General features: G+C 63.2%; 56 protein-coding genes (2 of these 56 cut by a window edge). 26 read left to right on the top strand and 30 right to left on the bottom strand.

What is annotated here, in order from left to right:
• On the top strand, window positions 1–88 hold the end of the coding sequence (locus PG881_RS13605; protein WP_270800635.1) for a DUF2975 domain-containing protein. It extends 524 nt beyond the left edge of the window; only the last 88 of its 612 coding nucleotides appear in the window; its start codon lies beyond the left edge, outside the window; its stop codon occupies window positions 86–88.
• A gap of 7 nt (window positions 89–95) precedes the next feature.
• Window positions 96–305 (top strand): helix-turn-helix domain-containing protein, encoded by a 210-nt coding sequence (locus PG881_RS13600; protein WP_011704909.1) that lies wholly within the window; start codon window positions 96–98, stop codon window positions 303–305.
• Window positions 306–389: 84 nt separating this feature from the next.
• Here the strand turns inward: PG881_RS13600 and PG881_RS13595 are convergent, their stop codons facing one another.
• Both PG881_RS13595 and PG881_RS13590 read right to left on the bottom strand, forming a co-directional pair.
• Window positions 390–1,529, bottom strand: coding sequence for a 3-phenylpropionate MFS transporter (locus PG881_RS13595; RefSeq protein ID WP_270800633.1), 1,140 nt, complete (start codon window positions 1,527–1,529; stop codon window positions 390–392).
• A gap of 288 nt (window positions 1,530–1,817) precedes the next feature.
• Window positions 1,818–3,911: a TonB-dependent hemoglobin/transferrin/lactoferrin family receptor gene (locus tag PG881_RS13590; protein WP_270800631.1), complete on the bottom strand. Its 2,094-nt coding sequence runs from the start codon at window positions 3,909–3,911 to the stop codon at window positions 1,818–1,820.
• 188 nt (window positions 3,912–4,099) lie between these two features.
• Here PG881_RS13590 and PG881_RS13585 point away from each other — a divergent pair, with 188 nt between their 5' ends.
• Genes PG881_RS13585 through PG881_RS13575 form a run of 3 tightly spaced genes read left to right on the top strand, consistent with a single transcriptional unit; the run spans window position 4,100 to window position 6,124 of the window.
• Complete coding sequence (locus PG881_RS13585; protein WP_270800629.1) at window positions 4,100–5,068, top strand: ChaN family lipoprotein; 969 nt, start codon at window positions 4,100–4,102, stop codon at window positions 5,066–5,068.
• A 60-nt stretch (window positions 5,069–5,128) separates the two neighbouring features.
• Window positions 5,129–5,680, top strand: coding sequence for a cysteine hydrolase family protein (locus tag PG881_RS13580; RefSeq protein WP_270800626.1), 552 nt, complete (start codon window positions 5,129–5,131; stop codon window positions 5,678–5,680).
• 39 nt (window positions 5,681–5,719) lie between these two features.
• A complete protein-coding gene (locus tag PG881_RS13575; protein ID WP_270800624.1) occupies window positions 5,720–6,124 on the top strand; it encodes a hypothetical protein in 405 nt (134 codons plus the stop codon).
• A gap of 69 nt (window positions 6,125–6,193) precedes the next feature.
• Here PG881_RS13575 and hutZ read toward each other — a convergent pair whose 3' ends face one another.
• Window positions 6,194–6,751 (bottom strand): heme utilization protein HutZ, encoded by a 558-nt coding sequence (gene hutZ, locus PG881_RS13570; protein WP_029301689.1) that lies wholly within the window; start codon window positions 6,749–6,751, stop codon window positions 6,194–6,196.
• The gene (gene hutX, locus PG881_RS13565) at window positions 6,748–7,260 is read right to left on the bottom strand and encodes a heme utilization cystosolic carrier protein HutX (protein ID WP_011704903.1); all 513 of its coding nucleotides are present in this window, start codon (window positions 7,258–7,260) and stop codon (window positions 6,748–6,750) included. Before hutX ends, hutZ begins: the two co-directional genes overlap by 4 nt.
• 168 nt (window positions 7,261–7,428) lie before the next feature.
• Here hutX and PG881_RS13560 point away from each other — a divergent pair, with 168 nt between their 5' ends.
• The 3 genes from PG881_RS13560 to PG881_RS13550 are packed head-to-tail and all read left to right on the top strand — an operon-like array spanning window position 7,429 to window position 10,099.
• Window positions 7,429–8,268 carry a heme/hemin ABC transporter substrate-binding protein gene (locus tag PG881_RS13560; RefSeq protein WP_270800621.1) on the top strand — a complete coding sequence of 280 codons (840 nt, stop codon included), beginning with the start codon at window positions 7,429–7,431 and terminating at the stop codon, window positions 8,266–8,268.
• Window positions 8,265–9,296, top strand: a complete 1,032-nt coding sequence (locus tag PG881_RS13555; RefSeq protein WP_270800619.1) for a FecCD family ABC transporter permease — start codon at window positions 8,265–8,267, stop codon at window positions 9,294–9,296. The genes PG881_RS13560 and PG881_RS13555 overlap by 4 nt, the downstream gene beginning before the upstream one ends.
• 14 nt (window positions 9,297–9,310) lie before the next feature.
• Window positions 9,311–10,099 (top strand): heme ABC transporter ATP-binding protein, encoded by a 789-nt coding sequence (locus PG881_RS13550; protein WP_270800617.1) that lies wholly within the window; start codon window positions 9,311–9,313, stop codon window positions 10,097–10,099.
• Between the two features lie 113 nt (window positions 10,100–10,212).
• On the opposite strand, the gene PG881_RS13545 is transcribed toward PG881_RS13550, so the two are convergent.
• A complete protein-coding gene (locus PG881_RS13545; RefSeq protein WP_043159627.1) occupies window positions 10,213–10,839 on the bottom strand; it encodes a YitT family protein in 627 nt (208 codons plus the stop codon).
• Window positions 10,840–11,160: 321 nt separating this feature from the next.
• Between PG881_RS13545 and PG881_RS13540 the strand changes: the two genes are divergently transcribed.
• Window positions 11,161–12,174 (top strand): NAD-dependent epimerase, encoded by a 1,014-nt coding sequence (locus PG881_RS13540; protein ID WP_270800614.1) that lies wholly within the window; start codon window positions 11,161–11,163, stop codon window positions 12,172–12,174.
• Window positions 12,175–12,179: 5 nt separating this feature from the next.
• Here the strand turns inward: PG881_RS13540 and PG881_RS13535 are convergent, their stop codons facing one another.
• The 4 genes from PG881_RS13535 to xapA all read right to left on the bottom strand — a co-directional run bounded on the left by PG881_RS13535 (window position 12,180) and on the right by xapA (window position 16,126).
• A complete protein-coding gene (locus tag PG881_RS13535) occupies window positions 12,180–13,091 on the bottom strand; it encodes a DMT family transporter (protein ID WP_270800611.1) in 912 nt (303 codons plus the stop codon).
• 56 nt (window positions 13,092–13,147) lie between these two features.
• Entirely contained in the window at window positions 13,148–13,951 is an 804-nt protein-coding gene (gene deoC, locus PG881_RS13530) for a deoxyribose-phosphate aldolase (protein ID WP_270800608.1), read from the bottom strand.
• 62 nt (window positions 13,952–14,013) lie between these two features.
• On the bottom strand, window positions 14,014–15,273 hold the full coding sequence (locus PG881_RS13525) for a NupC/NupG family nucleoside CNT transporter (protein ID WP_029301694.1): 1,260 nt from the start codon (window positions 15,271–15,273) through the stop codon (window positions 14,014–14,016).
• 25 nt (window positions 15,274–15,298) lie between these two features.
• Window positions 15,299–16,126, bottom strand: a complete 828-nt coding sequence (xapA, locus tag PG881_RS13520) for a xanthosine phosphorylase (RefSeq protein ID WP_270800605.1) — start codon at window positions 16,124–16,126, stop codon at window positions 15,299–15,301.
• A gap of 330 nt (window positions 16,127–16,456) precedes the next feature.
• Here xapA and PG881_RS13515 point away from each other — a divergent pair, with 330 nt between their 5' ends.
• Window positions 16,457–17,395, top strand: a complete 939-nt coding sequence (locus tag PG881_RS13515) for a LysR family transcriptional regulator (protein ID WP_270800603.1) — start codon at window positions 16,457–16,459, stop codon at window positions 17,393–17,395.
• Window positions 17,396–17,550: 155 nt separating this feature from the next.
• Complete coding sequence (locus PG881_RS13510; RefSeq protein ID WP_077095421.1) at window positions 17,551–17,739, top strand: hypothetical protein; 189 nt, start codon at window positions 17,551–17,553, stop codon at window positions 17,737–17,739.
• Between the two features lie 28 nt (window positions 17,740–17,767).
• Here PG881_RS13510 and PG881_RS13505 read toward each other — a convergent pair whose 3' ends face one another.
• Entirely contained in the window at window positions 17,768–18,166 is a 399-nt protein-coding gene (locus tag PG881_RS13505) for a hypothetical protein (protein WP_270800600.1), read from the bottom strand.
• A gap of 181 nt (window positions 18,167–18,347) precedes the next feature.
• Here PG881_RS13505 and PG881_RS13500 point away from each other — a divergent pair, with 181 nt between their 5' ends.
• Both PG881_RS13500 and mtnN read left to right on the top strand, forming a co-directional pair.
• Window positions 18,348–19,202, top strand: a complete 855-nt coding sequence (locus PG881_RS13500) for a lytic transglycosylase domain-containing protein (RefSeq protein WP_029303826.1) — start codon at window positions 18,348–18,350, stop codon at window positions 19,200–19,202.
• Window positions 19,203–19,310: 108 nt separating this feature from the next.
• Window positions 19,311–20,147: a 5'-methylthioadenosine/S-adenosylhomocysteine nucleosidase gene (gene mtnN, locus PG881_RS13495; RefSeq protein WP_270800598.1), complete on the top strand. Its 837-nt coding sequence runs from the start codon at window positions 19,311–19,313 to the stop codon at window positions 20,145–20,147.
• Between the two features lie 260 nt (window positions 20,148–20,407).
• Here mtnN and PG881_RS13490 read toward each other — a convergent pair whose 3' ends face one another.
• Together PG881_RS13490 and PG881_RS13485 are read right to left on the bottom strand one after the other, a co-directional pair.
• On the bottom strand, window positions 20,408–20,917 hold the full coding sequence (locus PG881_RS13490; RefSeq protein ID WP_270800596.1) for a YgjV family protein: 510 nt from the start codon (window positions 20,915–20,917) through the stop codon (window positions 20,408–20,410).
• Between the two features lie 57 nt (window positions 20,918–20,974).
• The gene (locus PG881_RS13485) at window positions 20,975–21,550 is read right to left on the bottom strand and encodes a Crp/Fnr family transcriptional regulator (RefSeq protein ID WP_270800593.1); all 576 of its coding nucleotides are present in this window, start codon (window positions 21,548–21,550) and stop codon (window positions 20,975–20,977) included.
• Window positions 21,551–21,790: 240 nt separating this feature from the next.
• Here PG881_RS13485 and ettA point away from each other — a divergent pair, with 240 nt between their 5' ends.
• From ettA to PG881_RS13470, 3 genes are all read left to right on the top strand, one after another.
• Window positions 21,791–23,458 carry an energy-dependent translational throttle protein EttA gene (ettA, locus tag PG881_RS13480; protein WP_016349627.1) on the top strand — a complete coding sequence of 556 codons (1,668 nt, stop codon included), beginning with the start codon at window positions 21,791–21,793 and terminating at the stop codon, window positions 23,456–23,458.
• 232 nt (window positions 23,459–23,690) lie between these two features.
• On the top strand, window positions 23,691–24,026 hold the full coding sequence (locus tag PG881_RS13475) for a hypothetical protein (protein WP_045790534.1): 336 nt from the start codon (window positions 23,691–23,693) through the stop codon (window positions 24,024–24,026).
• Window positions 24,027–24,293: 267 nt separating this feature from the next.
• The gene (locus PG881_RS13470) at window positions 24,294–25,637 is read left to right on the top strand and encodes an NCS2 family permease (RefSeq protein WP_270800591.1); all 1,344 of its coding nucleotides are present in this window, start codon (window positions 24,294–24,296) and stop codon (window positions 25,635–25,637) included.
• 76 nt (window positions 25,638–25,713) lie between these two features.
• On the opposite strand, the gene djlA is transcribed toward PG881_RS13470, so the two are convergent.
• Genes djlA through PG881_RS13455 form a run of 3 tightly spaced genes read right to left on the bottom strand, consistent with a single transcriptional unit; the run spans window position 25,714 to window position 28,239 of the window.
• Complete coding sequence (djlA, locus tag PG881_RS13465) at window positions 25,714–26,544, bottom strand: co-chaperone DjlA (RefSeq protein WP_257688717.1); 831 nt, start codon at window positions 26,542–26,544, stop codon at window positions 25,714–25,716.
• Window positions 26,545–26,563: 19 nt separating this feature from the next.
• Window positions 26,564–27,232, bottom strand: a complete 669-nt coding sequence (murU, locus tag PG881_RS13460; protein WP_270800586.1) for an N-acetylmuramate alpha-1-phosphate uridylyltransferase MurU — start codon at window positions 27,230–27,232, stop codon at window positions 26,564–26,566.
• Window positions 27,229–28,239, bottom strand: a complete 1,011-nt coding sequence (locus tag PG881_RS13455; RefSeq protein ID WP_270800584.1) for an aminoglycoside phosphotransferase family protein — start codon at window positions 28,237–28,239, stop codon at window positions 27,229–27,231. Before PG881_RS13455 ends, murU begins: the two co-directional genes overlap by 4 nt.
• Before the next feature lie 174 nt (window positions 28,240–28,413).
• Between PG881_RS13455 and lptD the strand changes: the two genes are divergently transcribed.
• The 6 genes from lptD to PG881_RS13425 are packed head-to-tail and all read left to right on the top strand — an operon-like array spanning window position 28,414 to window position 35,182.
• Entirely contained in the window at window positions 28,414–30,846 is a 2,433-nt protein-coding gene (lptD, locus tag PG881_RS13450) for an LPS assembly protein LptD (protein WP_065475915.1), read from the top strand.
• A 30-nt stretch (window positions 30,847–30,876) separates the two neighbouring features.
• Window positions 30,877–32,175: a peptidylprolyl isomerase SurA gene (gene surA, locus PG881_RS13445; protein WP_011704881.1), complete on the top strand. Its 1,299-nt coding sequence runs from the start codon at window positions 30,877–30,879 to the stop codon at window positions 32,173–32,175.
• Window positions 32,175–33,170, top strand: coding sequence for a 4-hydroxythreonine-4-phosphate dehydrogenase PdxA (pdxA, locus tag PG881_RS13440; protein WP_270800582.1), 996 nt, complete (start codon window positions 32,175–32,177; stop codon window positions 33,168–33,170). The genes surA and pdxA overlap by 1 nt, the downstream gene beginning before the upstream one ends.
• Window positions 33,160–33,987, top strand: coding sequence for a 16S rRNA (adenine(1518)-N(6)/adenine(1519)-N(6))-dimethyltransferase RsmA (gene rsmA / locus PG881_RS13435; protein WP_016349619.1), 828 nt, complete (start codon window positions 33,160–33,162; stop codon window positions 33,985–33,987). Before pdxA ends, rsmA begins: the two co-directional genes overlap by 11 nt.
• 4 nt (window positions 33,988–33,991) lie before the next feature.
• The gene (gene apaG / locus PG881_RS13430; RefSeq protein WP_039213901.1) at window positions 33,992–34,354 is read left to right on the top strand and encodes a Co2+/Mg2+ efflux protein ApaG; all 363 of its coding nucleotides are present in this window, start codon (window positions 33,992–33,994) and stop codon (window positions 34,352–34,354) included.
• A gap of 6 nt (window positions 34,355–34,360) precedes the next feature.
• Window positions 34,361–35,182, top strand: coding sequence for a symmetrical bis(5'-nucleosyl)-tetraphosphatase (locus PG881_RS13425; RefSeq protein WP_043160557.1), 822 nt, complete (start codon window positions 34,361–34,363; stop codon window positions 35,180–35,182).
• Between the two features lie 152 nt (window positions 35,183–35,334).
• On the opposite strand, the gene PG881_RS13420 is transcribed toward PG881_RS13425, so the two are convergent.
• Window positions 35,335–35,835, bottom strand: a complete 501-nt coding sequence (locus tag PG881_RS13420) for a 2TM domain-containing protein (protein WP_017410311.1) — start codon at window positions 35,833–35,835, stop codon at window positions 35,335–35,337.
• 235 nt (window positions 35,836–36,070) lie between these two features.
• Entirely contained in the window at window positions 36,071–37,060 is a 990-nt protein-coding gene (locus tag PG881_RS13415; protein ID WP_016349616.1) for a luciferase-like monooxygenase, read from the bottom strand.
• Between the two features lie 155 nt (window positions 37,061–37,215).
• Between PG881_RS13415 and PG881_RS13410 the strand changes: the two genes are divergently transcribed.
• From PG881_RS13410 to PG881_RS13400, 3 genes are all read left to right on the top strand, one after another.
• Complete coding sequence (locus PG881_RS13410) at window positions 37,216–40,188, top strand: HD domain-containing phosphohydrolase (protein ID WP_270800577.1); 2,973 nt, start codon at window positions 37,216–37,218, stop codon at window positions 40,186–40,188.
• A 132-nt stretch (window positions 40,189–40,320) separates the two neighbouring features.
• Window positions 40,321–40,671 (top strand): hypothetical protein, encoded by a 351-nt coding sequence (locus PG881_RS13405; protein ID WP_043162439.1) that lies wholly within the window; start codon window positions 40,321–40,323, stop codon window positions 40,669–40,671.
• A 76-nt stretch (window positions 40,672–40,747) separates the two neighbouring features.
• Window positions 40,748–41,101, top strand: a complete 354-nt coding sequence (locus PG881_RS13400) for a hypothetical protein (protein ID WP_270800574.1) — start codon at window positions 40,748–40,750, stop codon at window positions 41,099–41,101.
• 42 nt (window positions 41,102–41,143) lie between these two features.
• Here PG881_RS13400 and PG881_RS13395 read toward each other — a convergent pair whose 3' ends face one another.
• From PG881_RS13395 to rplU, 5 genes are all read right to left on the bottom strand, one after another.
• Window positions 41,144–42,838, bottom strand: coding sequence for an AMP-binding protein (locus PG881_RS13395; RefSeq protein ID WP_270800572.1), 1,695 nt, complete (start codon window positions 42,836–42,838; stop codon window positions 41,144–41,146).
• 170 nt (window positions 42,839–43,008) lie between these two features.
• Window positions 43,009–44,379, bottom strand: a complete 1,371-nt coding sequence (locus tag PG881_RS13390; RefSeq protein ID WP_016349611.1) for a YjiH family protein — start codon at window positions 44,377–44,379, stop codon at window positions 43,009–43,011.
• Window positions 44,380–44,772: 393 nt separating this feature from the next.
• Window positions 44,773–45,975 (bottom strand): Obg family GTPase CgtA, encoded by a 1,203-nt coding sequence (gene cgtA / locus PG881_RS13385; RefSeq protein ID WP_011704870.1) that lies wholly within the window; start codon window positions 45,973–45,975, stop codon window positions 44,773–44,775.
• 190 nt (window positions 45,976–46,165) lie between these two features.
• A complete protein-coding gene (gene rpmA / locus PG881_RS13380; protein WP_005339028.1) occupies window positions 46,166–46,423 on the bottom strand; it encodes a 50S ribosomal protein L27 in 258 nt (85 codons plus the stop codon).
• Between the two features lie 17 nt (window positions 46,424–46,440).
• The gene (gene rplU / locus PG881_RS13375; protein WP_005304210.1) at window positions 46,441–46,752 is read right to left on the bottom strand and encodes a 50S ribosomal protein L21; all 312 of its coding nucleotides are present in this window, start codon (window positions 46,750–46,752) and stop codon (window positions 46,441–46,443) included.
• A 242-nt stretch (window positions 46,753–46,994) separates the two neighbouring features.
• Between rplU and ispB the strand changes: the two genes are divergently transcribed.
• Entirely contained in the window at window positions 46,995–47,966 is a 972-nt protein-coding gene (gene ispB, locus PG881_RS13370) for an octaprenyl diphosphate synthase (protein WP_252452532.1), read from the top strand.
• 84 nt (window positions 47,967–48,050) lie between these two features.
• Here the strand turns inward: ispB and PG881_RS13365 are convergent, their stop codons facing one another.
• The 8 genes from PG881_RS13365 to PG881_RS13330 form a co-directional block, all read right to left on the bottom strand.
• Window positions 48,051–48,239 (bottom strand): DUF2065 domain-containing protein, encoded by a 189-nt coding sequence (locus tag PG881_RS13365; RefSeq protein WP_065475894.1) that lies wholly within the window; start codon window positions 48,237–48,239, stop codon window positions 48,051–48,053.
• Window positions 48,240–48,350: 111 nt separating this feature from the next.
• Entirely contained in the window at window positions 48,351–49,235 is an 885-nt protein-coding gene (gene hflC / locus PG881_RS13360) for a protease modulator HflC (protein ID WP_011704867.1), read from the bottom strand.
• 3 nt (window positions 49,236–49,238) lie between these two features.
• Window positions 49,239–50,390 (bottom strand): FtsH protease activity modulator HflK, encoded by a 1,152-nt coding sequence (gene hflK, locus PG881_RS13355; RefSeq protein ID WP_016349609.1) that lies wholly within the window; start codon window positions 50,388–50,390, stop codon window positions 49,239–49,241.
• Between the two features lie 91 nt (window positions 50,391–50,481).
• Complete coding sequence (hflX, locus tag PG881_RS13350) at window positions 50,482–51,768, bottom strand: ribosome rescue GTPase HflX (protein WP_011704865.1); 1,287 nt, start codon at window positions 51,766–51,768, stop codon at window positions 50,482–50,484.
• Between the two features lie 63 nt (window positions 51,769–51,831).
• Window positions 51,832–52,095, bottom strand: coding sequence for an RNA chaperone Hfq (gene hfq / locus PG881_RS13345; RefSeq protein ID WP_011704864.1), 264 nt, complete (start codon window positions 52,093–52,095; stop codon window positions 51,832–51,834).
• Between the two features lie 70 nt (window positions 52,096–52,165).
• Window positions 52,166–53,083 (bottom strand): tRNA (adenosine(37)-N6)-dimethylallyltransferase MiaA, encoded by a 918-nt coding sequence (gene miaA, locus PG881_RS13340; protein ID WP_270800685.1) that lies wholly within the window; start codon window positions 53,081–53,083, stop codon window positions 52,166–52,168.
• Window positions 53,084–53,176: 93 nt separating this feature from the next.
• Complete coding sequence (mutL, locus tag PG881_RS13335) at window positions 53,177–55,033, bottom strand: DNA mismatch repair endonuclease MutL (RefSeq protein ID WP_270800565.1); 1,857 nt, start codon at window positions 55,031–55,033, stop codon at window positions 53,177–53,179.
• 230 nt (window positions 55,034–55,263) lie between these two features.
• Window positions 55,264–56,487 carry the 3' portion of an N-acetylmuramoyl-L-alanine amidase gene (locus PG881_RS13330; protein ID WP_270800563.1) on the bottom strand. 342 nt of this gene lie beyond the right edge of the window, so 1,224 of the gene's 1,566 nt are visible here — the last part of the coding sequence; its start codon lies beyond the right edge, outside the window; the stop codon is at window positions 55,264–55,266.

Genomic DNA, 56,487 nt, shown 5'->3' with positions numbered 1-56,487 from the left:
GCTGCTGGCCGGGCTTATCGTGTCGGCGCTGGCGCTGGTGATGCGCGAGGCCAAGCGGCTGGCCGATGAACAACAACTGACGGTGTGAGGAACCCATGCCCATCATCATCCGACTCGATGCCCTGCTGGCCGAACGCAAAATGACTGCCCGCGAGCTGGCTCTGCGGGTCAACATCACCGAGGCCAACCTCTCCATCCTGAAAAACGGCCATGCCAAGGCGGTTCGCTTCTCCACCCTGGAGGCTATTTGCCGCGAACTGGGCTGCCAGCCCGGTGATCTGCTGGCCTTTGAGCAGGAATCCTGAGCCAGCCGTCACCATGCAACAAGGGGAGCCGAGGCTCCCCTTTTTCGTTGCTGATCAATGTGGTTGCTGACCGGACAGGGCCACTCAGGCGGCCTTCAGCTCGCCCTCCCGCAGGCGCAGCACGAACACCGGCAGCACCACCAGCACCATCAGGAAGAAGATGCCGCCCCCCAGCGGTTCGAACAGCAGGCCGCACAAGGTCATCAGGGCGGCCACCGTCATGCCGAGCCCCAGCGCCGCATAGAGCGCCTGGGTCGGGATCAGCTGCTCGGCCGGCAGCTGACGGGTCATGAAGCGCACGGCACCGAGGTGGCTGACGCAGAAGGTGACCGCATGCAGCAGCTGACCCGCCACCAGCACCAGCAGCTCGGTGGAGGCACCGAGCAGGATCCAGCGCACCACGCAGCCCAGCGCCCCCACCAGAAACAGGGTCTGGGCGCCGAAGCGGTTGAGGAAGCGCTTGTCGGCGGCAAACATGCCGATCTCCGCCACCACCCCCAGCGCCCACAGATAACCGATGGTGGTGCCGCTGTAACCCGCCGCCTTCCAGTGCATGGCGCTAAAGCCGTAGTAGGCGGCGTGACTGCCTTGCAGCAGGGCCGAGATCAGCAGAAAACGGCGCACCGAGGGGGACCTGAGGGTATCGAGCAGAGAGGCCTTGGCCCGCTCGCCCTGAATGTCCTGCGGCGCCGGGTGCAGCGGCAGCCAGCTCAGCAGCAACATCAGCAACAATCCGGCCACCATGGTGTGCAGTATCCAGTCGCTGCCAAAATTCCCCACCAACGCCCCGACCAGGGTCGAGGCGACGATAAAGGCGAACGAGCCGCACAGCCGCACCTTGCCGTAGTCGAGGTGCGCCTGTACCACCATGCGGGTGGCCAGCGCTTCCCCCACCGGCATCAGGGTCGGGTAGATGAAGTTCGCCACCAGGGTCAGCCCCACCAGCCACCAGAGATTGTGGCTGAGGTAAAAGCCGAGGAAGGCCAGCAGACTGAGCAGGCAGAGCAGGCGGGTGACCGGCAGCAGGTGCCCCGCCCCCTTGATCTGGCCCATCACCATCAGATTGCCGGCAAAGCGGATCGCCATGCCCGCGCCGAGCAGCAGGCCGATCATCTCGGCGCTGACCCCGATCCCCTCCAGCCAGAGCGACCAGAACGGCAGATAGGCACCGTAGACGAAGTAGAAAGCGCCAAAAAACAGAGCTAACCAGGAGAAGGCGGGCATAGATCCTCGACACTGAGAAACGGGGGTACAAATGATAACCGATTTGTCGGTGGGGATCCTGCGATCCCGGCTGGGACGCCGCGCAGATAATAATGAAAAACATCAATAAAATTGAACTATTGGCGCAAGGCCGGTGTCTATTGAGTAACACCTCCTCCTGGTTAGTGTTGCAATCCTTCCACCCGCCTTCGGCGGGTTTCTTTTTGGCCGCCTTTTTGTCCGCCATCGGGGGCCCGGTCCCCGCCATGAAAAAGGGGCCCGCAGGCCCCTTGTCGTGGTGTGCATTCATCAGAACACGTACTTGACCCGTGCACTCAGGTTGCGACCCGGCTCGGTCTGGCGGCTGGTGCTGGCACTGGCGCTCTGACCGGTGATGCTCTCGTAGTTGACGTACTCCTTGTCGAACAAGTTGAAGACACCCACGTTGAACTGCAGATCCTGCACCGGCTTGAACTGGGCATAGATGTCCACCACGCCCCAGCCCGCGCTCTTGATGTTGTCGTTGCCCTTGGCATCCTTGCCCACCTTGCTCATGTCGTCGGCAAAGCGCAGGGCGGTGTTGATGTTCCAGTTGGGCTGCTCCAGTCGAACACTCAGGGTCCCCTTGAGCGGGCTCAGGCTGTTGATGTAGTTGCCGTCGCCATCCTTGCCCTCGATGTAGGAGAGGTTGCCCCAGACGTTGACCAGATCGTTCAGCCAGTAGTCCGCCTTGGCCTCGGCCCCCTTGGTGGTCGCCTTGTCCAGGTTCTGATACTGATACAGCGCGGTGCGGCCCTCGGTGCCGACCCCGGCCAGCTCGATGAAGTCTTCGAACTTGTTGTAGAAGGTGGCCACTTCATAGCTGAAGCCGCCGGCGCTGCCGCGCACACCCAGATCGATGCCGTCGCTGCTCTCGGGCTTGAGGTTCGGGTTGGGCTCGATGCGATAGCCATATGCCTGGTGGTTCAGGGTGGAGAAGGCGTTGTCATACATGGGGGTCTTGTAGCCGTGGCTGTACTGGGCGAACAGGTTGGCCGCCTCGTGCGCCTTGAACACCAGCCCCAGCTTGGGCGAGAACTCCCCTTCGGAGAAACGCTTGAGGTTCTCGCCGGTGTAGGCGGGATCCTGATCCGGGTTCATCCGGTAGTAGTCGTAGCGGGCACCCGGTGTCAGCACCCAGCGCTCGCCGAATTTCAGCTCGTCAAACGCCCACAGGGCGCCGTGCTCGGTGGTGGTGGAGGGGAAGCTCAGCTCGTTGTAACCGACGAAATCCCCCGGCACGGTCGGCGCCTTGAAGCGGGTCCGCTCGTTGTCGGTGTGCTCATACTCCAGGCCCCATGCCAGCCGCTGGCTCGCCAGCGCCTTGCTGAACTTCAGCTGGGCGCCCAGGCTCTTCTGCTCGAAACCGTTGTTGTCCAGCGAGTTCTTGGTCACATAGGGGTTGGTCGGCCGCACCGGGTATTTGGAAGAGGCGTACTGATCCATGGTCTGCTTGGTACGGGCGTAGTAGAGCTTGCTGTCGATGCGATCGACCCAGGGCGCGTTCAGGGCGATGCCGTGATCCAGCACCAGCGACAGGTTGTCGGTCTCCTTGTCGGTGATCGGCTGGTTGAAGACCGAACCCGCCTTGGTGAGGTCGACGGCATCGGGGTCCTGCCCCTCGTTGAAGTAGTCGACGGTCAGCTTGAGGAACTGGGCATCGCTCAGGTTCCACTGGCTCTTGAACAGCACGGCCTGGCTGACGATGTCGAACTCGTTCTTGTCGCCGTCGTAGTTCTGGGTCACCCCGCCGTCACGCCAGGTGTAGCGCAGCAGGTTCTCGAACGCGCCGGCGCGCAGGGCCCCGGTGACGCCGGCCATCTTCTGGTGGCTGCTGGAGGCATAACCGGTGGTGGCATCCAGGTAGCTGTCGCGACCCTTGAGGAAATCAGCCGCATCCTTGGTGGTGATGGCGATGACGCCGCCCAGTGCATCGGAGCCGTAGGCTGCCGAGGCTGGTCCCTTGACCACCTCGACCTGCTTGATCATGTCGGTGTCGAAATAGCTCTGGCCCACGCCGCCGTTCTTGTAGGCATCGTTCTGGCGCACGCCGTCACGCACTATCTTGACCCGGTTCTCGCCCATGCCGCGAATGACGAAGGTCTGGGCATCGCCGGCACCGCCGAGGGCGGTGACGCCCGGCTCGTAACGGAACAGGTCGGCGACGTTGCTCACCACCTGCTCTTCAATCTGTTCGGCGGTGATGACCGAGATGGGGCCGGAGACATCCTCCAGTTTCTGCTCCATCCGAGAGCCACTGACCACCATGACTTCATCTGCTTTCTTGTCCGCCGCAAAAACCGGGGAAGCGAGGCCGGCTGCCACGGCAAGGGCGACCAGCGATAGGGTGTTGTTATGGGCCACTGCAAATCCTTATTGAGAACTGTTATCAAACAGCTGGCATCTTACCCACCTCTCAACAAAGATCAATAATAAACGGAATCACTCTCATTTTCTTTTGTCATAATTCGGTTCTACACTACGCCCCTCTGTTTTCCCGCCCGCCATGCTGCCATTGTATGGTGCCGGCACCTCATCGCTGCGAGACATCCATGACCCGACTACTGCCCCTGTTCACCTTGCCCCTGCTGCTGGCCGCCTGTGCCACGACGGCCCCCGTCAACGATGCCGGTACCCTCTATCACTATCAGCTCAAGGCCACCCAGGGGAACGATCTGAGCCTCGAACAGGCCCTGGCCCGGGTGGCAGATGCCGACATAGTGCTGGTGGGCGAGCTGCACACCCACCCGGCGGTGCACCTGCTGCAAGCCAGAATGCTGGCGGGCCTGGCCGCAGACGGTCGCCCTCTGGGGCTCTCCATGGAGCAGTTCAGCCGCGCCGATCAGCCGGTGCTGGATGCCTACCTGGCCGGTCGCATCGGCGAGGCGGCCCTCATTCGTGACGGCAACGCCTGGCCCAACTACCAGAGCGACTATCGCCCGCTGGTGGAGTTCGCCAAGGCGCACCACCTGCCGGTCATCGCCGCCAATGCGCCCAAACCGCTGGTGAGCTGTGTCGGCCAGGAGGGGCCGGCCTGGCTGGAGCAGCTGCCCGCCAGCCGTCGCAGCCAGCTGGCCCGCACCCTCACCCTCGGCGATGACCCCTATCGCCAGAAGTTCATGGCCTCGCTCCATCATGGCGATGCCGACAGCAACGCCCGCCGCTTTGCCGCCCAGACCAGCTGGGACGACACCATGGCCGAGAGCATGGTGGATTACCTGCGCAGCCACCCGGGCCAGCGCATCATGCATATCGCCGGCAACTTCCACGTAGAGGGCGGGCTGGGGCTGGCCAGCCGCATCGCCAGCCGCAACCCAGATCTCAAGGTGGCGCTGGTCGTGCCGGAGCTGACGGCGCCGCAAGCGGGTGACGGTCAACCAGCAGCTGGCCGGGTTGCCGACGTGCGGGTCGGCATCGCCCCCCTGCCGGAACGCTGGCTAAATGCCGATGAAATGAAGCAAGATATGGGCGCACTGCATCAATCCCGCAGTCGTGACTGCAGCCAATGGCTGCAACCCTGACCTTGCGTCTGAGGAGCCCAGTGGCTGCCACCCTGACAAACATTTGCCCAAGGATTTCATATGGATGTGTTACTGGTCATCGACATGCAACAGGGGCTGTTCACCCAGCCTCGCCATCAGGACAGCCAGGTCATCGCCAATATCAATCGATTGGCCGAACGCGTGCGGGCAGAACAGGGTCGTGTCATCTATGTGCAGCACGACGAACCCGGCACCGAGCTGGATCCCGCCAGCCCGGGCTGGCAGCTGCACGCCGATCTCGCCCCAGAGGGGCATGACAGCCGGGTACGCAAGACCGCCTGCGACAGCTTTCTCGACACCGAGCTCGGTTTCCTGCTGGCGGAGCAGCCGGTGGACAGGCTGCTCATCTGCGGCTGTGCCACCGACTTTTGCGTCGACACCACCTTGCGCAGCGCCGCCGCCCGCGGCTTCGAGGTGGTGGCGGTGACCGACGCCCATACCACGGCGGACAGGCCCCACCTGAGCGCGGAGCAGATCATCGAGCACCACCACTGGATGTGGCGTCACCTCAGCCTGCCAAAAGGCAGAAGCGTGACCCTGCTCACGACGGATGAGCTGCTCGGCGCCACCCAACCCGAGCCGGCATGTTAATCTGCCCGCTCTGAAGCGATCACCCGATTGGAGTCTTGTGTGCGTCTACTCTCTGCCGTTGCCTTCACGCTGCTGTTACCGGCAATCACCGCCTGCTCAGGCCTGCCGGGGCGCCAGCCGAATGGCCCGGCCCCCCTGTTCAGGACCCATATCAATGAGGAGGGGAGCAAGCGCTTCACCTTCGAAGCTGCCCCGCTCGATACCCTGCCCACCCGCCTGCAGGACGATGACGGCAGCCGCCTGAGTCGCAGCAAGAGCCTGCTGGAGCGGCGTGAAGCGCTGCAGGATGCCCAGCTCACCCAGGCGCTGGCCGAGCGCAAATACTGCCGCGAAGGCTACATAGTGCTCAGCCAGACCTCCTGGAAGATCCGGGGCGAGTGCAACGAGACCGCCACTCGGGCCGACCGCGACGCCTTCCCCAACAAGGCCTCCTGGCAGGACTGAGCAGCGCCGGCCATAAACAAACGGGCAGCCCCAGGGCTGCCCGTTTTGTCATGTTCGTGATCGCGTGGGTCAGACCGGCGCATCGGCCGGGCTGGTCAGCTCGGCGCCGTTGTCGACGCGCTTGTGCCCTTCCACCAGATGGACGAAATCCACCAGCTCGTCGCCGGAGACCCGGAACGCCTGGCCGAAGCCCTTGACGAACAACCCCTGCTCGGGCTTGAGCCGGAACAGCACGAAGTCCTTGAGGTTGGAGAGCCCTTTGACTATCTCGCCGAAGCGCCCTTCCAGGGCGGTGATGGCCTTTTCCCAGCGCACATCGTCGCGGGCCACCACTTCGGCCACCGCATCGAAGGTCAGGCGCTTGCGGGCAAACAGTTCGCGGGCCCCGTTCTCGTCCTCGATCAGCATCAGCGACACCTTGGGCACCTGTTGCAGGTTGCGGGCGTGGCGGGCGATCTCGGAGATGAGCACATAGTAGCCATCCTCCTGCAGCACGAAGGGGGCATAGCTGGCATTGGGGTTGCCTTCACTGTCCACCGTCGCCAGCTGCAGGGTGCGGCAACCGTCGCGGAACTCGCGGATCTCCGGTTGCAGGCGGTTCTGCAGACGCTCCTGACGTTCACTCATGCTTTGACTTCCTCTTGATACTGGTGGCGCAGGGCCATGAAGCGTTCCACCTGGGCCGGCAGTAGCTGACGCTGCTCGTCACGCCCCAGATAGACCTTGAAAATGCAGCGACCGCTGTGGCCGAAGAACTGGAAGGAGTGCCCCTCCTTGCCCATGAACAGCTTGCTGACCAGGGCGATGCCGACCACGTTGTCGAGCTTGAGGTGGCCGTGCATCTCGCCGTCGCGCCCCATCAGGTTGTAGTAGCCGCGGGCGCTCTTGCCACGGGGGAAGGGGGCCTTCACCTCGAAGATGGAGCCGTCGGACTCGACGATGGTGGTCACCTGGCCCCAGTCGGCCAGATCCGCCAGCAGGGCTTCGGCCTGCTCGGCGGGCACCAGGGTGACCAGCTCGGCCGGCAGGTGGCGTACCACCTCCCATTCGCTGACGGCCAGCTCGGCGGCGATGGTGGATGGGTGAGCGCTGGGATCTTGTTCCAGCAGCCCATGAATGCGTTGTGCAATGCTCATCGTTTCTCCCTTGGGGTGCCTGCGGCATCCCTGTTCTGTCATGGCGGATACTGTAATGAAGGCCCCAAACCAATGCAATTGATAATCGCTTTCATTCTCAGTGCATTTTTTTCGACGGCTTGATATTCTCGGCGGCAACCCAACTTCATTCACCCTTCGGAGGTTAGCATGGGCCGTCGTTTTGCCCTCGCACTCAGCCTGCTCGGCTGCTCAGCCCTGTCCCTGCCCGTTCTGGCGCAGGAACGTATCGTCAGCATAGGCCCGGCCACCACGGAACTCATTCTGGCGCTGGGCGGTGAGCAGAGCCTCATCGCCACCGACATCAGCAGCCCAGAGCCGAAAAACCTGCCACGGGTCGGCTATCACCGCGCCCTCGCCGCCGAAGGGATCCTGAGCCTGGCGCCGACCCGGCTGGTCGGCAGCGACGAGATGGGACCGCCGCCCGCCCTGGAGCAGTTGCGCCGGGCCGGGGTCGAGGTGGACGTGCTGCCCACCGCCCCCACCCTCGCCAACCTCAACCAGCGCATCGATACCCTGGCCGCCCTGCTCAAGGACCCAGCCGCCGGCACCCGCCTGAAGGCCGAGATCCAGGCCCAGAGCGAGCAGCTGGCCGCCCAGGCCAAGCAGAACAAACAGCTCAAGGTGGTCTTCCTGCTGCTGCACAAGGGCCAGCCCACCAGCATCGCCGGCGGCAACACCACTGCCAGTGCCCTGCTCACCCTGGCCGGCGGCGTCAACCCGGTGGCCCAGCTGCAAGACTACAAGCCCGTCTCCACCGAATCCCTGATCGAGCTGCAGCCCGATCTGGTGCTGGTGAGCGGCCGCGACTGGCAGCAGTATCAGGATCCTGAAACCGTGCTGAGCCAGGTGCCCGCCCTTTCCGCCACCCCGGCCGGCAAGAACAGGGCCATCCACGCCATCGACGGTCACGCCCTGCAAGGGGGGCTCAGCCTCACCTCGCTGCAGCAGGCCAGCCAGATCGCCAAGTGGATCAAGCTGGGTTCATGATGCGTCTGCCACTGTCCTGGCTACTGTGCCTCACCGGCGGCGCACTGGCGCTGCTGCTGGTCGGATCGCTGGCCACCGGCCCCATGGCCCTCTCGTTTGGCGAGAGCCTGCGCGCCCTGTTCGCCGGCCAAGGGAGCGGGATTGAGGCCCACAAGCTGCTGATCGTGCAGGAGATCCGCCTGCCGCGCACCCTGCTCTGCATCGCCGTGGGGGGGATTCTCGGCCTCTGCGGCGCCGTGATGCAGGGGCTGTTTCGCAACCCCCTGGCCGACCCCGGCATCATCGGGGTCTCCGGCGGCGCGGCGCTCGGCGCGGCGCTGGCCATCGTGCTGCTAGCCCCCCTCGGCCAGCAGTGGCAGAGCCTGCTCGGCATCGGCCTGCTGCCCCTGCTCGCCTTTCTCGGCGGGGCCCTGACCACCACCCTCGTCTATCTGCTCGGCACCCGGGAAGGCGGCACCTCGGTCACCGTCATGCTGCTGGCCGGGGTGGCCGTCACCGCGCTGTCCGGTGCCGTCATCGGCCTGCTCACCTATCTCGCCGACGATCAGATGCTGCGCAACCTGAGCCTGTGGCAGATGGGGTCGCTGGCGGCGGGCAAGCCGGTGGACGTGGTGCTGGCGCTGCTGACCCTGGTTGCCCTGCTCATTCTGTTCTTGCGCGATGCCAACCCCCTCAACGCCCTGCTGCTGGGTGAAGGGGAGGCCCGCCACCTCGGCATCCAGGTGCAGTCCCTCAAGCGGCGGCTGATCCTGCTCACCGCCGCCGGGGTTGGCGTGGCGGTGGCAGTGGCCGGCATGATCGGTTTCGTCGGCCTGGTGGTGCCCCACCTGGTGCGGCTGCTGGCCGGCCCCAACCACGTCCGGCTGCTGCCGCTCTCCGCCCTGCTCGGGGCCGCCCTGCTGCTGGGCGCCGACATGCTGGCCCGCACCCTGCTGGCGCCGGCCGAGATGCCGGTCGGCATCATCACCGCCCTGCTGGGCGCCCCCTTCTTCATCTGGCTGCTGGTCAAGGGCCGCCGGACGCTTTAACCGGAGGACTCCTTTTGTCTGCTTCATCGACCCTGTTGCACTGCCGCCAGCTCAGCCTCAGCCGGGGCGGCCGCCCCATTCTGGACAGGCTCGACCTCAACCTGCAGGCGGGCAGCCTCACCGCCCTGCTCGGCCCCAACGGCGCCGGCAAGAGTTCGCTGCTCAAATGCCTCACCGGCGAGCTGGAACATCAGGGAGAGATCCGCCTGTTTGGTCGGGAACGGCAGGAGTGGGCCGGCACCGAGCTGGCCCATCGGGTCGGGGTGCTGCCGCAGAGCTCGTCCCTGAACTTCCCCTTCCTGTGCGAGGAGGTGGTGGCCATGGGCCGGCTGCCCCACAGCGAACCGGCCAGCCGGCGCGACGAGATAGTCGGGGCCGCCATGACCCATGCCGGGGTCGATCACCTGGCCGGCCGCCTCTATCCCGGCCTCTCCGGCGGGGAGCGCCAGCGGGTGCAGTTCGCCCGGGTGCTGGCCCAGATCTGGCAGGCACCGGACGAACCGCAGCAAGCGCGGCTGCTGCTGCTCGACGAGCCCACCTCGGCGCTCGATCTCAAGTACCAGCACCAGCTGCTCACCATGGCGCGCGCCCTCGCCGCCCGCCATACCGCCGTGCTGGTGGTGCTGCACGACCTCAATCTGGCGGCCCGTTACGCCGACCGGCTGGTGATGCTGGAACAGGGCAGAGTGATGGCAGACGGCTCCCCGCGCGAGGTGCTGACGCCTGATCTCATCGACCGGCTCTACGACTACCCGGCCCAGGTGATCCTCCATCCCGAAAGCGGGCTGCCCATGGTGGTGTGATGCGGTGATGGCCGTGCGGCAGATAGCAACAGAGCGCCATCAGGCGCTCTGTTTGTTTGCAAGGCGTGGCGGGCTAATCGCCAGCCAAACAGCCTCATATGATTCCTTACTCGTCAAGCGATCTGATAGCGGCCCGGCTTGTGGTTAAGTGTCAACACCAGGTTACAGATGATGGCCGCCACCACCGAGAGCGCCAGGATCCAGGGCTGCACTACGAAGCAGGAGGCGATGACGATGGTGCAATCCAGCCCCATTTGCAGCTTGCCGGCACGGATACCAAACCGGTCCTGAATAAACAGCGCCAGGATGTTGAAGCCGCCCAGGCTCGATTTGTGGCGAAACATGATGAGCAGCCCCATGCCGATCAGGGTACCGCCGATCAGCGCCGCGTAGACTGGCTCAATCTTGCCGATTTGCAGCACGGCGTTGAGGTGATCCGTCATGAAGGAGACCGCCGCCACCGAGACGAAGGTGTTGAGGGTGAAGCGCGGCCCCATCCTGAACCAGGCCAGGGCATAGAAGGGCAGGTTCATGCCGAAGAACAGCAGGCCGAAGCTCAGCCCCGTCACCTGCTGCAGCAACAGCGCCAGCCCGGCGGTGCCGCCGGTCAGCAGACCGACCTGATGAAACAGAAAGATGCCGAGGGAGACGAAGCCGGCCGCGGTCAGCAGGGCGATGACGTCTTCATAGAGGGGGTGCGCAGTCCGAACGGAGTGCGCCGAGCCAGGGGTGTTGTCCATAACCGGTATCCAATAGCGAAGTGAAAGAGTGTCTGTTGCCCGTCTGGCGGGCGCGAGCCCTGTCCGCAGGGCTTCGTTATGGGGTTCAGTCTATTTTTTGCGACCATGATCACAATAGTCGCCGCCCACGCCCCGTTTTGGTGCCTGTCATTCTCCATTGACAGCCGCTGCACCAAGATGCAGCATGCCGCGCCTGAACCGCCCCCGCCTCGCCGATACGGGCGGATTGCCATGGCACAGATGCGCCGGCTCTGCTACAAAGCGCGCAGCCCCTTTTCCCATCACCGTCAGGAGCCCCATGATCTGCACAGGACCCCAACCATGAAGTATCTGGTCACCGGCGCCGCCGGCTTTATCGGTTTTCACGTGGCCAGACGGCTGTGCGAGGCGGGTCATCAGGTGGTGGGGCTGGACAACCTCAACGACTACTACGAGGTGAGTCTCAAGGAGGCTCGCCTGGCGATGCTGACCCCCTTCCCCCATTTTCGCTTCGTGCAGAGCGAGCTGGCGGACCAGGCCGGCATGGCCGCCCTGTTTGCCGAGGGGCAGTTCGAGCGGGTGATCCACCTGGGTGCCCAGGCGGGGGTGCGCCACTCGCTGGAAAACCCGTTTGCCTACAGCGAGAGCAACCTCACCGGCATGCTGACGGTGCTGGAAGGGTGCCGCCAGCACGGCATCCGGCATCTGATCTACGCCTCCTCCAGCTCGGTCTACGGCATGGGCGAGCAGTTGCCGTTCAGTGCCGATCAGCAGGTGGACCACCCGGTCTCCCTCTATGCCGCCACCAAGAAGAGTGGCGAGCTGATGGCCCACGCCTACTCGGCGCTCTACGGCCTGCCCACCACGGGGCTGCGCTTTTTCACCGTCTACGGCCCCTGGGGCCGGCCCGACATGGCTATTGCCAAGTTCACCCGCGCCATCCTGGCGAGCGAACCCATCGACGTCTACAACCAGGGCGATCTCAGCCGCGACTTCACCTTCATCGACGACATCGTCGAGGGGATCCTCGCCGTCGCCGAGCTGCCGCCCCGCCCCAACCCTCACTGGCACGCCGGCGAGCAGAGCCCGGCCGAGAGCGCCGCGCCCTACCGCATCCTCAACATCGGTCATGGCCAGCCGGTGCGGCTGCTCGACTTCATCGAGGCGCTGGAACAGGCGCTGGACAAGCCCGCCATCAAGCGGATGCTGCCGATGCAGGCGGGCGACATGCACGCCACTTGGGCCGACAGCGAGCCCCTTCACACCCTCACCGGCCTGCGCCCCGCCACTTCCATCAAGGAAGGGGTCGCCGCGTTCGTGCGCTGGTATCTCGACTACTACCAGCCCGCCCGCTGACCGATTCAGACACGGCGTGCCTGCCGAGCGGGCACCAGCACCATGACTGCCATGGTCAGCAGCACGCCGAGCACACCCCAGCCCACCTGCCGCCAGATCACCTCCTCCCCGCTCAGCATGCCAATCAACAGCACCAGCACCGGGATCAGGTAGGTGTAGGCCGAGACCTGCTCCGGCTGCAGCACCACGCTCCCCTGCTGGAACAAAAAGAAGCTGAGCGCCGTGGCAAACAGCGCCAGATAGGCAAGGCCGAGCCAGAGCGGCAGCGACACCTGCTGCCAGTCGGTTGTCAGCAGCCGCGGCGCCGCCACCAGGGTGAGCAGCAGGGTGGCGCAGATCAGGGTCCAGCAGGTGAGGTGGGCAAACGACTCGCCCCGGTAGTAGCGCTTCACCAGTATGGGGTTGAGCGCCATCCCAACGCAGCCCAGCAGATAGATGCGGTTGCTGGGGGTGAGGCTCAGGCTCGCCAGCTGGCTCAGTTCACCGCGAAAGATGATGAGGGCGGCCGCCACCATGCCCCCCAGCAGGGCGAACGCCATCGACCAGCCGATACGGCGCTGCAGCACAAGCATGCTGGCCAGCGCGCTGATGAGGGGTACCGTGGTGTAGAGCGCGCTGGCATCAAGGGCGCTGGTCTCCTGCAGCGCCACGAACATGGCGACGAAGTAGCAGAGGGCCGGCAGCGAGATGAGGGTATAACGCCCCAGATCCCGCAGCGAAGGCAGCACCAGACGGCGCTGGCAAGCCAGCAGAATCACGAAGGTGAGCGCCGCCAGCAGGTAGCGCGCCCAGGTGACCACCAGCGGGTCCAGCACCGCGGTGAGGGCGCTGCCGATGGGAAAGGAGACGCTGATGAGCAGGGTGAACAGCAGCACCTTGCCGTGGGCCTGCACGAAATGAAAACGGGGATGGGACATGGCATGCACCTGTGCAAAGGGGCGCCCTGCCGGGCGCCGCACTGGATGGGAATGATTCAATAACTGCCGTCGGCAGCAACCGGCTTCTTGCCCTCGATAGTGGCCAGCAACTGGCCGAGCAGGCTGGATGCGCCGAAGCGAAAGTGCTCGGCAACCAGCCACTCATCGCCAAAGAGTGCGGCCGCCATGGCCAGATACTCCCCCGCCTCCTGCGCGCTTTTCACCCCGCCTGCCGCCTTGAAACCCACCCGGTTCTGCGCATCGCACTCGGCGATGGCTGCCAGCATGGTGCGGCACGCCTCGGGGGTGGCATTGACCGGCACCTTGCCGGTCGAGGTCTTGATGAAGTCGGCCCCCTCCTCGATGGCAAGCAGGGAGGCGGCGCGGATAAGCGCGGGCTCCTGCAGCTCGCCGGATTCGATGATCACCTTGAGCAGCCGCGGCCCGCACAACGCCTTGCAGCCGCGCACCAGCGCCCGGGCGGGGGCCTCGTCCCCCGCCTTGAGCGCACGCCAGGGGATCACCAGATCGATCTCGTCGGCGCCATCGAGCAGGGCTGTGCGGGTCTCAGCCAGCACAACATCCAACTCATCGTCGCCGTGGGGGAAGTTGACCACGGTGGCGACCTTGATTTCGGGGGTACCCTGGGCCGCCAGGGTGAGCCTGGCCAGCCCCACGAAGCGCGGATAGATACAGACCGCGGCGGTGTTGCCGACCGGGGTCTGCGCCTGGTGGCAGAGGGCGATGATGCGCGCGTCGTGGTCATCGTCGTTGAGGCTGGTGAGATCCATCAAGCGGATCGCCCGGCTGGCGGCCTCGGTGGCGGCGCAGGCAGGTGCAAAAGCAGTAGCTGGAATCATGGAAGGCTCCTGTCGGGATAAGAAAGGGGCGCCGCAGCGCCCCGAGATAAAGGATGGGACGCTCAGGCCAGGGAGAAGAAGATCCCGGCGATGGCGGCGCTCATCAGGTTGGAACAGGTGGCTGCCAGCACGGTACGCAGGCCGTAGCGGGCGATGAAGTCGGTGCGGGAAGGGCAGAGGGTGCCGAGGCCACCGATCAGGATCCCCATGGAGGCCAGGTTGGCAAAGCCGCACAGGGCGAAGCTGATGATCACCTTGGACTTCTCCTCCAGCACCTGCAGGCCGGCGGCGGTCACAGTGCTGGCGTCTTTCAGGTAGGGGGAGAGGTCGCTGTAGGCCACGAACTCGTTCACCACCAGCTTCTTGCCGATCATGGCGCCAGCGATGCCGATGTCCGCCAGCGGCACGCCGAGCAGGAAGGCGAGCGGCGAGAAGATCCAGCCCAGGATGAGTTCGAGGGAGAGCGGCATGCCCACCATCTCCCCCACCCCGCCCAGCAGGGTGTTGACCAGGGTCACCAGCCCGATCATGGCGATCAGCATGGCGCCGATGGCCGCCGCCAGCTTGAGGCCGCTGCTGGCCCCCTCGCCTGCCGCCGCCAGCACGTTCTCCGGCTTCTTGCCGTCAAACTGGATGCTGTTGTCGAACACATAGTCCGGCTGGCTGGTTTCGGGAATGATCAGCTTGGCAAACAGGATCCCGCCCGGCGCCGCCATGAAGGAGGCGGCCAGCAGGTACTGCATGTCGACCCCCATCATGGCGTAGCCCGCCAGCACGGTGCCGGAGACCGAGGCCATGCCGCCGCACATGACGGCGAAGAACTCCGAATCGCTCATCTTGGGCATGTAGGGCTTGACCACCAGCGGCGCCTCGCTCTGGCCGACGAAGACGTTGGCCACCGCCGACATGGATTCGGTCTGGGAAGTACCGAGCAGGCGCGCCATGGCGCCGCCGATGAAGCGGATCACCAGTTGCATGATGCCGAGGTAGTAGAGCACGGCGATCAGCGCCGAGAAGAACACCACCAGCGGCAATACGTTGAGGGCAAACACGAAGCCGATGCCGTCCACCGAAAAGTTGACCAGGTTGCCAAACAGGAAGTGGATGCCCGCCTTGCCGCTTGCCAGCACGGCGTCGACCCCATGGGCCATCCCCTCCAGTGCCCGGCGCCCCAGCGGTACATAGAGCACCAGGGCACCGATGGCGACCTGCAAGGCCAAGGCCAGCCCCACGGTGCGCAGGCGAATGGCCCTGCGGTTGGTCGATGCGAGCACGGCGATGAGGATCAGCGCCGCCATACCGAGAAATCCTGCTGCAAACATAACTGACCTCCTGGTCGTTCCCTGCTTACTGGAAGTGGTGCTTGATAAAGGCGTTGATGAGGCGGATGAAATCCGTTTCCGCCAGCTTGGCGCACTTGAGGGTCTGCTCGTGGGAGAGCTGCACGTCGCCAAGCCCCTCCGCCATGTTGGTGATGGCGCAGATGGCCAGCACCGGCAGCGCACAGTGGGCGGCGCTGACTACCTCGGGCACCACCGACATCCCTACCACGTCGCCCCCGATGATCTGCATCATGCGGATCTCGGCCGCGGTCTCGAAGCAGGGGCCGCTGTAGGAGACAAACACCCCCTGATTGACGGCGATCCCCTCCCGCTCGGCCAGCGCCAGCGCCTCGCTGCGCAGCCCCTTGTCATAGACATTGGCCAGACTGAAGAAGCGCGGGCCGTAGGCCTCGTCATTGGCGCCCGTCATGGGGGTGCCCGGCATGGTGTTGATGTGATCGTTGAAGATGACCAGGGAGCCGACCCCGATCCGCTCCGGGCGCAGCGAGCCGGCCGCGTTGGTCACCAGCAGCAGCTCGCAGCCCAGCCGCTTGAAGGTGCGCACCGGGGTGGTCATCACCTTCATGGTTTCGTGTTCGTAGTAGTGGCCGCGCCCCTTCATGCAGACCACGTCCACCCCGTGCAGCTTGCCGAGCACCAGCTCGCCGCTGTGGCCGGCCACCGTGCTGACCGGGAAGCCGTCCAGCTCCTCGTAGGGAATGGTGACCTTCTCCTCCAGCCGGTCGGCCAGCACGCCGAGGCCGGAGCCCAGGATCATGGCGGCGCGGGGGGCGCAACCCGGCTTGCGGGCGAGAATGGTGGCGACGGCGTTGAGTACCGGATCTTGTTGCATGAGCTGCACCTCTTGAGGCTGTAAATGGGACATGGCGCTCACTCTAGGGGAGGTATTGGGCGATAAAAATCGTTAAAATCGGCCTGACTATCCCGATTTTCAGCACAATTTCCTGCCGGGAAATGACTGAAAACCAAAGGAAGGGGCATGAATGGCGCTGATTGGCCCCGTTTTGCTGCCAGCCAGCCCCGGTACGGTCAAAACGGGCCGGCAAAGGTGTGAGCCGGATCGACCATCCGCCGCGCAGCGGCCCTGCTGCCGCCCGCACCGGTCGCGCAAACTTTGACGGGGATCGCACCCGGCCCTCAATCAGCCACCGAAGGAGGTCGCTTGGCCCTCGACAGTCACTGGCGCGATCGCGTCACCCTCAAGATGCTGCGTTACTTCCATGCGGTGGCCAGCCAGGGGCACTTCAGCCGGGCCGCCCTGCAGCTCAATGTCTCCAAGTCGCCGCTCAGCGCCCAGATCAAGGAACTCGAGTCCCTGCTGGGGCTGGCGCTGTTCGAGCGCCACACCCGCCAGGTGAGCCTCACCGCCACCGGGAGGCTGCTGCAGGCCGAGTGCGCCCTGCTGTTCGACGTGCTGGAAAGCGGCCTCAACCGGGTGGTGCAGGCGGGGCGCATGGAGCGCAACCAGATCCGCATCGGGCTGGTCAGCTCCATCTTCTGGGCCGGCTTTGGCGAAGTGATCCGCCAGTGTCACCAGCGCCACCCCGAGTTCGAAATAACCTTCACCGAGCTCTCCCCTGAGCGGCAGAAACAGGCGCTTGCGCGCAAGGAGATAGACCTCGGCCTCGCCCGCTTCGCCGACACCGTCAACATCCATCCGCTGCTGGCCGAAACCATCTATCGCGAGTCCATGGTGCTGGTGGTGTCGGACGAGCATCCGCTGCGGGATCGCAAGCTGGTCTCTCTGCTCGAGCTGGCGGGTGAGCCGTTCGTGCTGATGAGCCGCGCCAACTCCTCCTCTACCGACCTCATCATCAACGCCTGCCTAGTGGAGGGCTTCTACCCCCATCTCAATCAGGAGGTGGTCGAACCCAACACCCTGATGGCGGTGGTGGCCACCAGCCTGCAGGTGGCGCTGGTACCGGCCAGCTACGCCCGCCAGAAGTGGCCCCACGTGCGCTTCATCCGGCTCGAGCAGGCGATCCCCGCCGATCTCTGCGTGCTTTACGCCCCGCCCGGCGACGGCCAGCCGGCCGCGGTGGCGATCCGCCACTTCATCGACACCATGAGCGCGCAGATGAACCGGCCGACCGCGGATTGATGAGTTAATCGGATGGCGCTTAACTACCTCCGCCCTTAGGATGGGGATGTGAAGCGGATGGCGGTTTGCCGGGCACCGGCTGGGGTATACTGGCCACACTTGGTGCCACACGGGAACGCATCTGCGCCCTCACCATGATGAGAAGGAGTCACCTCATGATCCGTATTCTGCTGTTGCTGGGCGCCGCCTTGTCTGCCTACGGACTGCAACAGAGCCATACCCTGGCGCCGCTGCTGAGCCTGCTCGGCCTGCTCTCGCTCTGGGTGGCGAGCGAAATTCGCCTGATGTATCGCCAGCTGTCCGCCGCCGAGCCGGACGAGCAGCCCTATCACCTCGACGTCTGAGGGGCCCGCAAGGCCCTTCTCTCCTTGTTTATGCCTGGTCAATTCCATGAAACCGACTCGTACCCTCTGCTCTCTGCTGTTGCTGCTTGGCTGCCTGCACGGCGCCCCGCTGCAGGCCCGCACGCCCTGCCCGGCAGGTGATGACTGTCCGCCGGCGGACAATGGCCAGTGGCTCCCTGAACCGGGCAGCGATGGCAGCGCCGGTGCCAACGGCATGGACGGTGCTGATGGTATCGATGGTGCCGATGGTGCCGATGGTGCCGATGGTGCCGATGGTGCCGATGGTGCCGATGGTGCCGATGGTGCCGATGGTGCCGATGGTGCCGATGGTGCCGATGGTGCCGATGGTGCCGATGGTGCCGATGGTGCCGATGGTGCCGATGGTGCCGATGGTGCCGAGCCTGGCCAGGGGCAGCTTATCTAGCAACTCCTTTGTTGGCGGCGACCGTCATGAGCCGTCGCCAACCCCTGCCGCACCAGCCTCGGTCATTGGTTCCATACCGTTTTGATCTCTGGATACCCGGATCCATAACAACAGGATCCACTGGATTAATGGCAGAACAGGCCATGTTCCCCTATATCTTCTGTACCCCAACAGGAGAGAATCCATGTCGAGTTCCAGCGAAAACAGGCTGTTTTTGCTGCTTTTTTTATCGCTGTTGCTGGCCGGCACCGGGCAGGCAGCGGCGCAAAGCAGGGATTTCAGACAGGCGCCCAAGGCGCTCAGCGCACTGAAGAAAGGTCAGCAGGCACAGAGTCAGGGCAACCTGACCCAGGCCATCCACTTCTACTGCGCCGCCGCCACCACGGGTAACCCGGAAGGTTACTTTCGCATCGGCCGCCTGCTCGCCACCGGCCCGGGCTCGGTTCGCAACCCCCGCATGGCCAACGCCTACCTGGCCATGGCGATCCGCCTTGGCAACCAGCAGGCCGCCCGCTACTACAACAGCCGGGTCGGCAATGCCGTGATGGGGGATCAGTGCGGCAGCGGCGTCGGTGGATCCGGCGGCTACTTCGCCGCCATTCCCACCACCCCCTTCAATCTGGAGGCCTATCTGGCCCGCCAGTCGCCCGCCAAGCAGAAGCTGGCCACCATGCTGCGCCACGCCGCCAAGCGCCACCGCATCGACGAACGGCTGGTGCTGGCCATCGCCATCGCCGAATCCAACCTCGACAGCCGCGCCGTCTCCCCCAAGAATGCCCAGGGGCTGATGCAGCTCATCCCCGAGACCCAGCAGCGCTTTGGGGTGACCCGCCCCTTCGATCCGGAGCAGAACATCAAGGGCGGCGTGGCCTATCTCAAGTGGCTGCACACCCACTTCGACGGCAACTGGACCCTGATGTCGGCGGCCTACAACGCTGGCGAAAAATCGGTGGAGCAGTATGGCGGCATCCCCCCCTATCAGGAGACCCAGCAATATGTGCGGCGGGTGCTCTACTTCGCCGGCCACAAGCAGCCCTGAGCCAGGCTCACTGGCGGCCCGCTATTGACAAAAACCATACCTGCATTTGCGCAATCGTTTGCCTTTCGGTAGGATCCGGCGCTTTCTCGCACGTTCTACAGGTAATCCATGAATTTCATCAAACGCTGCTCGCGCCTGCTCACCCTGTTTGCCCTTTTCTCCTCCGCCATCGTGGCGGCCAACTCGGCTCCCACCCCCATCCTGATCCAGGGGGCGATGGATGTCGAAGTCGAGACCCTGGTGGCCGCCCTCAAGGACAAGCAAGAGCTGACCGTGGGCGCCTGGACCTACTGGCAGGGCACCCTCTCGGGCTATCCGGTGGTCGTCTCCCGCACCGAGGTGGGGCTGGCCAATGCCGCCGCGGCCACCACCCTCGCCATGGAGCGCTTCAAGCCGCGCCTCGTCATCAACCAGGGCACGGCCGGCGGCCACGATCCGGCGCTGCACCGGGGTGACATCGTCATCGGCACCAAGAGCTTCAACATGGGGGCCTACCGCAGTGATCTGACGCCCGCCGAGCAGGGTGTCGACCCGAGCAGATGGCACAACTTCGAGGTCACCATGCGCCTGCGCGACAACGGCAAGCTGGTGGAACACACCGCCTTTGCCGGCGATCCCGAGCTGGTTGGCCGCGCCCTCGGCATGGCTGACCGTTATCGTCACGGTCGGGTGGTCCCCGGCATCATAGGCACCGCCGACGAGTGGAACCGCCAGGTCGCCCGCATCAACTGGCTGCATCAGACTTACCAGACTGCCGCGGAAGAGATGGAAACCTCCTCCGCCGCCCTGGTGGCAGAGGCTTACAAGGTGCCCTTCGTCGGTATCCGGGTGCTCTCCAACACCGATCTGCACGGTGAGGAGTTCGATCCGCAGACCGCCATCCACTGCCAGCAGTTCGTCATCGATTACGCAAAGGCGCTCATCAACGGCTTCAACAAAGCCTGATACACCGCAGTGGCAGCCGGGCCAACAAGGCGGCATTTGTCGTCGGTATCCGGGTGCTCTCCAACACCGATCTGCACGGCGAGGAGTTCGATCCGCAAACCGCCATCCACTGCCAGCAGTTCGTCATCGATTACGCAAAGGCGCTCATCAACGGCTTCAACAAAGCCTGACATGCCAGAGAGGCCGCCACTATGGCGGCTTCTTTTCTTGGTCATCCCTATCAGGCGGGACTTGCCCCACGGTTTCTCCCGCCTCCGATATCAACTCCCCGGACATGCCCTGCGCCCATAGTGGCGGTAGTAGCCCACCAGATTGCTGACCAGAAACAGCCCCTCCATCAGCGCCGCCACGGGCGACCCCACCAGCAGGTTGTTGGCCAGCCAACAGAGGGTACCCAGCAGCATCCAGCGCCGCAGCAGGCGATCATCCGGGCAAAACGCAGCCCGGGTCTGCAGCAGGCTGGCCAGCAACCCCAGCAAGGCGAGCGGTCCCTGATAGGTGGCGAGCACCGCGAGGCAGGACAACCCCATAAAGATCCACATCAAGAGGCGACGCGTGGCCAGCATGCTGACCACGAAGCGCAGGCTCGCCAGCCAGAGCAGCAGGGCGGCCGACGCTTGTCCTAGCAGCGCGAAATGGGCGCCATTGAGGGCGCAGGAGAGCGCCAAACAGGCCAGAATGGCCCGGCGCGTCCGCAGCTGAAACGACAGCAGATCCAGCAGCAGCGCCAGACTCACCACCAGTTGTGACCACAAAAACAGCGACATCATCCCCACTCCAGGCTTGTTCGAGGGGCCCAGCATGGTGGGAATGGGCGCCGCGCGGCATTAACCCGTGTTAATGCGCCGGCGGATCCGTGACAGGGTGACCGGGTTGACGCCGATGTAGTTGGCGAGCTGCACCTGAGTGAGCCGCGCCGGCCAGTGGGGGAAGGTGCGGCAGAGCTCCCGGTAGCGCTCTTCGGGGGAGTGGAGCAGCAAGAAGGCCTCCTTGCGCTCCTTGTAGCACAGCTGCTGGCGCAGCAGGGCCATGCAGACTGGTTGCCAGGCGGGCTGGTCCAGCAGGGCGAGCGGTACCCGCACCAGTTGCAGCGCCGTAACGGCCTCCAGCTGGTAGCGGGCAGGCGACCCGGTGAGCCAGCTGTCGTAGAGCAGACAGAGTTCCCCTTCGAAGTAGAACTCCTTGCAGCGCTCCTGCCCCTCCCGGGCGTAGTGACAGGCGCGGGCGATGCCTCGCTCGAGGTAGAAAGCCGACTCCTGTATCGCCCCCTGGGCCAGCAGCGGCTGACCCGGCTGCAAGGTCAAACGGGGCAGGCTGGCGGCAAGCGGCTCACCGATGACGGGTGACAGCCCCATGGCGACGAGGGTGGCCGCCAGAGGCAGGGCTGAAGGCAGGCTGGTCATGCAAACTCCGGGGCAAACAGGGCCTTCATCATGCCAAGTTTGGCGGCCCGTTGCAGCAGGCTGTGATGGCCCCGGCAAAGGGGATGGCTGACTGGGTGCCACCTTTGCCCCCCCTCGCCCATTGGTTTACAATCGACGGGTTTTTTGGAACCCGGTTGACCCGCGTCGACCTGGCCCCACCACGACATCAGTCTGTTAGTGCCAAGACATTAACCTGCTGAAAAGGAAGAGAATTAGCCAATGGCTCAATTTATTTACACCATGAACAGGGTCGGCAAGGTAGTGCCGCCCAAGCGTCATATTCTCAAGAACATCTCCTTGAGCTTCTTCCCGGGCGCCAAGATCGGCGTGCTGGGTCTGAACGGCGCCGGTAAATCCACCCTGCTGCGCATCATGGCAGGCATCGACACCGAGATCGAAGGGGAAGCCCGTCCGCAGCCCGGCATCAAGATCGGCTACCTGCCGCAGGAGCCGAAGCTGGATCCGGAGCAGACCGTACGCGAAGCGGTCGAAGAGGCCGTTGGCGAAGTGAAGCGCGCCATGGCCCGTCTGGACGAAGTCTATGCGGCCTACGCCGACCCGGATGCGGATTTCGACAAGCTGGCCCGCGAACAGGGCGAGCTGGAAGCCATCATCCAGGCCCAGGGTGGCCACAACATGGAAAACCAGCTGGAGCGCGCGGCCGACGCCCTGCGCCTGCCGGCCTGGGATGCCCAGATCAAGCACCTCTCCGGTGGTGAGCGCCGCCGGGTGGCGCTGTGCCGCCTGCTGCTGGAAAAACCGGACATGCTGCTGCTGGATGAACCGACCAACCACCTGGATGCAGAATCCGTGGCCTGGCTGGAGCGCTTCCTGCACGACTACGAGGGTACCGTCGTGGCCATCACCCACGACCGTTACTTCCTCGACAACGTGGCCGGCTGGATCCTGGAGCTGGACCGCGGCGAAGGGATCCCGTGGGAGGGCAACTACTCCTCCTGGCTGGAGCAAAAAGATGCCCGTCTGGCGCAAGAAGCCAGCACGGAAGCTGCTCGTCGCAAGTCTATCGAGAAAGAGCTGGAGTGGGTTCGCCAGAACCCGAAAGGCCGTCAGGCCAAATCCAAGGCCCGTATGGCTCGCTTCGAGGAGCTCAACACCAACGACTACCAGAAGCGCAACGAGACCAACGAGCTGTTCATTCCGCCCGGACCGCGCCTCGGCGACAAGGTGGTGGAGGTGGCAAACCTCTGCAAGTCCTACGGTGACCGCCAGCTGATCGACGATCTCTCCTTCTCCATTCCGAAGGGGGCCATCGTCGGCATCATCGGTCCGAACGGTGCCGGTAAATCGACCCTGTTCCGCATGATGTCGGGTCAGGAGCAGCCGGACTCAGGTTCCATCACTCTGGGTGAGACCGTGGTGCTGGCCTCGGTGGATCAGTTCCGCGACAGCATGAACGACAAGAAGACAGTGTTCGAGGAAGTCGCCGACGGCCAGGACATCCTGCGCATCGGCAACTACGAGTTCCCGAGCCGCGCCTACATAGGCCGCTTCAACTTCAAGGGCGCCGATCAGCAGAAGCGGGTTGGCGAGCTGTCCGGTGGTGAACGCGGCCGTCTGCACCTGGCCAAGCTGCTGCAGACCGGCGGCAACGTGCTGCTCTTGGATGAACCGACCAACGATCTGGACATCGAAACCCTGCGCGCCCTCGAGAACGCCCTGCTGGAGTTCCCGGGTTGCGCCATGGTCATCTCCCACGACCGCTGGTTCCTCGACCGCATCGCCACCCACATCCTGGACTATCAGGACGAGGGCAAGATCGCCTTCTTCGAGGGCAACTTCACCGAATACGAAGAGTGGAAGAAGAAGACCTACGGCGCCGAGGCCATCCAGCCGCATCGCGCCAAGTACAAGCGCATCGCCAAGTAACAGGGCAAACAAGTACGGCTGCTACATCAGCCGCACCGTTTCCACCACGACAAGCGCATCGCCAAGTAACAGGGCAAACAAGTGCGGCTGCTGCATCAGCCGCACCGTTCCCACCACGACAAGCGAATCGCCAAGTAAACCGGTACATGCGACAAGGGGAGCCCAGGCTCCCCTTTCTTGTGCCCGATCGCTTACAATCCAAGACGGATACCTTATGCATGGATGTAGCAAGATGACGACCCAGCCCACCACAGAGAAGAAACTGACCATCCAGATCCGGGTCGAGCCCGGTTGCCTCGGGCCGGACGGCAAGGCGCACATCGAGACCTTCTGCACCGCCGCCGCCAAGATCTTCGCCGCCGTGGAGCCGGAGCTGGTGAACTGGACCCTGCTGCCCCGCTATGACAAGCAGTTGCCGGAGCAGGAGTTTTTCATCGACGGCCGCAAGCTGACCGAGGAGCAGGCCAGCCTGTTTCTGCGCCGCCTGGGGCGGGAGCTGGGGGAAGTGCAGGAGACCCTCGACTCCGTGCTGGCCCAACTGGTAGAGCGCTATTTCAAAACCCTCTGAGCTCTGCCCTCTCTGCGCCAAAAAGGTTCTCCGACGAGAACCTTTTTTGTTGGCGAAAAAGCAAACGTTTGAATTTTTGCTCTATTCATTGATCCGCCTCGCAGATCCGGGGTTTGTAAACGGCACCGCCTGTGTAAAAATGTGCGCGCTGTCACGGTATCAGGACGAGTCTGGTTGTTTAACCACCAGAAACAGGGCATCACGCCCGCATGGATGGGACCGGCTCCTCGCCTGCTGCTTATTTCACGTCACCTATTGGAATCCAACATGAATCAACCACACCAGGCCCCCGCACAGGCCGCCGGGCAAGGATTGCTTGAGCGTCTGTTTGCCCTGAAGGGCCATGGCACCAACGCCCGCACCGAAGTGATCGCCGGCATCACCACCTTCCTGACCATGGTCTATATCGTCTTCGTCAACCCGCAGATCCTCTCTGCGGCCGGCATGGACACCCAGGCCGTGTTCGTCACCACCTGCCTCATCGCCGGCATCGGCAGCATCCTGATGGGTCTGCTCGCCAACCTGCCCATCGCGCTGGCACCGGCCATGGGCCTCAACGCCTTCTTCGCCTTCGTGGTGGTGGCCGGCATGGGCTACTCCTGGCAAGTGGGCATGGGCACCATCTTCTGGGGTGCCATGGGCCTGTTGATCCTCACCCTGCTGCGGGTGCGCTACTGGCTCATCGCCAACATTCCGCTCACCCTGCGGGTCGGCATCACCGCCGGCATCGGTCTGCTGATCGCCCTGCTCGGCCTGCACAACGCCGGCATCGTGGTCGCCAGCCCCGCCACCATGGTGACGGTGGGCAACCTCACCTCCCTGCCCTGCCTGCTGGGGCTGCTCGGTTTCTTCCTGATCTGCATCTTCTCCGCCCGCGGCGTCCACTCCGCCGTGCTGATCGCCATCGTGGTGACCACCACCCTGGGCTGGCTGTTTGGCGACGTCATCTTCAAGGGCTTCGTCTCCATGCCCCCCAGCATTGAGCCGGTGTTTGGCCAGCTGGACCTGATGGGCTCGCTCGACATCAGCCTGGCCGGGATCATCTTCTCCTTCATGCTGGTCAACCTGTTCGACTCCTCCGGCACCCTGATCGGCGTCACCAACCGTGCCAAGCTGGCCGATGACAAGGGGCACTTCCCGCGCATGAAGCAGGCCTTGCTGGTGGATAGCGCCAGCTCGGTCGGCGGCGCCTTCATGGGCACCTCCTCGGTCACCGCCTTCATCGAGAGCAGCTCCGGCGTCGCCGTCGGCGGCCGTACCGGCCTCACCGCCATCGTGGTCGGCCTGCTGTTCCTGCTGGCCATCTTCTTCTCTCCGGTGGCCGCCATGGTGCCGGCCTACGCCGCAGCCGGCGCCCTCATCTACGTGGGCGTGCTGATGTGCTCCGAGCTGACCCGGGTGAAGTGGGAAGACCTGACCGAAGCGGTGCCGGCCTTCATGACCGCCGTCATGATGCCGTTCAGCTTCTCCATCACCGAGGGGATCGCCGTCGGCTTCATCTCCTACTGCGTGATGAAGGCGGGTACCGGCCGCTGGCGCGAGATCAACCCCTGCGTGCTGGTGGTGGCCCTGCTGTTCGTGCTCAAGTTCGTCTGGGTCGACAGCCACTAAGCCGCGACGCACAAATACTGCGCAAACAAAAATGCCCGTCAGCGACGGGCATTTTTTATGGCTGACGAAGTGGCACTCAGCGAATGCCGCGCGCCTCGCGGATCCACTCCCAGGCCTGCTGGATCTCCTGGGTCTTCTCCTTGGCCATCTCCATCATCTCCGGCGGCAAGCCCTTGGCGGCCAGCTTGTCCGGGTGATGCTTGCTCATCTCCTTGCGATAGGCGCGCTTGATCTCCTGATCGCTGTCGCTCTCGCTCACCCCCAACAGCTGGTAGGCATCCTTGAGCCGGTCACGGGAGGGGGCCTCCTGCCGGTACTGCTGCCCGCTGTGCCCGCCATCCTGATACTGGCCACCGTGCGCCCGGTTGAAGAAGTTCATCTGCGCCTCGGCCATCGCCAGAATGCGGGCCAGCTCGATGCGGCTGAAGCCCAGCTCATCGGCGATGGTGTGCAGGATGGCACGCTCGTTGGCCTCGACCTTGCCATCGGCGAAGGCGGCCTGCAGCTGCACCTCGAGGAAAAAGCGCAGGATATCGCGCTGGCCCTGGCTGGCACGACGAAACTCGGCCAGGGTCTCCCGCAGCGGAAAGTCCGCCTCCTTGCCCTGGCGGAACGACTCCTGGGCGCGAGCCCGCTGCTCACCTGCCAGCCGCATCCGGTCCATCAGGTTGGAGGCGACCCGGATCTCCTGCTCGGTCACCTGGCCGCTCGCCTTGGCGATATGGCCCATGACGGCGAAGGTGGCGTGGAAGAAGACCGCCTGTTGCTGCTGGGTGGGTGCGCGGCGAAAATTCAAGCCCATGCCACGGTCGAAACGGTGGCCTATCCAGAGGCCAAGCAGGGCACCGAAGATGTTGCCGAGCAGAAAACCGAAGAAGGCGCCAAGCACCTTACCCCAAATACGCATGGTTCAAGACCTCGTGAAATTAATGAGTGCGTCCTTGCAACTGATCGTCCAGCGCCTGCAGCCGCGCCACCGTGCCGATGTCGCGCCACTCGCCGGCCAGCAGGCTGCCGCCCACCCGGCCCTGTGCCATCCAGTCGCGCAGCAGGGGCGCCAGCTTGCGCGCCCCCGATGTGAGTCCGGCAAAGGCGGCGGGCTCATAGAGTCCGACTCCGCTGAAGGTCAGCGCCTGGGTATCGACCACCTTTCCCGCCTGCAGCGCAAAATCCCCCGCCGGATGTTGCGGCGGGTTGGGCACCAGCCAGAGGTGGGCCAGATCCGTACCCAGCGGCTGGGTCACCAGAGTGCGATAGTCCAGATCGAGCCAGGTATCGCCGTTGATCACCAGAAACGGCTCGTCTCCCAGCAGCGGCAGCGCCTGCACGATGCCGCCGGCGGTCTCCAGCGCGCTCTCCTCCGCCGACCATTGAATGTCGACTCCGAACTGACGGCCATCGCCGAGGGCCTCTACCAGCTTGTGGCCGAGCCAGGCATGGTTGATGACAAGCGTGGTCACGCCGGCAGCCTTAAGTTTGTCGATATGGTGCACAATGAGCGGCTTGCCCCCCACCGCCAGCAGCGGCTTGGGCAGGCTGTCGGTGAGCGGGCGCATCCGCTCGCCGCGACCGGCGGCCAGGATCATCGCCTTCATGACGTTACTCCGGTGCGGGCCAGCCCGGGCAGCACCACCTGCGCCAGCCACTGGCCGAAGCGAGCCAGCACCGGGTAGGCCGCACCATGGCTGCGGCAGACATCCACCACATAGCCGAGGGTGCGGGGAATGTCCTTGAGGTAACCGGACTTGCCGTCGCGATGGTAGAGACGGGTGAAGATGCCCGCCGCCTTGAGGTGGCGCTGCATGCCGGTGAGATCAGCGGCGCGACGAAACGCGGCGTAATCGAGCTCGCCCAGCAGCTTGGCCTGCTGCAGGGTGTCAAACCCGAGCCGCATGCCCTGCTCGATCACCGTGTCCGGCCAGCGCACGTAGCAGTCTTTCAGCAGCGAGACCAGGTCATAGCTGAGCGGGCCTGTGACCATGTCCTGGAAGTCGATGACCGCCAGCTGGCTGTCGGCCGGGGTCTCGCCACCGCACACCATCAGGTTGCGGCTGTGAAAATCCCGGTGCATCACCCCCTGCGGCTGGGCCAGGTTGTTCTCGGTGAGGCAGGCGAAGGTCTCGGCCAGCAACTGCTGCTCTTCATCGCTCAGGGCCAGTTGCAGATGGTGACCCAGCAGCCACTCGGGGAAAATGCTGTTCTCCCGTGCCATAAAGGCGGAATCAAAAGGCTCAAGGTCCAGTTCAACTGCGCCGAGACGGGGCAGCAGCGCGATGGCCTTGCCGTACCAGGCCAGCACGTTGTCTGCGTTCAGGCAGCCGATAAGCTGGGTGTCCCCCAGATCGGTCACCGCCAGCAGCCCCTGATCGTAGTCCACCGCCCGCACCTCGGGGGCCAGCAGACCACCGGCATGCAGGGCCGAGGCATTGCGGACAAACTCATGATTTTTTTCGGTTTTAGGATTGGCATCCACCCAGATCAGGCCACCGCCACGGTGGTAGCGGCGAAAACTGGCGTCACCGGAAATGAGGGTCAACTGCAGGCTGGCATCACCGGAAATCCGGCGCGCCCAGTGCAACAAGAGGGAATCGCGATCGTGCATAAGTCGGGGACCAAATTGGAAAGCAGCACTTGGCTGTTAGCCCTGGCCGCAATAATGCTTTATCATTGCCGGCTAACATAAAGCAATGACATGCAATGTCAACTCGATGAATCCTGTCGTAAAATGCATGTCTTGAATCAGCCGTAGCTACCACGGATTGCGCGAGTCTTTCACATGACAAAACGGACACTGGGATACTCCTATCCCATCGCCCTGACCATCAGCCTTGTTCCAGCCCTGACCCCGGCCATCGTGCAGGCGGCGCCGCTGACGCCGCCGCCCGCCACCGGGATCCTGGACGGGCTCTGCTATGACTATGTCCCCAAGATTGAGAAGCTGGCGCCCGGCAAGGACGCCAACGCCCAACCCGTGGAAGTGGATGCCGATCGGCTCGAAGCCAAGCAGGGCGGCACCGCCGTCTACCAGGGCGACGTCAAGGTGCGCCAGGGCGTGCGCAAGTTCGATTCCGACTACGCCGAGCTCGATCAGAAGAGCCGGGACGTCATCGCCATCGGCAACATCTACTACAACGATGGCCAGATCACGGTCACCAGCGACAAGACCCTGAAATCTAACCTGGATACCAAGAACTCCGAGCTGGAAGAGGGCAAATATCAGGTGCATGGCTCGCCGGTGCGCGGCTCAGCCGACCGGGTCACCATGACCAACAACAACCAGAACATCACCCTGGAAGGGGCCCAGTACACCACCTGCCCGCCGGGTCAGGAAGTGTGGACCCTGAAGGCGGGCAGCATCGACATCGATCAGACCGAGGTGTTCGGGGAAGCCTGGAACGCCAGTCTCTGGCTCTACGACTACCCGGTGTTCTACTTCCCGTACATCAACTTTCCCATCAAGGATGAACGCAAGACGGGCTTGCTCTACCCGGGTTATACCCAAAGCTCCAAGAACGGCATGGACATCACCCAGCCGTTCTACTGGAACATTGCCCCCAACTACGATGCCACCATCACCTCCCGCTTCATGGACAGACGTGGCCTGATGGAGCAGGTGCAGTTCCGCTACATGCCGGATCCGGCCCATGTCGGCAGCCTCTATTTCGAGAACCTGGCCAACGACAAGCAGTACGACGAGACCCCGAGCCTCAACCAGGCCATGTCCGACGGTCACCGTTACCTGCTCAACGCCAATCACACCTCGCTGTTTGCCGACAACGCCATGCGGGTGTCGCTCGACTACACCAAGGTGCGGGACCGGGATTACAACTACTTCAACGACTTCTCCCCCAAGGTAGGCACCCAGGTCGAGAACCAGTTGCAGCAGTCCCTGATGGCCGGTTACTTCCAGCCCAACTGGAACATCAACACCGAGGTGCGCACCTACCAGATCCTGCTGGCCAGCGCCCAGCAGCCGCACGAGCTGATGCCGCGCATCGACCACAACTATTACCAGCAGGGCAGCTGGTACGATCTGGCCTGGAACACCGAGATCACCAAGTTCGGCTACAACAACGCCCAGGCCATCGCCCAGAACCAGGGCGGCGCCTACACCGGCACCCGGGTCTACACGGCCCCGACCCTGACCATGCCGCTCATCAACGAGGCAGGCTACTACCTCGACAGCCAGTACAAGCTGATGTACACCCGTTACGATCAGGAAGTGCCGGACAATATGAGCCAGACCTTTGTCAGCCGCTTTACTCCTGAAAACGGCAACGGGGTCACCCTGGACGAAGGGATCATCACCCGCACCCTGCCCTCCTTCCGTCTCAAGGGCGGCATGACCTTCGAGCGCAACCAGAACTGGTTCGGTGGCGATGCCAACCAGACCCTGGAGCCGGAGTTCCAGTACCTCTATGTGCCCTACAAGAACCAGGACAACATAGGCGTCTATGACTCCACCAGCATGCGTCAGGACTACTACAGCCTGTTCAGCGACCGCCGCTACGCCGGTCTGGATCGCATCAGCGACTCCAACAGAGTTTCCATCGGCCTCACCAGCCGGGTATATGATGAGGCCGGTGATGAACGAATTCGGCTGGCCGTTGCCCAAGCTTTCGATTTTGTTGCGCCCAGGGTCAAGCTCTATCCCAGCGAGACCCTGACCACCAACACCCGCTCCCCGCTCTCCTTCGAGGGGGATGCCAAGATCAACGAGCAGTGGTTTGCCCATGCCGGCGCGCAATATGATGTGGACCAGAGCCAGCTCAGCTCAGCCAACAGCGCCATCGAGTATCGCCGCGAGAAGCTGATCAGCCAGCTGAACCATCGTTTCGTACGCGATGCCAACTACGATCTTGAAAACAAGGGGCAGGTAACCGATCTCAACCAGATCGGCCTGCTGCTGACTACCCCGCTCAACGACCAGTGGCACCTGTACGGGGGTTACTATCAGGAGCTGAATCAGAGCGTGAAGTCTGATCGCAAGGTAGGCCTGAAGTACGACTCCTGCTGCTGGAGCATCAACTTCAACCTGGAGTGGGTCAACACTCCGGACAACGTGACCATGCGTCCGACCTCGGAGCGCAGTCTGGGCATTCAGTTTGAAATGAAAGGATTGGGTAGCGTGGGTACCGGCTCCAAGGGCACCTCCCTGGACACCGAAGCACTGCCTTACATTCGTCCGTTTAACCTGCGAGACCAATAAGCGGTCTGGCAAACGCCTTGAGAGATGGATATGAAGAAGACGTTGATTTCCCTGCTGACTGCAGGCCTGTTCGGAGCCATGAGCCAGGGTGCCTTCGCCGCCCCCGAACTGATGGACAAGGTGCTTGCCGTGGTCAACAAGGACGTGGTGCTGGCCAGCCAGCAGGAAGCCCTGGTGCAGAAGGTGAAAGCCTCTGCCCAGGAGAGCGGCCAGTCCCTGCCCGATGACGCCACCCTGCGCAAACAGGCGCTGGATCGGCTGATCCAGGAGAGCCTGCAGCTGCAACTGGCGGATCGTCAGGGCCTCAAGATCAGCGATACCCAGCTGGAGCAGGCTATCCAGAGCATCGCCGCCGACAACAAGATGACCCTGGATCAGCTGCGAGCTCAGCTGGCCCGTGAAGGGCTGACCTATGCCCAGTATCGGGAAGAGGTGCGCCGCGAGATCCTGATGAACGAGGTGCGCCGCAATCAGGTGCGCCGCCGCATCAACATCTCCGAGCAGGAGGTGAAGCAGGTGGTCGACATCCTCGCCAAGCAGGGTCAGCAACAGCAGCAATACCATGTCGGCCACATCCAGGTTGCCCTGCCGGACAACCCGAGCGCCGAGCAGCTCAACGCCGCCAAGAGCAAGATTGAACGCATCCTGGCCGCCCTCAAGCAAGGCGCCGACTTCCGCAAGATGGCCATTGCCGAGAGTAGCGGACCCAAGGCGCTGGAAGGGGGTGACTGGGGCTGGATGAGCCCGCAGGAGATGCCGACCCTGATGGCCGAGGCGGTGCAAGGCACCAAGAAGGGCGACATCGTCGGCCCGCTGCGTTCTGGTGCCGGCCTGCACATCATCAAGGTGTTCGACACCAAGGGCCAGCAGCAGGTCGTGCAGACCGAAGTGCGCGCCCGTCACATCCTGATCAAGCCCTCCATCATCCTGAGCGAAGAAAAAGCCAAGGGCATGCTGGACGGCATCCTGCACGACATTAAGAGCGGCAAGGCCAGCTTCGCCAGCCTGGCGGAGAAATACTCCGAAGACCCGGGTTCTGCGGTGCAGGGTGGCGAACTGGGCTGGTCCGATCCCAACGTCTATGTGCCGGAGTTCCGCGACATGGTCAACCGCCTGCAACCGGGCCAGATCAGCGAACCCTTCCGCACCACCCACGGCTGGCACATCGTCCAGCTGGAAGAGCGCCGCAGCCAGGATGCCACCAACAAGGCCCAGGAGCAGCGCGCCTATCAGCTGATCTACAACCGTCGCTTCACCGAAGAGTCCCAGGCCTGGCTGGACGAGCTGCGTGACGAGGCCTACATCCAGATCGAAGGCGCCGGCAGCTGATGAGTTGTCGTCGTCTCGCCATCACCCCGGGTGAACCGGCCGGGATCGGTCCGGATCTGGTGCTGCAGATTGCCCAGCAGGATTGGCCGCACCAGCTGGTGGTGATCGCCGATCCGGCGCTGCTGCACGAGCGGGCTGCCCTGCTGGGGCTGCCCGTCGAGTTGCAGCCTTATGATGCCGACCAGCCTGCCCACCCGCAGCGGGCCGGCACCCTCACCGTCTGTCCGGTTCCCCTCGGCGCCGCCGTGGTGCCGGGCATGCTCGACGAGGGTAACGGTGCCTACGTGCTGGCCACCCTGCAGCGCGCCTGCGATGGCAACATGAGCGGCGAATTTGCCGCCGTGGTGACCGGGCCGGTGCACAAGGGGATCATCAACCAGGCCGGCGTCTCGTTCAGCGGTCACACCGAGTTCTTCGCCCAGCAGTCCGGCACCGCCGACGTGGTGATGCTGCTGGCGACCGAGGGACTGCGGGTCGCGCTGGCGACCACCCACATTCCGCTGGCCTATGTGGCGATGGCCATCACCGAGGATCGGCTCGGCAAGGTGATCCGCATCCTGGATGCGGATCTCAAGAGCAAATTCGGCATCGCCACTCCCCGCATTTACGTCTGCGGCCTCAATCCCCACGCCGGGGAAGGCGGCCATCTCGGCCGTGAAGAGATTGACGTGATCGAACCCGCCCTGGCAGTCCTTCGCCAGGAGGGGATCGATCTGGTCGGCCCGTTGCCGGCCGATACCCTGTTCCAGGACAAATACCTCAAGGATGCGGATGCGGTACTCGCCATGTACCACGACCAGGGGCTGCCCGTGCTCAAATACAAGGGCTTCGGCAGTTCGGTCAATATCACCCTTGGACTTCCTTTCATCCGCACTTCGGTGGATCACGGCACCGCACTGGATCTGGCAGGCAAGGGCCTCGCCGACTCGGGCAGCCTGATCACCGCGATCAACCACGCCATCAAGATGGTAGAGAAAAAAAGATATGAGCAGTAAGGTGCAGAGCAACAAGGTGCACATGGGCCACACCGCCCGTAAGCGTTTCGGTCAGAACTTCTTGCACGATCGCTACGTGATCGATCAGATCGTGGCCGCCATCAATCCGCAGCCGGGTCAGAATCTGGTGGAGATCGGCCCGGGTCTGGCCGCGCTGACCGAGCCGGTCGCCTCCCAGATGGACAAGATGACCGTGGTCGAGCTGGACCGCGACTTGGCGGCGCGCCTGCGCGAGCACCCGACGCTCAAGGAGAAGCTGACCGTCATCGAAGCCGATGCCATGCGCTTCGACTTCGGCACCCTGATGGGGGAAGGCAAGGGGCCGCTGCGCATCTTCGGCAACCTGCCCTACAACATCTCCACTCCGCTCATCTTCCACCTGTGCGAGTTCGCCGACCGGGTAGAGGACATGCACTTCATGCTGCAAAAGGAAGTGGTCCTGCGTCTGGCTGCCGGCCCCGGCAGCAAGGCTTATGGCCGACTGAGCGTGATGACCCAGTACTACTGTCAGGTGGTGCCTGTGCTGGAAGTGGGCCCTGGCGCCTTCAAGCCGGCGCCGAAGGTGGACTCCGCCGTGGTGCGTCTGATCCCGCACAAGAACCCGACTATCGTCGCGAAAGACATTCGTTGCCTGAACCGGGTCTGCACCGAGGGCTTCGGCCAGCGTCGCAAGACCATTCGCAACAGCTTCTCCAACTTCATCACGGACGCCCAGCTGACCGAGCTTGGTATCGATGGCAACCTGCGCCCGGAGAATCTCTCCCTCGAGCAGTTCGTCATGATCGCCAACTGGCTGGCGGATCAGCAACAGGCCTGATCCCGTGGCCACTCCGCACATAGTCATCCGCCCATACCCCCGTTATGTGGCGGATTCCAAAGACCCTTACCAGTTCCACTATCTCATCGAGATCGAGAACCTGGGGCCGGGCCCGGTGCAGCTGCTGCACCGGCGCTGGCTCATCACCGATGCCAATGGCAAGATGCTGGAAGTCGAAGGCCCCGGCGTGGTCGGCGAGCAGCCGGTGATCGCAGAGGGGGAAACCTTCCGCTATCAGAGCGGCGTGCCGCTGGCCACCCCGCTTGGGGTGATGGAAGGGAGTTATACCCTGCAAGACGAGTCGGGGCAGCAATTCGAGGCGCCCATCGCGCCCTTTACGCTGGCCGTCCCCCACATTATCAACTGAGGTTTCATGGCGAACTGTTTTGTTGGCGATATCCAGGGCTGTTACGACGACTTGCGCCGTCTGCTGGATCTGGCCGAGTTCGATCCCGCTAACGACGTGCTCTGGCTGTGTGGCGATCTGGTCGCCCGCGGCCCGGACTCTCTCAATACCCTGCGCTTCGTCAAGGGGCTGGGCAACCGGGCCGTCACCGTGCTCGGCAACCACGACCTGCACCTGCTGGCGGTCGCCGATGGCGTCGCCCCGCTCAAGAAGAAAGACAAGCTGCAGGAGCTGATGGAGGCACCGGACCGGGACGAGCTGCTGGAGTGGCTGCGCCACCGTCCGCTGCTGGCGGAGCACCCCGACCTGCCCATCATGATGGTGCATGCCGGCATCTCCCCGGCATGGGACGCCCGCACCGCCCGCAACTGCGCCCGCGAGGTGGAGAGCCTGCTGCGTGGCGATCAGTACCAGTGGCTGCTGCACAACATGTATGGCGATCAGCCGGATGGCTGGCAGGACGATCTGGTCGGGATCGAGCGCTACCGCTACATCATCAACACCTTCACCCGGATGCGCTTCTGCTATTTCGACGGCCGGCTCGACTTCAAATGCAAGAAGGGCCCCACCGAGTCGACCCCGGGCCTGCGCCCCTGGTTCGAGCAGCGCGAGCACCATGTGGATGACCCCATCCTGGTGTTCGGCCACTGGGCGGCCCTGATGGGCAACACCGGCAAGCAGGACATCAAGGCGCTGGACACCGGCTGTGTCTGGGGCAACAGCCTCACCCTGTGGCGCTATGAAGATGACGCCCTGATCGCCACCCCCTGTCCCACTTACGCCAAGTGATGATAAGGGGACTGCGTCTGAGCAATCAGTGCCTCACTATAAAGATGGCGCCCTGATCACTCCCCTCTCCCACAACACCAAGCAGGTGGCAGGCAATAAAACAGCACGGGCCCGGCATTGCCGGGCCCGTTTTTTATGGTGCATCGCTCACCCTAGAGCTTGCGCCCCAACCGCTTCTCGATCTGCTGCCGCTCCCACTCGGGCCCGAACAGCTTGAACGGCTGGAACAGGTTGATGGCATGGGAGATCAATCCCAGCCCCCAGCCCAGCGCCGGCCACCAGGCCCAGATATAGCCCGGGTTGCTCAGGTAGTTGATGACAAACAGCCCGCAAATCACCAGCAGGTAGCTGGCGATGTGGTAATAGAAGCCCTTGAGCCCCTCCACATAACGCATGGCGGCCCGCTCCTCTACCGATACCCGTATCTCATCCCGTTCCATCGTGTCACTCCCTCTCATCTCGTGCTCCTGTTGGCTTGTACCGTCAAGTTGCGCCACCTCGAGCTCAAAGACGGCGGCCAGGGCCTTGAGGGATTCCAGTCCGGGCTGCTGGCCCTGCTCTATCCGCTGAATGGTGCGAACGCTCAGGCCGGTAAAGGCGGCCAACTGCTCCTGTGACCAGCCCCGCTGCAATCTCAACTTCCTGACGATCATCTCGAACTCCTTGTGGTTGATTGACGGGGCCAGCATAGGGGCCGGCGGGTGCCATGGGCCACGACAGCGCCCTGACACCAACCTGACTTTCCTTTGGATTCAGTACATTAGATAAAAGAGCGTGCTCAAAAACTCAGCTATTCCTCCCCACGCCCCCCCCTTTCGATCACCTGACAGCAGGGCGACAGAGGTGGCGCTTTGTGCAAGATAGCGCCTTGGTATCGGGCGGGCGAGCTTATAGCGCCTGCATCAACTCGGCGGCAATCTCGAAAGAGCGCAGACGAGCCTGATGATCGACGATAGGACCGTTGAACATCAGCTCGTCGGCCCGGGTTTCCGCCAGCAGCGCCTTGAGGCCGTGCCGTATCTGGTCCGGGTTGCCCACCAGCGAACGGGCCAAGGTCTGCTCCATGGCCAGCAGCTCGCGCTCCGACCACTCCTCCCCCAGCTCGATGACGGGGGCCGGCAACTTGCCTGCGTTGCCGCGATGCAGGCGCAGGAACTGCTGCTGCAGGGTGGTGAACTGGAAGCGCGCCTCCCGCTCGCTGTCGGCGGCGATCATGTTGATGCAGACCACCGCATGGGGCTTGGGCCAGCGGGCGGAGGGACGATACTGGGCGCGGTAGATCTCCAGCGCCTGCAGCAGCATGGCGGGGGCGAAGTGGGAGGCAAAGCCGAACGGCAGCCCCATGGCCGCCGCCAGCTGGGCGCTGTAGAGGCTGGAGCCCAGCAGCCAGATGGGCAGATGCAGCCCCTGCCCCGGTACCGCCTGCACCGCCCCCACCTCGTCGCCAAAGTAATCCATCAACTCGCGCACATCGGCCGGGAAGTCATCCACCTCACCGCTGCGCTGGCGTCTGAGCGCCCGCATGGTGCGCTGATCGGTGCCCGGCGCACGGCCAAGCCCGAGATCGATGCGATCCGGATAGAGCGACGCCAGGGTGCCGAACTGCTCGGCGATGACCAGCGGCGAGTGGTTCGGCAGCATGATGCCGCCGGCCCCGATCCGCAGCGTATTGGTACCGCCGGCCAGATGACCGATCAGTACCGAGGTGGCGGCGCTGGCGATGCCCGGCATGTTGTGGTGCTCGGCCAGCCAGTAGCGGCAATAGCCCAGGCGTTCGGCATGACGGGCCAGGTCCAGCGAGCGGCGAAACGACTCGGCCGGCTGGGAGCCTTCGGCCACGGGCACCAGATCGAGTACGGAATAGGGGATGGCAGACATGGGTCACTCCATTGATTCACAGACCAGTAACAAGTGGGGCAATGTAGCACGGGATACCTGAATGAATCACGTGATCAGCCGGCAAAATTGGCCAGAGCGAGCACCGAGAGCTCCGGCAGGCGCCGTTTCCGTCAGCCACATCCCGATATCCATGAATGGGTTATTGTGTTTTCTGTCATCCTGTTGGCACACTGCAAGCTGATCGTCTCTGCAATCGCCCGTGTGACAAGGATGTGTCCATGACAACTGCCAGGCCAGGTCGTAAACCCTTCTACGTGCATATCGCCACCCTCTTCATCCTGCTGTTCACCCTGCTCGGCAGCGCCCTCATCGCCTTGCAGTTCCAGCAAGGGGCGCGCCAGGGACTGGAGCACGAGCGACAGAACTTCCTGCAGTATCGCCAGCAGCTGGCCCTCGCCCTGCAACTGAACGAGCGACCGGCCCGCATGTCCCTCAGCCTGTTGCGCAGCGGCCAGCTGGCCGCCATGACCACCTTGACCGAACGCCTGGCCTACCTGCCACAACTGGCGGAGGTGCTGGCCAACAGCCCCAGCTATGGGGCCGTCTACGCCGGCTACGAGGATGGCGACTTCTTTCTGGTGCGCAAGCTGACCGAGCGGGCCAGAGCCCAGCTTGGCGGCGTACCGACCGCTAGTACCCTGCTGGTGCAGAGCCTCAGCCAGGGCAAGGGGGAATTTCTCTATTTCGATCAACGGCTGACCCTGCTCGAGCGCCGTGCCATGCCGAACTACCGCTACGATCCCCGCAGCCGCGACTGGTACAAGCAGGCCCGCTGGCGCGCGGGGATCGCCACCACCAGTCCCTATCTCTTCTTCACCACCAAGGAGCCGGGCATGACGCTGGCGGTGGAGAGCGACGACCGGCGCGCCGTGATCGGGCTCGACACCAGCGTCGAGGGGCTGTCGGCCCTGATCGGCAAGCTGCAGCTGCCCGCCCAGAGCCAGGTGATCCTGTTCGACGAGTACGCTACCCTGCTGGCCGCCGACCCCAGACACCTGCCCAGCTTCGAGCAGCTGAGCCAGCTGCCCATGCTGGCGACTCTGCCCCACCCGGCCCTGCCGGATCTGCAGCGGCGGATCATCAGCCAGCCCACCCTGCTGAGCGAGCCGGCCGAGCTCAACCTGACCGCCGCCGATGGCAGCGACTGGCTGGTCAACCTCGCCCCCCTCGGGACCGACTCCCCTTTCCACATCGCCCTGCTGGTCTCGGCCGACCTGCTCTATCAGCAGGCCCGGGACGAAGCCCTGGTCAACCTGGGCTGGGCACTGGCGGGCCTGCTGCTGCTGCTGCCGGTGATCTGGCTGGTCTCACGGCGCACCGCCACCCCGCTGCTGGCGCTCACCCAGGAGGCGGAGCGAATCCAGCACTTCGATTTTGGCGAGAGCCGGGTCCCCGAGTCGGCCATCCGCGAGATCGACGATCTGGCCCGCACCATGTCTGGCATGCGGCTGACCCTCGGCAACTTCATGAACATGGGGCGGGCGCTGGCGGCCGAACACCGCTTCGACTCCCTGCTCAGCCGTATCCTGCACGAGACCATCGCCGCGGTGCAGGCCGAAGGGGGCTGCCTCTACCTGGCCCAGGAGCAGGGCATGGTGGCGGTACAGGCACTGTGGCGCAAAGCGCCGCTGCCGGCCGAGCAGATCCGCTGGCAGCAGGCCCTGTTTGGCGAGCTGGCCCGGGGCAAGCGGCTCAGCCTCGCCATCGACCAGAGCGGCTGGCAGCAGTATCTGGCTGACTGGGGCCCCTTCCCCGGCCCCTGCCAGCTGGTGGCCGAGCCGCTGCGCAACCATCGCCAGGAGCTGAGCGGCTGCCTGCTGCTGATCCTGCCTGACTGCCCGGCCCGCGAGCTGGCCTCGCGCATCAGCCTGATCGAGGCGCTGGCGGGCACCTCGGCCTCCGCCATCGAGAACCAGCGCCTGCTGGAGGAGCAGAAACAGCTGCTGGAATCCTTCATCGAGCTGATGGCCGGCGCCATCGACGCCAAGAGCCCCTACACCGGCGGCCACTGCCAGCGGGTGCCGGAGCTGACCCGGATGCTGACCGAAGCTGCCTGCGCCCAGCAGCAGGGGCCATTCGCCGAGTTTCGACTCAACGAGGAGGAGTGGGAGGCCATCCATATCGCCAGCTGGCTGCACGACTGTGGCAAGGTGACCACCCCCGAATTCGTGGTGGACAAGGCCACCAAGCTGGAGACCCTCTACGACCGGATCCACGAGATCCGCACCCGCTTCGAGGTGCTCAAGCGCGACGGCTACATCGAGGCGCTGGCGGCCCGCCTGCCGGCATCGGAGCGGGAAGCGGCCAGGAGCGAGGTGGCTCCGCTCTGGAGCACCCTGGATCAGGAGTTCGCCTTCGTCGCCGAGTGCAACCTGGGTGGTGAGTGGATGGCGCCGGAGAAGCTGGCCAGGCTGGATGCCATCGCCAGCCGCACCTGGCTGCGTACCCTGGACGATCGGCTCGGCATCAGCCGGGAGGAGCTCAAGCTGCGCCAGAACGAACCGGCCGCGCCGCTGCCCTGCGTCGAACCCCTGCTGGCGGACAAGGCCGCCCACCTCATCCCCCGCCCCGTTCACGATCAGCTGGACGAGCGCAACCCCTGGGGCTTCAAGGTGCGAGTGCCCACTCACCTCTACAACCGCGGCGAGCGCTACAACCTCGCCATCGGCCGCGGCACCCTCACCGAAGAGGAGCGCTACAAGATCAACGAGCACATCATCCAGACCATCCGCATGCTCGAGCGCCTCCCCTTCCCCCGCCATCTGCGCAGCGTGCCCGAGATTGCCGGCGGCCACCACGAGCGGATGGACGGCAAGGGCTATCCGCGCCAGCTGCTGGGCAGCCAGATGAGCATCCCCGCCCGCATCATGGCCATCGCCGACATCTTCGAGGCACTGACCGCCAGCGATCGCCCCTACAAATCGGGCAAAACGGTCTCCCAGTCGCTGGCCATCATGCAGAGCATGGTGCGCGAGCAGCACATCGATCCCGCCCTGTTTGCCCTGTTTGTCAGCAGCGGCATCTGGCACGACTATGCCGAGCGCTTCCTCGCCCCCGAGCAGCTGGATCAGGTGGATGAAACCGCCCTGCTGGCCGCACTGGCCTAGGGCGGGTCATATTTTCTTACATTTGCGGGCTGGCCTGAGCGCCCCCGGCTGGTTATAACGGTGCCCCTATAGCGAAGGGGGAGCAATAGACTCCCCCTCACTCTTTGTCACACCACACTGTTCAGGTTATCTATGTCAAAACATCTCATTGTGCTGGGCGCGCTGACGCTGTCCGGCTGCTCCCTGCTGTCTCCCCCCGCCCCCACCGTCACCCCGGTGCACCTGGCCGATGCCAGCCAGCGCGGCTTCTACATCGAGTGCAGCAGCATGACGGCCTGCTTCCAGCAGGCCAACCAGACCTGCCCGCAGGGCTACAAGGAGACCGATCGCCGCCAGCAGACGCTCTACAGCACCCAGTATCTGGGGGGTAGCTACGACGACGACAAGAAGGTCTACAAGGCGGCCAAGCCCTATCGCGTCGCCAACACGGTCCACTCCCTGACCATCCAGTGTCCGGTCGACATGGGCATCACCCCGCGCTGATCTGCGCCTCGCGGCCGGCACGGGAAACCCAAATCCTGGCCGGCCCTTCTCTTGTCTCACCAAGGACGAGCCTCTTATGTCACCCAGAATATGGCTGCTGGGCAGCATCTTGCTGTCCGGCTGCGCCCTGCTGCCAGCACCCGCCACCGTCAGCGAACTCCCCTCCGTCAATCCTGCTCAACAACGCTTCCAGATCGAGTGCGGCGCGCCAGAGGAGTGCCAGCAACAGGCACTCTTGAGCTGCCCCCACGGCTATCAGCAAGTCGATCGAAGCAAGCGCACCATCACCACTCACCAGATGAGCATGGGGGTCGCCGATCCGGTAACGGGATTTAGCCCAGGCTTCCCCCAGACCAGCACCTTCACCACCCACATGCTGCTGGTACAGTGCCCCCGCACACCGGCACGGCCCCACCCGCTTGGACGCTGACGAAAAAGGGCCCGCAGGCCCTTTTTCCATTGTCACCGCCACTCAGCCCGTCGCCTCGGCGTGCTGGCGGGCCAGCTCGTCACTCATCAGCTCCCGCATCCTGAATTTTTGCAGCTTGCCGGTCACCGTCATGGGGTACTCCTCCACGAACCGGATGTATCTGGGCACCTTGAAATAGGCGATACGGGCCGCCAGGAACTGTTTCAGCTCCTCCTCGCTGGCCTCCTGGCGGGGTCTGAGCTTGACCCAGGCGCACACCTCTTCGCCATAGCGCTCGCTGTCGACCCCGAACACCGCTGCATCCTGCACCGCCGGATGATCGTAAAGACGCTCTTCGATCTCGCGCGGATAGATGTTCTCGCCACCGCGGATGATCAGCTCCTTGCTGCGCCCGACAATCCGCACATAGCCCTCTTCATCCATGATGCCGATGTCCCCCGAGTGCAGCCACCCCTCCTGGTCGATGGTCTCCGCCGTCTTGACCGAGTCTTGCCAGTACCCCTGCATCACCCCGTTGCTGCGACAGCAGATCTCGCCCCGCTCGCCGATGGCGACTATCTCTCCGCTCGGGTCGACCAGCTTGATCTCGGTGTGGCCGATGGCGCGGCCGACCGTGGTGACCCGCTTGTCCAGCGGCGCATCGATGGCGGTCATGTGATTGATGGGGCTGCACTCGGTCTGGCCGTAGGCGATGGTCACCTCAGTCATGTGCATCAGGGTCTGCACCTTGCGCATCAAGGGCTCGGGGCAGATGGCGCCGGCCATAATGCCAGTGCGCAGGGAGGAGAGATCAAACTGGTCAAACTCCGCCAGCTCCAGCTCGGCGATGAACATGGTCGGCACCCCGTGCAGGGCGGTGCAGCGCTCCTCGTTCACCATCCGCAGGGTGGCCGCCGGATCGAAGGCTTCGGCCGGAAACAGGGCGCAGGCCCCCACGCTGATGCTGGCCAGGTTGCCGAGCACCATGCCGAAACAGTGGTAGAGCGGCACCGGGATGCAGAGCCGGTCCTGCTCGCTGAACGCCATGCCTTGCGCCACCTGGCGGCCGTTGTTGAGGATGTTGCTGTGGCTGAGGGTGGCCCCCTTGGGGTTGCCAGTAGTGCCAGAGGTGAACTGGATGTTGATGGCGTCATCGGGTTTGAGGGTGGCCGCCACCCGGGCCAGCCAGGCCGGGTCCTGCCGGTCGCCCAGTGCCAGCACCGCGGGGAAGTTGAGCATGCCGGCGCTTTGCTCCTCCCCGAGCCGGATCACCATCTCCAGGCTCGGCAGGCGGGATGATACGAGACGGCCGGGTGAGCAGTGCGCCAGCTCGGGGGCCAGCTCCCCCAGCATGGCGAGGTAGTCGCAGCCCTTGAACGCACTGGCACAGATGAGGGCCCGACAGCCCACGTTGTTGATGGCAAAGGCCAGCTCGTAACTGCGGTAGGCGGGGTTGATGCAGACCATGATGGCCCCGATGCGGGCCGTGGCAAATTGCACCAGGCACCACTCGATGTTGTTCGGCGACCAGATGCCGACCCGATCCCCCGGCCGGGTCCCGAGCGCCAGCAGGCCCAGCGCCAACCTGTCTATCTGGGTCAGGTATTCACGGTAGTTCCAGCGGATCTGCTGGTGGCGTACCACCACTGCGGGCCGGTCGGGGAAACGTTCCGCCACCTGTTGCAGGTAGGCGCCTATGGTCTGGTGAAGCAGCGGCTGATCGCAGGGACCGGCCCGATAGCTGAGCAGTGAGGTCATGGGGTGACTCCTGGCCACATAGGTTGGACGTGCCTACTGCTCGGCTGGCGTGTTTTTGCAGCCTGTTACATTAATGTAAAAACAAGGCCTATAAAAGACTCACTTTGGTCTAATGCCGGCCATAAAAAACGGCCAACCGAAGTTGACCGTGTGACAAGGTGCGAGCCGGATCAGAACAGCAGGTGCGCCACCCCAGCGATGACCGGCAGGGTGATCAGGGTACGCAGCAGGAAGATCACGAACAGCTCCCACAGCTTGACCGGGATCTTGCTGCCCAGCAGCAGGGCGCCCACTTCCGACATGTAGATAAGCTGGGTGACCGACATGGCGGCGATCACGAAGCGGGTGATGTCGCTCTCGATGGTGGAAGCCAGCACTGCGGGGATGAACATGTCGGCGAAGCCTACCATGATGGTCTTGGAGGCCGCTTCTGCCTCCGGCAGTTGCAGCAGCTCCAGCAAGGGCACGAAGGGGGCCCCCAGCCAGTTGAAGATAGAGGTGTGTTCGGCCAGCATCAGGGCGCAGGTGCCGATGGCCATCACCACCGGCAGCACGCCGAAGATCATGTCCAGCGCATTCTTCACCCCTTCCCGTGCCACTGCCCCCATGTCGGTCATGCCCTCGGCCTTGGTCAGGGCCCGCTCATAGCCGTAGCTCAGCACGCTGTGCTGGTGCGGCACCGACTCCTGCTTGCGACACAGGGGAGTACCGTCGCTGTAGACATCCTTCTTCCAGCAGAGCGGCGGCAAACGCGGCACCACGATGGCGGCCACCACCCCGGCCAGACAGACGGTCAGGTAGAAGGGCACGAACATGTGCTCCAACCGAACCTGGGAGATCACCACCAGGCAGAAGGTAATGGAGACGGCAGAGAAGGTGGTGCCGATGACGGCCGCTTCCCGCTGGGTGTAGAACTTGCCTTCGTACTGTTTGCTGGTCAGCAGGATGCCGACACTGCCATCCCCCAGCCAGGAGGCGAAACAATCCACCGCAGAGCGACCGGGCAGACGGAACACCGGGCGCATGATGCGGGTCATCATGGTGCCGACAAACTCCAGCAGACCGAAATCGAGCAGCAAGGGTAGCAGCAGGCCGGCGAAGATGAAGACGGAGAACAGCACCGGCAGCAGATCATGCAGCACCAGGCCGCCGGTCGCATCGGAGCGCAGGGCCGCCGGGCCCGCCTCGAAGAAGGTCAGCAGCACGAAGATGCCGCCCAGTACCCGTACGCAGGCCCAGAAGGGAGAGACGTTGAACAGGCTGTTGAGGAAGGGGCGTCTGACCAGGATCGCCGGCTTGAACAGCCAGGCTACCAGCGTCATCAGCATGGTGGTGGTGATGATGGCGCTGACCATGGCCACCAGATAATCGGCAAACACCGTCTGTACCAGCTTCGCCAGCACGGCCACGGGGATGGTGACGTTTCCGTCATAGATGACGGGGGTCATGAACAGCAGGATCCCGATGAGTGACGGGACCAGGAACATCAGCACGTTGCGGCGGGTATTGAGCGCAGGTGCTTGCAGAGTCTTTTCCAGCATGGTCTACAGCCTTAATGTTACTTTTCCTTAGCCAGGCAAACCTGCATATCCATGCTCTCGCCCGGCAAAACGGGCGCAAGAATACCCCAATAAAATGCACAAACAAGCTTTTAATGGATCATTTCAAGCATAAATATTTATACAGGCAAACCTTCCATAAGAATGCACGCAAGCAGATACGCATATCAATTCATTGCAATTGGTTAGCATATTGTTTCAGCAAGGTTACATTCAGGTGCGCAGTATAATCAGTTGCGGTTGGCAGGCAATAAGTGACATAAGAAATATATCTATATGGTGATCCGGTCGATCCCCATAAAAAAACCGGAGCCTGGGAAGGCTCCGGTTTCTCAGCACCGGGTGGCGGTATCACGACCGCGCACGGGATCTGGGTCAGTCACGCACGTAGATGACTTCCACGCCATCATCGTCTTCGTCGTCCCACTCGTCGTCGTCCAGCGATTCATCAAACGCCTTGGAGGCGGCCAGCGCATCGGCTTCAGCCTTGGCCAGCTGGTTCTTGTGGTAGTCGTCCCACTTGAACTCCACCTTCTCGATGGCGTCTTTGGCATCTTCCGCCAGCTGACGGGGCATGGTATCCAGCAGATCCAGGATGTCGTAGCAGACCTTCTTGGTCCCTTCCTTGCTGATGGCGGTGATGGCGTAGACAGGGCCTTCATGATTGAGGGCGGTCTTGACGCGATCCATCACTTCCTGAGCCTCTTCTTCCAGGATCAGGTCCATCTTGTTGAACACCAGCCAGCGCGGCTTGCTCGCCAGCTCAGGGCTGTATTTTTCCAGCTCCCGGACTATGGTCACCGCATTCTCGGCCGGATCAGAACCATCGACCGGGCAGATGTCCACCAGATGGATCAGCACGCGGCAGCGCTCGAGGTGCTTGAGGAAGCGGATACCGAGGCCAGCGCCTTCGGCAGCACCTTCGATCAGACCGGGAATGTCGGCGATGACGAAGGAGCGGGAGTTCTCACCACGCACCACGCCCAGGTTCGGTACCAGGGTGGTGAAGGGGTAGTCGGCCACTTTCGGACGGGCCGCGGAGACGGCGCGGATAAAGGTGGACTTGCCGGCGTTGGGCAGACCCAGCATGCCGACGTCGGCCAGCAGCAACAGTTCCAGCTTCAGGGTACGCACTTCACCCGGGGTACCGTTGCTCTTCTGGCGCGGTGCCCGGTTGACGGAGCTCTTGAAACGGGTGTTGCCAAGACCGTGGAAGCCGCCCTTGGCGACCAGCAGCTTCTGCTCGTGGTGAGTCAGGTCACCCAGCAATTCGCCGGTGTCTTCATCGCTGGCGCGGGTGCCGACCGGTACGCGCAGGATCCTGTCCTTGCCACGACGGCCGGTACAGTTGGCGCTCTGGCCATTCTCGCCACGTTCGGCGGCGTGAAAACGCTCGAAACGGTAGTCGATCAGGGTGTTCAGGTTTTCATCGGCAACCAGATACACGTCGCCACCGTCACCGCCGTCACCGCCGTCCGGGCCGCCGTTCGGAATGTACTTCTCACGACGAAAGCTCACACAACCGTTACCACCGTCACCGGCATCGACTCGAATCTGGACTTCATCAACAAACTTCATAGGTAACCGTCACCTTAATTCGAAAAACCGATACGCAATTATAGTGGTACAGACCCCTGCGGGCGATACGCATCTTGCCAAGCATGCCCTTTCAGAGCCAGGGTCAGCTGCGTGCCGTTTTTTCGTAAACTGCTGCAGAAAAACAAAAGCCCCGCCTGTTGGCGGGGCTTCGGATCCTTGCGGTCCGTAATTACTCAGCAACGATGCTAACGTACTTACGGTTCAGCGGACCTTTAACTTCGAACAGGATTTTACCAGTCGCAGTAGCGAACAGGGTGTGATCCTTGCCCAGACCAACGTTGGTACCGGCGTGGAACTTGGTGCCACGCTGACGAACGATGATGCTGCCAGCCAGAACTGTTTCGCCGCCGAAACGCTTCACGCCCAGGCGTTTAGCTTCTGAATCGCGGCCGTTGCGGGATGAACCGCCAGCTTTTTTGTGTGCCATCTATCGTACTCCTCTAATTAAGCGCTGATGCCAGTGATTTTGACTTCAGTGAACCACTGACGGTGGCCCGCTTGCTTACGGTGGTGCTTACGACGACGGAACTTGACGATAGTCACTTTCTCGCCACGGCCGTGAGCCACAACTTCAGCTACAACCTTGCCACCTTCAACGAAAGGAGCACCTACTTTAAAAGTGTCGCCTGCAGCAACCATCAGCACTTCGTTGAAGTCGATGGTAGCGCCAGTCTCAACGTTCAGCTTTTCCAGACGAACGATTTGACCTTCGGCCACACGGTGTTGTTTTCCGCCGCTTTGGAATACCGCGTACATTTGATTAACTCCGTAAAGGCGTGTCTTTTGCTCAAGGCCAGACACGCGCAAAAACCTATAACAATGGGCCGGCATTCTACGCAAATCGATTTGCTCAGGCAAGGCCAATTTAGCAAAAAGTTTATTTTGTGCGCATATCTGCCGCCGTGAACAAACGCTTAACTGTAACCCATTGTGAAATCGTGTAGAATCCCCGCCATTGCTAAAATCGCAGTCATCACTGCCGTCACGTTACGAGACTTATGGACCAACAGACTATCCGTGCGCTCTGTGCCGCCGACATGACGGCGGTCAATGAACTGATCCTGGCGAGACTCCAGTCCGATGTCAGCCTGATCAACCAGCTGGGTTTCTATATTGTCAGTGCAGGCGGAAAACGGATGCGCCCCATGCTGACCGTCATGGCCGCCCGCGCACTGGGATACGAAGGTGAAGATCACCTGAAACTGGCTGCCATCATCGAATTCATTCATACCTCCACCCTGCTGCACGACGACGTGGTCGACGAATCCGACCTGCGCCGCGGCCGGGAAACCGCCAACGCCCTGTTTGGCAATGCCGCCAGCGTGCTGGTCGGTGACTATCTCTACAGCCGCTCCTTCCAGATGATGAGCGAGCTCTCCAACCTGCGGGTGATGGAGATCCTCTCCGATGCCACCAACACCATCGCCGAAGGGGAAGTGTTGCAGCTGATGAACTGCAACGATCCGGATACCACCGAAGAGAGCTACATGACGGTCATCTACTGCAAGACCGCCAAGCTGTTCGAGGCGGCCACCCGCCTCGCCGCCGTACTGACCCATCAGCCCGAGCCCGTCGAGCAGGCCATGACCGACTACGGCAAGTATCTGGGCACCGCCTTCCAGATCATCGACGATGTGATGGACTACTGCTCCCAGAGCGACGAGATGGGCAAGAACGTCGGCGACGATCTGGCCGAAGGCAAGCCGACCCTGCCGCTACTGCGAGCCATGGAAGTAGGTAGCCCGGAAGAGCGCCAGCTGGTGCGCGATGCCATCGAGCACCGCAACGGCATGGAGCACCTCGACCAAATCCTGGCCATCCTCGATCGTACCGGCGCGCTGGAATACTCCCGCATGCGGGCCCGAGAAGAGGCCGACAAGGCCATCGCGGCCCTCGCCATCCTGCCAGACTCCCAGCACAAACAGGCATTGGCAACACTGGCCCACATGGCGGTGCAGCGCAGCGCCTGATGCTCAGCCGGAAATAAAAAAGAGGCCCTTTGGCCTCTTTTTTATTGTCCGGCAAACACAGTCTGGCTCACTCAGTGCCATTCTCTAACGCGCCAGCGCCCACAGAATCACGGTCCCGGCCACCACCAGACAGCCGCCGATGCGGCGCAGCTGCTCGGTGGGCTGCTCGCTCAGCAGCCGCAGCATCTGTTGCCAGGCGCGCGGCATCAGCAGCGGTCCCAGCCCCTCGAACAGCAACAGCAAGCCCAGCCCCATCAAGATGGATGTCAGCATCACCTCTCCTCTCAACAACTATGTCCACAAGCTGCCGGAGCACCGGCAAACCCCTGACCGCCAAACAAAAGGGCCTGAATTATCAGGCCCTTGGGTATCATTGCAACTCGCTTACTGCTTGCTGCCGTGCGGCGACTTGAGGTAGCGGAAGAACTCGCTGTCCGGCTTGAGGACCATCAGGTCATTGCCACCGGCGAAGCTCTTGCGATAGGCCTCCATGCTGCGCACGAAGCTGAAAAACTCGGGGTCTTTCTTGTAGCTGTCGGCATAGATCTTGGCGGCCTCGGCATCCCCTTCACCACGCAGCTGACGGGCGTTACTCTCGGCGTCGGCAATCATCACGGTCACCTTGCGGTCGATGTCGGCGCGCAGGATCTCGGCCTGCTCGCGGCCCTGGGAGCGATGCTCACGGGCTACCGCAGTCCGCTCGGCACGCATCCGCTGATAGATGGAGCTGGAGACTTCCACCGGCAGGTTGATCTGCTTGATGCGCACATCCACCACCTTGATGCCGAGCTCGGAGGAGCGCGCCATCTTCATCAGGGCATCTTCCATCACGGTACTGCGCTCACCGGAGACGATGTCCTTGATGGTGCGGTTACCGATCTCGGAACGCAGACCGTTGTTGATCTTGCGCTTGAGCAGGTCTTCGGCCTGGATCTTGTTGCCACCACCGGTCGCCAGGTAGTACTTGGAGAAGTCCTCGATCTTCCACTTCACGTAGGAGTCGATGATGAGGTCTTTCTTCTCGGACGTAACGAAACGATCCGCCTGGCCTTCCAGGGTCTGGATGCGAGCATCCATCTTGCGTACCTGGTCGATGAGCGGCACTTTGAAGTGCAGGCCCGGCTCATACAGGCGCGGCTCACCGGAGTCGACCCGCTTCACCTTGCCGAACTGCACCACGATGCCCTTCTGGCCTTCATCGACGATGAAGACCGACGAGAAGCAGACCATGGCGGCCACAGCGATGACACCAATAGCTATCTTTTTCATCTATTAGTTTCTCCCTGAGCTGAAACGGTCGCCGCTACGCAGCGGAGTCGGAGTGGAGTTGGCCCCTTCGTTGGACGGCGGGGTCTGTTCCACCACCGGCGCACCTGCCGGACGAGCCGGTTGCACTGCGGTCGCCTTGCCGGAAAGCTTGTCGAGCGGCAGATAGATCATGCTGTTGTTGCCAGCCGGCATGTCGACCACCACCTTGTTGGCCTGCTGATACAACTCTTCCATGGTCTCCAGGTAGATACGATCACGGGTCAGCTCGGGCGCAGCCTGATACTGGGGCAGCAACTCGTTGAAGCGAGCGACTTCACCCTTGGCCTTCAGCACGATCTGGGACTTGTAGGCTTCGGCCTCCTGCTCCAGACGCTTGACCTGGCCACGGGCCTTCGGCTCCACTTCACGGGCATAGGCTTCGGCTTCACGAATGAAGCGCTGTTCATCTTCCTGGGCGGAGATGGCGTCATCGAAGGCGTCTTTCACCTCTTCCGGCGGACGTGCCGGCAGGAAGTTGACGTCGACGATCTGCAGACCCATGTGATACGGCTCGATGATGCTGTCGATCACCTGCCAGGTCTCCTGGCGCACCTTCTCACGACCGGTGGTCAGCACGTCGTCCATCCGGGTGTGGCCCACCACGTAACGCAGGGCGCTGTCGGTGGCCTGGCTCAGACTCTCATCGGCATTGGTCACGCTGAACAGATACTGCTCCGGGTCGACCACGCGATACTGCACGTCCATCTCGACCCGCACCACGTTCTCGTCCTGGGTCAGCATGAAGCCGGAAGCCGGCAGGGAGCGGACCGATTCCACGTCCACCGGGATCACCCGGTCGATGAAGGTCGGCTTCCAGCGCAGGCCGGGATCCACGTTGTGGGAGTATTCGCCAAAGCGCAGCACCACGCCCCGCTCGGCTTCACGAATGGTATAGAAGCCGCTGACGACCCACACCACTACCGCCACTACCAGGGCGATGGAGAGGCCAAACTTGCCTACATCGCCACCACCAGACTTGCCGCCACCGAGCAGACCACCAAAACGGCGGCTCACCTTGCGCAGCATCTCGTCCAAATCAGGGGGTCCCTGATTCTTGCCGTTGTTCCCCCAGGGGTCACGGTCTTTGCCGTTGTTACCAGGCTCATTCCAAGCCATCAGCGTCTCCATTAATACATGCGGATGGATATCATCTCTATCGGGCCATCAACCGTTGATGAAGCCAGCAAACATTCATCTCATCGACGAATCAATGCCTGATAAAGCGTTGTAAACTCTCACCTTCTTGTTTCATGAGGCGGTTCCAGTCAGCCAGTTGCAGGCGGACTTCCAACACAAAATCCCCCTCCTCGCTGAAACCTTCCTGCTCGATGCCCTTGAGGCGATAGAGCGCACTGCGCAATCTGGCGGCCGAAGGCGGCAACTGCAGGGTGTGGTGCACCATGGATCCGGCCAGCAATTCAGTCAGGGCCGTAAACAGGTCTGCACACCCTTCCCCGGTCTGGGCTGACAGCCAGACCCGCACCGGGCGCCCCTCTTCGTCACGCTCAAGCCCGACCGGATGTTCACCCAGCTTGTCGATCTTGTTGCAGATCATCAGCTGGGGTCGGTCATCGGCTTCGATCTCGGCCAGCACCTGCTGCACCGACTCGATATTTTCCTGCATCTGCTCATCGGCACAGTCCACCACGTGCAGCAGCAGGTCCGCTTCGCGGGTCTCCTGCAGCGTCGCCTTGAAGGCCGCGACCAGATCATGGGGCAAGTGTCGAATAAATCCAACTGTATCCGCCAGAATCACATCACCCACATCCTGGATCACCAATTTGCGCAGGGTCGGATCCAGGGTTGCGAACAATTGGTCGGCAGCATACACGCTGGCAGCTGTAAGTTGGTTGAACAAAGTGGACTTTCCGGCGTTGGTGTAACCCACCAGAGAAACGGTCGGTACCTCGTTGCGGTTGCGGGCACGACGCCCCTGCTCCCGCTGCTTGGCCACCTTGTCGAGCCGACGCAAAATCGCCTTGATACGCTCACGCAACAGGCGACGGTCGGTTTCCAGCTGAGTTTCACCCGGGCCGCGCAGGCCGATCCCGCCCTTCTGACGTTCAAGGTGGGTCCAGCCTCGCACCAGGCGAGTAGAAAGATGGCGTAACTGGGCCAGTTCGACCTGCAACTTGCCTTCGTGGGTACGGGCGCGCTGGGCAAAGATATCGAGGATCAGGCCGGTCCTGTCCACTACCCGGCACTGGAACAGACGCTCCAGGTTGCGCTCCTGGGCAGGGGTCAGGGCATGGTTGAAGATGACGACGTCGGCATCCAGCATCTGGACCTGGGACGCTATCTCTTCAGCCTTGCCGCTGCCGACAAAAAATTTGGCGCTGGGCGCACTGCGGCTGGTGGTGATCACCCCCAGCGCATTGACCCCGGCCGAGCTCACCAGCATCTTGAGCTCTTCCAGATCCTCCCGCTCACCCTCATCACTGAAGTTGACATGTACCAGAACGGCCTGTTCGCCGGCTTCATAACGGTCAAACAAGCGCTTGCTCCTTGACAGGAATCATGATGAATCTGGGTTGACGAGTCGCCTCGTCCCGGGATATCACGCCTCGGCTTCACCCTGCTCTTCGCCAGCCGCGCCCGGCGCATGCTGGTGGTGGTTGACGGCACGGGCCGGCACCACGGTAGAGATGGCGTGCTTGTAGACCATCTGGCTCACGGTGTTCTTCAGCAAAATGACAAACTGGTCAAACGATTCGATCTGACCCTGCAGTTTGATGCCGTTCACCAAATAGATAGAAACAGGAATCCGCTCACGGCGCAGCGCATTCAAAAACGGGTCTTGGAGAGATTGCCCCTTAGCCATCTTCTTTTCCTTATAGTTTGTTGTTTTTAAACACCGGATATCAATATAACAACCTGATTATACAGGAGTGTCAAGCCACTCCGGCACGGGCGACGACCCTTGCCAGATTGCCAGACTCACCAGATTCCAACCAGGTCACATCAGACCAACCGCGCAACCAGGTCATTTGACGCTTGGCCAACTGGCGGGTGGCAACAATTCCGCGATAGCGCATCTCATCATACTCCACTTCCCCCGCCAGGTAGTCCCACATTTGGCGGTATCCCACGCAGCGGATGGAGGGAAGATCCGGGGTGAGATCGCCCCGTTGATAGAGCGCCCTGACTTCCTGTTCAAAGCCTCCCTGCAGCATCTTGTCAAAGCGCAGCTCGATGCGCTGGTGCAGCACGGCGCGATCGCTCGGTGCGATGGCAAACTGCAGCACCCGATAGGGCAACCCCTCCCCCTGCACCTGAGTCAGCTCGGTGAGCGTCTTGCCGCTGATGCGGTAGACCTCGAGCGCCCGGCTGAGCCGCTGCGGGTCATTGGGATGGATGCGGGCACCGGCCACCGGGTCGATGCGCACCAGTTCATCGTGCAGAGCCTGCCAGCCAAGGCGAGCGGCCTCCTCCTCGATGCCGGCCCGAATGGCGGGGTCGGCGGAAGGCAGCGGAGAAAGCCCCTCCAGCAGCGCCTTGAAATAGAGCATGGTGCCGCCCACCAGCAGCGGAATGCGGCCGTGCTCGGCAATCTCTTTCATCTCCCGCAGCGCATCCTTGCAAAAATCGGCCGCCGAATAGCTCACGGCGGGGTCCAGGATATCGATCAGCCGGTGCGGGGCTCGTGCCAGTTCATCGGCGGTCGGCTTGGCGGTGCCGATATCCATGCCGCGATAGATGAGCGCGGAATCTACGCTGATGATGTCGCAGGGCAGCGCCTGGCACAGTTCGATGGCGAGATCCGTCTTGCCGGAGGCCGTCGGCCCCATCAGAAAAATTGCAGTCGGCAAGTCAGCCACGTGAAAAACTCCCCTTGCATGGTTGCCGCCCGTGCGGCGCACCTGCAAAAAAACTGGTTTATGGGTTCAAGAGGGGCATTCCCCTCAATGGCCATCGGCGAACTCGGCCAGCACGCTCGCCAGCGCCAGCGGGCGCACCATGCGAACGTCTGCCAGTTGGTCACTGAAATCGGCTACAAGTTCCGTCAGCAGACGGTTGGCCGTGGCAAAATCGTATACTTTTTCGCGACTTATCCCCTGCTCCACCAGCCATTGGCATAGTACTTCAGCCTGCTGGCCGGCATCACTGTCAGATCCGCTCTCGATCAGTTGCAGCAATTCGGGTAATAAGCGCACCAGATCGGTCTGGCGCAGCAACGCCGGCACCCGAGTCAGGATCATGGTGTCGCGCCCGCCGCTTTTCAACTCCAGCCCCATCCGTTTGAGCAAACGATCCTGCTGCTCGACCAGCGCGACCAGGTTTTTCGGCAACTTGAAGGAGACCGGTAACAGCAGTGGCTGAGCCGCCAGCCCCTGACCCCAGGTCTCCAGCAGCCAGTGGCGCAGCAGCAAGCGCTCGGCCCGCACCAGCGACAGCAGAGCCAGCCGGTTGTCCCGCTCCAGCAACAGATAGGCCTGTTCCACCAGGGTCAATGCCCGCCACGTCCCCGCTTTGGCGAGCACGGCAACGGCAACAGGTGCGGTTTCAGCCTCTGCCTGCACTGCCGGCAGGGTAGTGAGCAGCGATCCCATGCCGCGCATCGCCTCCCGGCTGGGGGGCTCGGGCGGCTGGTAGTTGCCCGCTCTCCCTGCACCACTCCCTTCCCGCACTTCCCGGGCCGGGGCCCGGTAGTTGTGCTCGGCGCCATACCACTCGGCTCTGGGGGCCTGGCCCGGGTACTCGATGGGGGCACTGACCGGCAGCTCGACCAGGGTCTCGGCCAGGGGCTCGTCGCTGGCTGCTCCTTGCTGGCGCAGGGCAGTAAACAGCGCCTGGAAGATGAAGTCGTGAATGAGGCGCGCCTGATGAAAGCGCACCTCGTGCTTGGCCGGATGGACGTTGACATCCACCTGGCGCGGATCCAGCTCGATGTAGAGCACGTAGGCCGCGAACCGGTCGGCCGGCAGCAGCTCGTCATAGGCCTGGCGGATGGCGTGGTTGATGAGCTTATCGCGCATCATGCGGCCATTGACATAGGTGTATTGCAGATCGTTCTGCGGCCTGGCGCCCTCCGGGGTCGCCAGCCAGCCCCACAGCCGCACGTCGCTGTGCTCGCTCTCCACCGCCAGCGCGTGGTGCATGAAGGGAGAGCCGCACACCGCGGCGAGCCGGCGCTCCTGCTCCGCCACCGTATTGGCGGCCTTGTACTGGCGCACCACCTTGCCGTTGTGACGCAGGATCAGGGTGACGTCGAAGCGGGAGAGCGCGATGCGGCGTACCAGCTCATCGATGTGGGCGAACTCGGTCTTTTCGCTGCGCATGAACTTGCGCCGTGCCGGAGTGTTGAAGAAGAGATCCACCACCTCCACCGTGGTGCCCACCGGGTGGGCCGCCGGTTTGACGGTGACGCTCATCTCGCGTCCTTCGGCCTGCGCCTGCCAAGCCTCGCTCTGCTCCGCCGTGCGGGAGGTGAAGGTGAGCCGGGAGACCGAGCTGATGGAGGCGAGCGCCTCGCCGCGAAAGCCCAGGCTGTTGATCCCTTCCAGATCGTCGAGGGTCGCCACCTTGGAGGTGGCGTGGCGCGACAGTGCCAGCACCAGCTCATCCTTGGCGACACCACCGCCGTTGTCGCGAATGCGAATGAGCTTGGCACCGCCCTTGTCGATGTCGATCTCGACCCGGTCGGCGCCCGCATCCAGGCTGTTTTCCACCAGCTCCTTGACCACGGAGGAGGGCCGCTCCACCACCTCACCGGCAGCAATCTGGTTGGCCAGAATCGGCGGCAATATACGGATTGGCATCGCTTACTCCTGCTGGTTGAACGGGGTGGCTGTGGCAATCGCCCCGGATGAGAGCCACGCCGCCGTACCACAGCCCACGCTCGTCTGGCTGGCCAGAACAGGGGACAAGATACGGATCGACATCACTGACTCCTGATGATTAAAGGCGCGGGTAATCGGCGGGATTCGATGACGGCTCACCGGACCCGTCCCTGTCAGTGGCAGGGACGGGTCCTGCGGCTCATCCTGCGCTATTTTTGCGGAATATAGAGCACCTGCCCTATCTGGATGTCCCGCGACTTGAGCTTGTTGATCTCCACCAACCGCGCCTGGCTGACCCCGTATTTCTCGGCGAGCCGGGAGAGGCTTTGACCGCGGGTGACCACATGACGGAGCATGTTGGCCTTGTCGTTGCTCTGCACGCTGGCGACCGGGGCACTGGGCTCTTTGGCCGCCACCACGTAGGGCTTGATCACCCCGGCGCCGGACGAGGATCCGCCGACGCTGCTGACCGGTGCCCCGCCATCACTGCTACGATTCGGCTCGGTGGCCGGCATCCGGTTGGTCACCACCTGCTGCACCGGTTGCGCCGCCGGCTTGCTGACGGCGACCGGCTTGCTGGCGGGGGCGGGTCGGCTGACCGCCGCCTGCTTGTTGCTGCCCTGCCCCTTGCCGGTGAGCATGGCCCCCTTGGTCGGATGGGCACGGTAGTAGTTGCGGATGCCTTCGAAGATGGCGCGGGCCAGCTGATCCTGATAGCTGGCGGTGGCCAGCAGCTGCTCTTCGGCGTGGTTGGAGATAAAGCCCGTCTCCACCAGCACGGAGGGGATATCCGGCGCCTTCAGCACCGCCAGACTGGCGTGCTCCGGTGCCTTCTTGTGCAACCTGGCAACCCGGCCCAGCGAGCGCAGGATCTGGCGGCTGACGTCATAACCCTCGGCACGGGACTTGTCCATGGAGAGGTCGAGGAAGGTCTGCGCCAGATAGGGGTTCGGGTCCGATTCGGCCAACACCTTGCCGACGCCCCCCAGCAGCTCGCCCTGCTTCTCCTGTTTCTCCAGCCAGCTGCCCATCTCGCGGTTGGCGCGGTTGGTCGACAGTACCCAGACGGAGGCACCGCGCGGGGTCGAGTTGTGGAAGCTGTCGGCGTGCACCGACACCAGCAGGTCGGCCTTGGCCTTGCGGGCAATCTCGGAGCGCTTGTTTAGATCGACGAAATAGTCGCCGCGCCGGGTCAGCACGGCACGCATGCCGGGCTCGCGGTCGATGAGGGCGGCCAGCTTCTGGGAGACCGCCAGGGTCACCCGCTTCTCGTAGGTGCGACGCGGGCCGATGGAGCCCGGGTCTTCGCCGCCGTGGCCCGGGTCAATGGCAATCACCACTCCCTTGCCCTTGCCACCCACCGGCGTGGCTTGCACCGTGGCGGAGGCCTTCTCTTCGTACGGCAGGTCGATCACCAGACGGTGGCCGTAGGG

Source organism: Aeromonas sp. QDB54 (assembly GCF_027707385.1).
Taxonomy (GTDB): Bacteria; Pseudomonadota; Gammaproteobacteria; order Enterobacterales; family Aeromonadaceae; genus Aeromonas; species Aeromonas hydrophila.
The sequence above is the reverse complement of the archived record's forward strand: the minus strand, read 5'-3'. Positions and strand labels throughout refer to the sequence as shown.

Bases quoted from the DNA above. Each gene is read 5' to 3' on its own strand.
- PG881_RS13485 (WP_270800593.1), bottom strand. From the start codon at position 21,550: ATGACCAGCCTGCCTTCAGCCCTGCCTCTGGCGGCCACCCTCGTCGCC.
- mutL (WP_270800565.1), bottom strand. From the start codon at position 55,033: ATGCCAATCCGTATATTGCCGCCGATTCTGGCCAACCAGATTGCTGCC.
- PG881_RS13585 (WP_270800629.1), top strand. From the start codon at position 4,100: ATGACCCGACTACTGCCCCTGTTCACCTTGCCCCTGCTGCTGGCCGCC.
- pdxA (WP_270800582.1), top strand. From the start codon at position 32,175: ATGAGTTGTCGTCGTCTCGCCATCACCCCGGGTGAACCGGCCGGGATC.
- xapA (WP_270800605.1), bottom strand. From the start codon at position 16,126: ATGCAACAAGATCCGGTACTCAACGCCGTCGCCACCATTCTCGCCCGC.
- lptD (WP_065475915.1), top strand. From the start codon at position 28,414: ATGACAAAACGGACACTGGGATACTCCTATCCCATCGCCCTGACCATC.
- PG881_RS13535 (WP_270800611.1), bottom strand. From the start codon at position 13,091: ATGTCCCATCCCCGTTTTCATTTCGTGCAGGCCCACGGCAAGGTGCTG.
- PG881_RS13405 (WP_043162439.1), top strand. From the start codon at position 40,321: ATGTCAAAACATCTCATTGTGCTGGGCGCGCTGACGCTGTCCGGCTGC.
- PG881_RS13560 (WP_270800621.1), top strand. From the start codon at position 7,429: ATGGGCCGTCGTTTTGCCCTCGCACTCAGCCTGCTCGGCTGCTCAGCC.
- surA (WP_011704881.1), top strand. From the start codon at position 30,877: ATGAAGAAGACGTTGATTTCCCTGCTGACTGCAGGCCTGTTCGGAGCC.
- PG881_RS13420 (WP_017410311.1), bottom strand. From the start codon at position 35,835: ATGATCGTCAGGAAGTTGAGATTGCAGCGGGGCTGGTCACAGGAGCAG.
- PG881_RS13600 (WP_011704909.1), top strand. From the start codon at position 96: ATGCCCATCATCATCCGACTCGATGCCCTGCTGGCCGAACGCAAAATG.
- hutX (WP_011704903.1), bottom strand. From the start codon at position 7,260: ATGAGCATTGCACAACGCATTCATGGGCTGCTGGAACAAGATCCCAGC.
- PG881_RS13415 (WP_016349616.1), bottom strand. From the start codon at position 37,060: ATGTCTGCCATCCCCTATTCCGTACTCGATCTGGTGCCCGTGGCCGAA.
- PG881_RS13500 (WP_029303826.1), top strand. From the start codon at position 18,348: ATGTCGAGTTCCAGCGAAAACAGGCTGTTTTTGCTGCTTTTTTTATCG.
- PG881_RS13540 (WP_270800614.1), top strand. From the start codon at position 11,161: ATGAAGTATCTGGTCACCGGCGCCGCCGGCTTTATCGGTTTTCACGTG.
- PG881_RS13365 (WP_065475894.1), bottom strand. From the start codon at position 48,239: ATGCTGACATCCATCTTGATGGGGCTGGGCTTGCTGTTGCTGTTCGAG.
- PG881_RS13510 (WP_077095421.1), top strand. From the start codon at position 17,551: ATGATCCGTATTCTGCTGTTGCTGGGCGCCGCCTTGTCTGCCTACGGA.
- deoC (WP_270800608.1), bottom strand. From the start codon at position 13,951: ATGATTCCAGCTACTGCTTTTGCACCTGCCTGCGCCGCCACCGAGGCC.
- rsmA (WP_016349619.1), top strand. From the start codon at position 33,160: ATGAGCAGTAAGGTGCAGAGCAACAAGGTGCACATGGGCCACACCGCC.
- hfq (WP_011704864.1), bottom strand. From the start codon at position 52,095: ATGGCTAAGGGGCAATCTCTCCAAGACCCGTTTTTGAATGCGCTGCGC.
- PG881_RS13410 (WP_270800577.1), top strand. From the start codon at position 37,216: ATGGGTTATTGTGTTTTCTGTCATCCTGTTGGCACACTGCAAGCTGAT.
- ispB (WP_252452532.1), top strand. From the start codon at position 46,995: ATGGACCAACAGACTATCCGTGCGCTCTGTGCCGCCGACATGACGGCG.
- rplU (WP_005304210.1), bottom strand. From the start codon at position 46,752: ATGTACGCGGTATTCCAAAGCGGCGGAAAACAACACCGTGTGGCCGAA.
- PG881_RS13395 (WP_270800572.1), bottom strand. From the start codon at position 42,838: ATGACCTCACTGCTCAGCTATCGGGCCGGTCCCTGCGATCAGCCGCTG.
- PG881_RS13555 (WP_270800619.1), top strand. From the start codon at position 8,265: ATGATGCGTCTGCCACTGTCCTGGCTACTGTGCCTCACCGGCGGCGCA.
- hflK (WP_016349609.1), bottom strand. From the start codon at position 50,390: ATGGCTTGGAATGAGCCTGGTAACAACGGCAAAGACCGTGACCCCTGG.
- mtnN (WP_270800598.1), top strand. From the start codon at position 19,311: ATGAATTTCATCAAACGCTGCTCGCGCCTGCTCACCCTGTTTGCCCTT.
- PG881_RS13475 (WP_045790534.1), top strand. From the start codon at position 23,691: ATGACGACCCAGCCCACCACAGAGAAGAAACTGACCATCCAGATCCGG.
- PG881_RS13470 (WP_270800591.1), top strand. From the start codon at position 24,294: ATGAATCAACCACACCAGGCCCCCGCACAGGCCGCCGGGCAAGGATTG.
- hutZ (WP_029301689.1), bottom strand. From the start codon at position 6,751: ATGAGTGAACGTCAGGAGCGTCTGCAGAACCGCCTGCAACCGGAGATC.
- PG881_RS13595 (WP_270800633.1), bottom strand. From the start codon at position 1,529: ATGCCCGCCTTCTCCTGGTTAGCTCTGTTTTTTGGCGCTTTCTACTTC.
- PG881_RS13400 (WP_270800574.1), top strand. From the start codon at position 40,748: ATGTCACCCAGAATATGGCTGCTGGGCAGCATCTTGCTGTCCGGCTGC.
- djlA (WP_257688717.1), bottom strand. From the start codon at position 26,544: ATGCGTATTTGGGGTAAGGTGCTTGGCGCCTTCTTCGGTTTTCTGCTC.
- PG881_RS13490 (WP_270800596.1), bottom strand. From the start codon at position 20,917: ATGATGTCGCTGTTTTTGTGGTCACAACTGGTGGTGAGTCTGGCGCTG.
- ettA (WP_016349627.1), top strand. From the start codon at position 21,791: ATGGCTCAATTTATTTACACCATGAACAGGGTCGGCAAGGTAGTGCCG.
- PG881_RS13390 (WP_016349611.1), bottom strand. From the start codon at position 44,379: ATGCTGGAAAAGACTCTGCAAGCACCTGCGCTCAATACCCGCCGCAAC.
- cgtA (WP_011704870.1), bottom strand. From the start codon at position 45,975: ATGAAGTTTGTTGATGAAGTCCAGATTCGAGTCGATGCCGGTGACGGT.
- hflC (WP_011704867.1), bottom strand. From the start codon at position 49,235: ATGAAAAAGATAGCTATTGGTGTCATCGCTGTGGCCGCCATGGTCTGC.
- murU (WP_270800586.1), bottom strand. From the start codon at position 27,232: ATGAAGGCGATGATCCTGGCCGCCGGTCGCGGCGAGCGGATGCGCCCG.
- rpmA (WP_005339028.1), bottom strand. From the start codon at position 46,423: ATGGCACACAAAAAAGCTGGCGGTTCATCCCGCAACGGCCGCGATTCA.
- PG881_RS13425 (WP_043160557.1), top strand. From the start codon at position 34,361: ATGGCGAACTGTTTTGTTGGCGATATCCAGGGCTGTTACGACGACTTG.
- PG881_RS13545 (WP_043159627.1), bottom strand. From the start codon at position 10,839: ATGGACAACACCCCTGGCTCGGCGCACTCCGTTCGGACTGCGCACCCC.
- PG881_RS13525 (WP_029301694.1), bottom strand. From the start codon at position 15,273: ATGTTTGCAGCAGGATTTCTCGGTATGGCGGCGCTGATCCTCATCGCC.
- PG881_RS13455 (WP_270800584.1), bottom strand. From the start codon at position 28,239: ATGCACGATCGCGATTCCCTCTTGTTGCACTGGGCGCGCCGGATTTCC.
- PG881_RS13580 (WP_270800626.1), top strand. From the start codon at position 5,129: ATGGATGTGTTACTGGTCATCGACATGCAACAGGGGCTGTTCACCCAG.